The organism is Gluconobacter sp. P1C6_b, assembly GCF_018811945.1.
GTDB lineage: Bacteria > Pseudomonadota > Alphaproteobacteria > Acetobacterales > Acetobacteraceae > Gluconobacter.
The window spans coordinates 1-57671 of the sequence record NZ_JACRVU010000010.1 but is presented as its reverse complement, the minus strand read 5'-3'; the positions used below and the strand labels follow the sequence as shown (position 1 = coordinate 57671).

The 57671-nt window shown below is 59.9% G+C and carries 51 protein-coding genes and 2 tRNA genes (1 of these 53 running past the window's edge); 19 read left to right on the top strand and 34 right to left on the bottom strand.

Going from position 1 to position 57671, the window contains the following annotated elements:
* Window positions 1-41 carry the final stretch of a GNAT family N-acetyltransferase gene (locus tag KP701_RS08880; RefSeq protein WP_215746867.1) on the top strand. The gene continues 484 nt to the left of window position 1, outside the view, so only the last 41 of its 525 coding nucleotides appear in the window; its start codon lies beyond the left edge, outside the window; its stop codon occupies window positions 39-41.
* On the opposite strand, the gene KP701_RS08875 is transcribed toward KP701_RS08880, so the two are convergent.
* From KP701_RS08875 to KP701_RS08865, 3 genes are all read right to left on the bottom strand, one after another.
* Window positions 7-1386 carry an RsmB/NOP family class I SAM-dependent RNA methyltransferase gene (locus tag KP701_RS08875; RefSeq protein WP_215746866.1) on the bottom strand — a complete coding sequence of 460 codons (1380 nt, stop codon included), beginning with the start codon at window positions 1384-1386 and terminating at the stop codon, window positions 7-9. The two genes, KP701_RS08880 and KP701_RS08875, sit on opposite strands and share 35 nt — an antisense overlap.
* A gap of 56 nt (window positions 1387-1442) precedes the next feature.
* Entirely contained in the window at window positions 1443-2936 is a 1494-nt protein-coding gene (gene guaB / locus KP701_RS08870; protein ID WP_215746865.1) for an IMP dehydrogenase, read from the bottom strand.
* A 150-nt stretch (window positions 2937-3086) separates the two neighbouring features.
* Window positions 3087-3160: transfer RNA gene (locus KP701_RS08865), tRNA-Gln, on the bottom strand.
* Window positions 3161-3318: 158 nt separating this feature from the next.
* On the opposite strand from KP701_RS08865, the gene KP701_RS08860 reads away from it, so the two are divergent.
* From KP701_RS08860 to KP701_RS08850, 3 genes are read left to right on the top strand one after another with little or no spacing between them, the layout of a single operon-like run.
* Complete coding sequence (locus KP701_RS08860; RefSeq protein WP_041112425.1) at window positions 3319-4440, top strand: Ppx/GppA phosphatase family protein; 1122 nt, start codon at window positions 3319-3321, stop codon at window positions 4438-4440.
* Window positions 4437-5243: an RlmE family RNA methyltransferase gene (locus KP701_RS08855; protein ID WP_215746864.1), complete on the top strand. Its 807-nt coding sequence runs from the start codon at window positions 4437-4439 to the stop codon at window positions 5241-5243. Before KP701_RS08860 ends, KP701_RS08855 begins: the two co-directional genes overlap by 4 nt.
* Before the next feature lie 54 nt (window positions 5244-5297).
* Window positions 5298-6659 (top strand): sodium:solute symporter family transporter, encoded by a 1362-nt coding sequence (locus KP701_RS08850; RefSeq protein WP_215746863.1) that lies wholly within the window; start codon window positions 5298-5300, stop codon window positions 6657-6659.
* Here the strand turns inward: KP701_RS08850 and KP701_RS08845 are convergent.
* From KP701_RS08845 to hpnD, 4 genes are all read right to left on the bottom strand, one after another.
* Window positions 6627-7259, bottom strand: a complete 633-nt coding sequence (locus KP701_RS08845; RefSeq protein WP_215746862.1) for a hypothetical protein — start codon at window positions 7257-7259, stop codon at window positions 6627-6629. The genes KP701_RS08850 and KP701_RS08845 overlap by 33 nt on opposite strands.
* A complete protein-coding gene (gene shc / locus KP701_RS08840) occupies window positions 7259-9253 on the bottom strand; it encodes a squalene--hopene cyclase (RefSeq protein ID WP_215746861.1) in 1995 nt (664 codons plus the stop codon). Before shc ends, KP701_RS08845 begins: the two co-directional genes overlap by 1 nt.
* A gap of 73 nt (window positions 9254-9326) precedes the next feature.
* Window positions 9327-10622: a hydroxysqualene dehydroxylase HpnE gene (gene hpnE, locus KP701_RS08835; protein ID WP_215746860.1), complete on the bottom strand. Its 1296-nt coding sequence runs from the start codon at window positions 10620-10622 to the stop codon at window positions 9327-9329.
* Between the two features lie 5 nt (window positions 10623-10627).
* A complete protein-coding gene (gene hpnD, locus KP701_RS08830; protein WP_215746859.1) occupies window positions 10628-11503 on the bottom strand; it encodes a presqualene diphosphate synthase HpnD in 876 nt (291 codons plus the stop codon).
* A 137-nt stretch (window positions 11504-11640) separates the two neighbouring features.
* Between hpnD and KP701_RS08825 the strand changes: the two genes are divergently transcribed.
* Both KP701_RS08825 and KP701_RS08820 read left to right on the top strand, forming a co-directional pair.
* Complete coding sequence (locus tag KP701_RS08825) at window positions 11641-12114, top strand: cupin domain-containing protein (RefSeq protein WP_225198064.1); 474 nt, start codon at window positions 11641-11643, stop codon at window positions 12112-12114.
* Between the two features lie 81 nt (window positions 12115-12195).
* On the top strand, window positions 12196-13365 hold the full coding sequence (locus KP701_RS08820) for a pyridoxal phosphate-dependent aminotransferase (RefSeq protein ID WP_215746858.1): 1170 nt from the start codon (window positions 12196-12198) through the stop codon (window positions 13363-13365).
* A gap of 28 nt (window positions 13366-13393) precedes the next feature.
* On the opposite strand, the gene hpnC is transcribed toward KP701_RS08820, so the two are convergent.
* Genes hpnC through hpnA form a run of 3 tightly spaced genes read right to left on the bottom strand, consistent with a single transcriptional unit; the run spans window position 13394 to window position 16391 of the window.
* Complete coding sequence (gene hpnC / locus KP701_RS08815) at window positions 13394-14257, bottom strand: squalene synthase HpnC (RefSeq protein ID WP_215746857.1); 864 nt, start codon at window positions 14255-14257, stop codon at window positions 13394-13396.
* Entirely contained in the window at window positions 14254-15396 is a 1143-nt protein-coding gene (locus KP701_RS08810) for a glycosyltransferase (RefSeq protein ID WP_215746856.1), read from the bottom strand. The genes hpnC and KP701_RS08810 overlap by 4 nt, the downstream gene beginning before the upstream one ends.
* Entirely contained in the window at window positions 15396-16391 is a 996-nt protein-coding gene (hpnA, locus tag KP701_RS08805) for a hopanoid-associated sugar epimerase (RefSeq protein ID WP_215746855.1), read from the bottom strand. The genes KP701_RS08810 and hpnA overlap by 1 nt, the downstream gene beginning before the upstream one ends.
* Before the next feature lie 134 nt (window positions 16392-16525).
* Between hpnA and KP701_RS08800 the strand changes: the two genes are divergently transcribed.
* Window positions 16526-17707: an HpnL family protein gene (locus tag KP701_RS08800; RefSeq protein ID WP_215746912.1), complete on the top strand. Its 1182-nt coding sequence runs from the start codon at window positions 16526-16528 to the stop codon at window positions 17705-17707.
* Complete coding sequence (locus KP701_RS08795; RefSeq protein ID WP_215746854.1) at window positions 17704-18585, top strand: prephenate dehydrogenase/arogenate dehydrogenase family protein; 882 nt, start codon at window positions 17704-17706, stop codon at window positions 18583-18585. Before KP701_RS08800 ends, KP701_RS08795 begins: the two co-directional genes overlap by 4 nt.
* A gap of 68 nt (window positions 18586-18653) precedes the next feature.
* Here KP701_RS08795 and pyk read toward each other — a convergent pair whose 3' ends face one another.
* From pyk to KP701_RS08775, 4 genes are all read right to left on the bottom strand, one after another.
* Complete coding sequence (gene pyk, locus KP701_RS08790; RefSeq protein WP_215746853.1) at window positions 18654-20084, bottom strand: pyruvate kinase; 1431 nt, start codon at window positions 20082-20084, stop codon at window positions 18654-18656.
* A gap of 24 nt (window positions 20085-20108) precedes the next feature.
* Complete coding sequence (locus KP701_RS08785; protein ID WP_215746852.1) at window positions 20109-21044, bottom strand: SH3 domain-containing protein; 936 nt, start codon at window positions 21042-21044, stop codon at window positions 20109-20111.
* A gap of 84 nt (window positions 21045-21128) precedes the next feature.
* Window positions 21129-21494 (bottom strand): hypothetical protein, encoded by a 366-nt coding sequence (locus KP701_RS08780; protein WP_252345506.1) that lies wholly within the window; start codon window positions 21492-21494, stop codon window positions 21129-21131.
* An 8-nt stretch (window positions 21495-21502) separates the two neighbouring features.
* Complete coding sequence (locus KP701_RS08775) at window positions 21503-22273, bottom strand: HesA/MoeB/ThiF family protein (RefSeq protein ID WP_215746850.1); 771 nt, start codon at window positions 22271-22273, stop codon at window positions 21503-21505.
* Window positions 22274-22374: 101 nt separating this feature from the next.
* Here KP701_RS08775 and KP701_RS08770 point away from each other — a divergent pair, with 101 nt between their 5' ends.
* On the top strand, window positions 22375-22896 hold the full coding sequence (locus KP701_RS08770) for a DUF2939 domain-containing protein (protein WP_062497900.1): 522 nt from the start codon (window positions 22375-22377) through the stop codon (window positions 22894-22896).
* Between the two features lie 21 nt (window positions 22897-22917).
* Here KP701_RS08770 and KP701_RS08765 read toward each other — a convergent pair whose 3' ends face one another.
* The gene (locus tag KP701_RS08765) at window positions 22918-23142 is read right to left on the bottom strand and encodes a DUF3126 family protein (RefSeq protein WP_215746849.1); all 225 of its coding nucleotides are present in this window, start codon (window positions 23140-23142) and stop codon (window positions 22918-22920) included.
* A gap of 187 nt (window positions 23143-23329) precedes the next feature.
* On the opposite strand from KP701_RS08765, the gene KP701_RS08760 reads away from it, so the two are divergent.
* The gene (locus tag KP701_RS08760) at window positions 23330-23929 is read left to right on the top strand and encodes a hypothetical protein (protein ID WP_215746911.1); all 600 of its coding nucleotides are present in this window, start codon (window positions 23330-23332) and stop codon (window positions 23927-23929) included.
* Window positions 23930-23977: 48 nt separating this feature from the next.
* Here KP701_RS08760 and KP701_RS08755 read toward each other — a convergent pair whose 3' ends face one another.
* Genes KP701_RS08755 through KP701_RS08735 form a run of 5 tightly spaced genes read right to left on the bottom strand, consistent with a single transcriptional unit; the run spans window position 23978 to window position 30830 of the window.
* Complete coding sequence (locus tag KP701_RS08755) at window positions 23978-24676, bottom strand: pyridoxine 5'-phosphate synthase (protein WP_215746848.1); 699 nt, start codon at window positions 24674-24676, stop codon at window positions 23978-23980.
* Window positions 24673-25677: a 4-hydroxythreonine-4-phosphate dehydrogenase PdxA gene (gene pdxA, locus KP701_RS08750; protein ID WP_215746847.1), complete on the bottom strand. Its 1005-nt coding sequence runs from the start codon at window positions 25675-25677 to the stop codon at window positions 24673-24675. The genes KP701_RS08755 and pdxA overlap by 4 nt, the downstream gene beginning before the upstream one ends.
* A 2-nt stretch (window positions 25678-25679) precedes the next feature.
* Window positions 25680-27104: a M20/M25/M40 family metallo-hydrolase gene (locus tag KP701_RS08745; protein WP_252345505.1), complete on the bottom strand. Its 1425-nt coding sequence runs from the start codon at window positions 27102-27104 to the stop codon at window positions 25680-25682.
* A gap of 57 nt (window positions 27105-27161) precedes the next feature.
* Entirely contained in the window at window positions 27162-30254 is a 3093-nt protein-coding gene (locus KP701_RS08740) for a glycosyltransferase (protein WP_215746846.1), read from the bottom strand.
* A 54-nt stretch (window positions 30255-30308) separates the two neighbouring features.
* Window positions 30309-30830 (bottom strand): protein-export chaperone SecB, encoded by a 522-nt coding sequence (locus KP701_RS08735; protein ID WP_215746845.1) that lies wholly within the window; start codon window positions 30828-30830, stop codon window positions 30309-30311.
* Between the two features lie 466 nt (window positions 30831-31296).
* Here KP701_RS08735 and KP701_RS08730 point away from each other — a divergent pair, with 466 nt between their 5' ends.
* From KP701_RS08730 to KP701_RS08710, 5 genes are all read left to right on the top strand, one after another.
* Window positions 31297-31635, top strand: a complete 339-nt coding sequence (locus KP701_RS08730) for a LapA family protein (RefSeq protein ID WP_215746844.1) — start codon at window positions 31297-31299, stop codon at window positions 31633-31635.
* An 8-nt stretch (window positions 31636-31643) separates the two neighbouring features.
* Complete coding sequence (pyrF, locus tag KP701_RS08725) at window positions 31644-32354, top strand: orotidine-5'-phosphate decarboxylase (protein ID WP_215746843.1); 711 nt, start codon at window positions 31644-31646, stop codon at window positions 32352-32354.
* Window positions 32351-33007 carry a phosphoribosylanthranilate isomerase gene (locus tag KP701_RS08720; protein WP_215746842.1) on the top strand — a complete coding sequence of 219 codons (657 nt, stop codon included), beginning with the start codon at window positions 32351-32353 and terminating at the stop codon, window positions 33005-33007. Before pyrF ends, KP701_RS08720 begins: the two co-directional genes overlap by 4 nt.
* A gap of 18 nt (window positions 33008-33025) precedes the next feature.
* Window positions 33026-33116: transfer RNA gene (locus KP701_RS08715), tRNA-Ser, on the top strand.
* A 127-nt stretch (window positions 33117-33243) separates the two neighbouring features.
* The gene (locus tag KP701_RS08710) at window positions 33244-33444 is read left to right on the top strand and encodes an Arm DNA-binding domain-containing protein (RefSeq protein ID WP_215746841.1); all 201 of its coding nucleotides are present in this window, start codon (window positions 33244-33246) and stop codon (window positions 33442-33444) included.
* Between the two features lie 101 nt (window positions 33445-33545).
* On the opposite strand, the gene KP701_RS08705 is transcribed toward KP701_RS08710, so the two are convergent.
* From KP701_RS08705 to KP701_RS08690, 4 genes are all read right to left on the bottom strand, one after another.
* Entirely contained in the window at window positions 33546-34361 is an 816-nt protein-coding gene (locus tag KP701_RS08705) for a hypothetical protein (protein WP_215746840.1), read from the bottom strand.
* 3 nt (window positions 34362-34364) lie between these two features.
* On the bottom strand, window positions 34365-37346 hold the full coding sequence (locus tag KP701_RS08700; RefSeq protein ID WP_215746839.1) for a TonB-dependent receptor: 2982 nt from the start codon (window positions 37344-37346) through the stop codon (window positions 34365-34367).
* Between the two features lie 110 nt (window positions 37347-37456).
* Entirely contained in the window at window positions 37457-38398 is a 942-nt protein-coding gene (locus KP701_RS08695) for a DUF4880 domain-containing protein (RefSeq protein ID WP_215746838.1), read from the bottom strand.
* Entirely contained in the window at window positions 38385-39038 is a 654-nt protein-coding gene (locus tag KP701_RS08690) for an RNA polymerase sigma factor (protein ID WP_215746837.1), read from the bottom strand. Before KP701_RS08690 ends, KP701_RS08695 begins: the two co-directional genes overlap by 14 nt.
* A gap of 465 nt (window positions 39039-39503) precedes the next feature.
* On the opposite strand from KP701_RS08690, the gene KP701_RS08685 reads away from it, so the two are divergent.
* Window positions 39504-42482 carry a TonB-dependent siderophore receptor gene (locus tag KP701_RS08685; protein WP_215746836.1) on the top strand — a complete coding sequence of 993 codons (2979 nt, stop codon included), beginning with the start codon at window positions 39504-39506 and terminating at the stop codon, window positions 42480-42482.
* Between the two features lie 108 nt (window positions 42483-42590).
* Here KP701_RS08685 and KP701_RS08680 read toward each other — a convergent pair whose 3' ends face one another.
* The 10 genes from KP701_RS08680 to KP701_RS08635 all read right to left on the bottom strand — a co-directional run bounded on the left by KP701_RS08680 (window position 42591) and on the right by KP701_RS08635 (window position 54525).
* On the bottom strand, window positions 42591-44366 hold the full coding sequence (locus KP701_RS08680; RefSeq protein ID WP_215746835.1) for a dihydroxyacetone kinase family protein: 1776 nt from the start codon (window positions 44364-44366) through the stop codon (window positions 42591-42593).
* Window positions 44367-44387: 21 nt separating this feature from the next.
* Window positions 44388-45410, bottom strand: a complete 1023-nt coding sequence (locus KP701_RS08675) for an ABC transporter permease (RefSeq protein WP_215746834.1) — start codon at window positions 45408-45410, stop codon at window positions 44388-44390.
* Entirely contained in the window at window positions 45400-46905 is a 1506-nt protein-coding gene (locus tag KP701_RS08670) for a sugar ABC transporter ATP-binding protein (RefSeq protein ID WP_215746833.1), read from the bottom strand. Before KP701_RS08670 ends, KP701_RS08675 begins: the two co-directional genes overlap by 11 nt.
* 30 nt (window positions 46906-46935) lie before the next feature.
* Window positions 46936-47877: a substrate-binding domain-containing protein gene (locus KP701_RS08665; protein ID WP_252345504.1), complete on the bottom strand. Its 942-nt coding sequence runs from the start codon at window positions 47875-47877 to the stop codon at window positions 46936-46938.
* 55 nt (window positions 47878-47932) lie between these two features.
* Window positions 47933-48415: an RpiB/LacA/LacB family sugar-phosphate isomerase gene (locus KP701_RS08660; protein WP_215746832.1), complete on the bottom strand. Its 483-nt coding sequence runs from the start codon at window positions 48413-48415 to the stop codon at window positions 47933-47935.
* 77 nt (window positions 48416-48492) lie between these two features.
* Window positions 48493-49320: a triose-phosphate isomerase gene (locus KP701_RS08655; RefSeq protein ID WP_215746831.1), complete on the bottom strand. Its 828-nt coding sequence runs from the start codon at window positions 49318-49320 to the stop codon at window positions 48493-48495.
* 120 nt (window positions 49321-49440) lie between these two features.
* Window positions 49441-50433, bottom strand: a complete 993-nt coding sequence (locus KP701_RS08650; RefSeq protein ID WP_215746830.1) for a hypothetical protein — start codon at window positions 50431-50433, stop codon at window positions 49441-49443.
* A gap of 3 nt (window positions 50434-50436) precedes the next feature.
* Window positions 50437-52146 carry a glycerol-3-phosphate dehydrogenase/oxidase gene (locus KP701_RS08645; protein ID WP_215746829.1) on the bottom strand — a complete coding sequence of 570 codons (1710 nt, stop codon included), beginning with the start codon at window positions 52144-52146 and terminating at the stop codon, window positions 50437-50439.
* Entirely contained in the window at window positions 52143-53747 is a 1605-nt protein-coding gene (locus tag KP701_RS08640) for an FGGY-family carbohydrate kinase (protein WP_215746828.1), read from the bottom strand. Before KP701_RS08640 ends, KP701_RS08645 begins: the two co-directional genes overlap by 4 nt.
* Window positions 53748-53919: 172 nt before the next feature.
* Window positions 53920-54525, bottom strand: a complete 606-nt coding sequence (locus KP701_RS08635) for a DUF1826 domain-containing protein (RefSeq protein ID WP_215746827.1) — start codon at window positions 54523-54525, stop codon at window positions 53920-53922.
* A gap of 87 nt (window positions 54526-54612) precedes the next feature.
* Between KP701_RS08635 and zigA the strand changes: the two genes are divergently transcribed.
* From zigA to KP701_RS08620, 3 genes are all read left to right on the top strand, one after another.
* Entirely contained in the window at window positions 54613-55815 is a 1203-nt protein-coding gene (gene zigA, locus KP701_RS08630) for a zinc metallochaperone GTPase ZigA (RefSeq protein ID WP_215746826.1), read from the top strand.
* 124 nt (window positions 55816-55939) lie between these two features.
* The gene (locus KP701_RS08625) at window positions 55940-57427 is read left to right on the top strand and encodes an alpha/beta hydrolase-fold protein (RefSeq protein WP_215746825.1); all 1488 of its coding nucleotides are present in this window, start codon (window positions 55940-55942) and stop codon (window positions 57425-57427) included.
* A gap of 83 nt (window positions 57428-57510) precedes the next feature.
* Window positions 57511-57671, top strand: a 161-nt coding sequence (locus tag KP701_RS08620) for a transposase (protein WP_215746908.1), incomplete at its 3' end; no start/stop codon positions are given.

The following is a 57671-nucleotide window of genomic DNA, read 5'->3' as shown; positions in this document are numbered from 1 at the left end:
CGCTTGTTATGTGGAAGGACCTTCTGCCACCGGCGTCGTAACAGCGGCTTCAGCTTCAGCCGTCCCGGTCGCTTCTTTAGGCTTCACATCCGTCACGACCCGCTCCAGCACGCAGGCAAAGAAACCATCCGTTCCGTCCCGCAGCGGCGTCAGCGAAAACTGTGCCTTGTTCCGCAATTCGGCCGGCAGAAGTTCAGACATCTGTTCTTTCGGCAGACGTACGAAATCAGTGCGGCGCTTGAGAAAGGCATCGATCTGCTGTCCGTTCTCACAGGCCAGAAGCGAGCAGGTCGCATAGATCATGCGACCACCCGGCTTTACCAAAGATGCTGCACGATCAAGGATCTGCGCCTGTTTGATGACCAGCTCCTGAATATCTTCCGGCGTCAGGCGCAGACGTGCATCCGGGTTTCGGCGCCAGGTTCCGGTTCCCGAGCACGGTGCATCGACCAGCACCCGATCGAAACTGCCAGCCCGACGTTTGGCCCATTTGTCACCCGACACCAGTAGATGCCGCTCAACGTTATGGACGCCAGCCCGACGCAGCCGCTTGACCGCTCCGTCCAGACGCTTTTCATGCACGTCGCAGGCCACGATATGCCCGCGGTTTTCCATGGTCATTGCCAGTGCCAGCGTCTTGCCGCCCGCACCCGCACAATAATCCAGAACCCGATGCTCGCCGCACGCATCCGCTGCCGCAACCACAAGCTGGCTGCCCTCGTCCTGGATTTCGACCAGACCGTCCTTGAAAGCCTGCGTCGCGGTCACCGGCTGGCGCCCGTCAAGCCGCAGTCCCCAGGGGGAGAGCTTCGTTGGTTCAGCCTGAAGCGATTCGCGTCGAAGCTCGCGGATGGCCGCCTCACGGCTTCCCTTCAGCAGATTGACGCGCAGATCGAGCGTCGGCGTTCCGAGCATGGCTTCCATTTCGTCGGGCAGCCTGTTTCCGAAGGTTTCCCGAAGCGCACTGTCCAGCCAGTCCGGATATTCAAGCCGCACCGCGATAGGCTGCTTCTGGGTGGAAAGTTCTTTTCCTTCCAGACCCTTAAGCGCCATATCTTCACGAGACGTCAGAGGCTTCTGCGCGTAGCGCTCGCCACTGAACAGCTTGCGGACGTTTTCCATCGTTTCCCCACCAAGGAGAAGCGATGCCGAGCACAGCAGGCGTGGGGAAATGTCGCCGGAAATATCCTTAAGATGCCATTGCAGCCGTCTCCAGCCCCGCAAAACGTCCCAGACGATTGTGGAAATAGCTCGCCGGTCACCACCACCGATATAACGGCGCTCGCGGAAAAAGGCGTTGGCTGTGGCGTCGGCTGGACGGCGGGGCGCGTTCTGGATCGCACAGAGCAGATCGATGGCGCCTGAAAGACGGGCTGCGGGGGTCATAGCGCCCCCGTAGCCCGTTTGGCCTCTCAATGCGAGAGGCTTTGATGCAGGGACGTTCAGTCCCGGCGGTAGTTCGGGGCTTCCCGGGTGATCGTCACGTCATGAACGTGGCTTTCGCGCAGGCCTGCATTCGTGATGCGACGGAACATGGTCCGGACCTGAAGATCAGCCACCGTGGCCGACCCCGTGTAGCCCATGCCTGCTTTCAGGCCGCCTACGAGCTGATGGATGACCGGAGCCATGCCGCCTTTGTACGGAACCTGACCCTCGATGCCTTCCGGGACCAGCTTGAGCGTGTCGCGGACTTCCGCCTGGAAATAACGGTCCGCGGAGCCGCGGGCCATGGCGCCGAGCGATCCCATGCCGCGATAGGCCTTGTAGGAGCGCCCCTGATACAGGAACGTCTCGCCCGGGCTCTCATCCGTGCCAGCCAGCAGCGAGCCGACCATCACCACGTCAGCACCCGCGCCAATCGCCTTGACGATATCGCCGGATGTCCGAACGCCACCATCCGCAATGGCCGGGATGTCCAGTTCATGACAGGCAGCAGCCGTTTCCATGACGGCGGAGAACTGCGGCACGCCCACACCAGCCACGACGCGCGTGGTGCAGATGGAGCCCGGTCCAATACCGATCTTCACGCAGTCAGCACCGGCTGCAATCAGGGCACGCGCGGCCTGTGGCGTTGCGACGTTGCCTGCGATGACCTGGAGATCGCCATGACGGCTCTTGAGCGTCTCCACGGCAGTCAGAACGCCGCGAGAGTGTCCGTGGGCCGTATCCACGACGATGACGTCCACGCCAGCCTCGGCGAGGGCTGCGGCACGGCGGAGACCGTCTTCCCCGACGCCTACAGCCGCAGCGCAGCGCAGACGGCCCTGGGAGTCCTTGATGGCCAGCGGGTGCGCGATGGCCTTGTCCATGTCCTTGACGGTGATGAGGCCGATGCAGCGCTTCGCCTCGTCCACCACCAGGAGCTTTTCGATCCGGTGACGATGCAGAAGCGTGCGCGCCTCGTCCGGTGCGGCACCGTTGAGGACCGTCACGAGGTTTTCATGGGTCATCAGGTCGCGAACGCGGGTGTTCGGATCGGTCGTGAAGCGCATGTCACGGTTGGTCAGGATACCGACGAGAACGCCGCTGCCGTCTTCAATGACAGGAAGGCCAGAGACGCCATGCCGGGCCATGATGGCCTGAACCTCGGCCAGTGTCTGGTCCGGGCCAACCGTGACGGGATTGACGACCATCCCTGATTCGAAGCGCTTGACGCGACGGACCTGCTCGGCCTGCTCCTCGATGGACAGGTTCTTGTGGATGACGCCCATACCGCCCTGCTGCGCCATCGCGATGGCCATGCCGTCTTCGGTCACGGTGTCCATGGCGGACGACATCAGCGGGATGTTCAGTTCGATGGAGCGCGTCAGGCGGGTCCGTGTGGAGGTCTGCGCCGGCAGGACCGACGATTCAGCCGGCTCGACGAGAACATCGTCAAAAGCCAGAGCATCGCGGATGCGCTCATTAAGATTGGTTGTGCCGGAAGATGATGTCATGCCCGCTTGCCCCCGTTACGTCATGCGTCGTGACGACGCGATGTGTGTGAACCGGAGACCAAGAGGCCGTCCGGCCGTTGGCGGGTCCTCATAGAGCACTTTACCCCCTGAGGGGAAGTCTCTTTTTTGCGGTATTTTCTGAGGATTTCTTGGCTGGGAGACCTGGATTCGAACCAGGGCTGACCGGGTCAGAGCCGGTAGTTCTACCGCTAAACTATCTCCCAAGCGGTGAGAGGGTGTTTATCAATCGCCCCGGGACGGCGCAAGGGGGAGATAGACATTTTTTTCAGAAAAACTGATATTTTTCTTGCGACTAGGGTCCCCCGCACCCCATGCTGCTTTTCCAAGGTCCCAGATCACGGGCAAGCGGGAGCCGAAACACATGATGAGGTATGGAACGGATCACAACCTGTCAGGCCCCGCGCCTGTGCATGCGTCTGCAAGACGTACGGGTCCGTTCTTTGGTGCCATCGACCTTGGAACTAACAACTGCCGGCTCATGATTGCAGCAGGCACGCCCAACGGTTTTCGTGTCGTGGACAGCTTCAACCGCTCAGTCCGCCTGGGTGAAGGCCTGCGAGCCAGTGGCCGTCTTGCTGAAGAGTCCATGAAGCGCGCGCTCGATGCTCTCCGTATCTGTGCGGAACGCATGAAGCAGTGGCCCCTTGTTCATGTCCGCGCCGTTGCGACCGAAGCGTGCCGTCAGGCTGCCAACGGTCGCGAGTTCCTTGCGCGCGTACAGCATGAGACAGGCCTTACCATCGACATCATCACGGCTCGTGAAGAGGCGGAACTGGCACTCGAAAGCTGCTCTCCCCTCTTCCGGCAGCCGGAGCACAAGCCCGTCCAGGCGGATCGTGGCGTGCTTTTCGATATCGGCGGTGGTTCCACCGAAGTGGCCTGGGTCCGGATCGATCCGGAGCGTCAGACCCAGACCCTGATCGGCACGACAAGCGTCCCCGTTGGCGTGATTACCCTTCAGGAAATGTTTGGTGAAGGTCATGGCCCGTCTTATGAGACGATGGTCAGTCACGTTCAGGACTACCTGAAAGGCTTCGAGACCGTGCACCGTATCCGGCGTGAGGTGACGCTCGGCAAAACACGGTTGATCGGTACGTCCGGAACCGTGACGACCCTCGCCGGGGTGGCGCTCTCCCTGCCCCGCTACAACCGTGCGGCCATTGATGGACTGACGCTGCCGGGCCCAAGCATGGTGGACGCCATCGGCAGTCTGCGCCGTCTGGATCGTGACGAACTGGCAGAGCATCCCTGCGTGGGGGCAGAGCGCATGAAATTCGTTCTGCCGGGCTGTGCAATCTTCGAAGCGATCCATCGTCTGTGGCCGGTTGAAGACGTAACGATTGCGGACCGGGGGTTGCGCGACGGGATGTTGCTGCGTATGGCCCGCGATCACGGTCAGCGTTCCGGCAAGGGGCGCAGCACGACCAGTCGCCATGCCACGCCCCGGTCACGGGGCCCATTCGGGACATACGCCACGATATGAAGCCGCCAAGATCCCGCTCCGGTTCCAGCAAGGACACGGGACCGAAGCGTATTCCGGGCAAGGCCCTGAAAAGCGCCTCCAACCCCGGTGAAAACGACGCAACACTTGATTCCGCAACTGCTCGCACAGCCCGCAACAAGACCGTATCGCTCCGTACGGCCCGTGGACGCACCACGGCCCAGCAGCGCTGGCTCAATCGCCAGCTGAACGATCCCTACGTCGCAGCCGCCCGCAAGCAGGGCTGGCGTTCGCGTGCTGCCTTCAAGCTGATCGAAATCGACGATCGCTTCAAACTGATCGGGGAAGGCACGCGGATCATCGATCTGGGCGCTGCTCCAGGTGGTTGGACGCAGGTCGCGGTCAAGCGTGGCGCGCAGCATGTCGTGGGGCTGGATCTGCTTCCGGTCGATCCTGTTGCCGGTGCGGAAATCATCGAGGGGGACTTCACGGATCCCGAGATGCCGGACCGCCTGAAGGATATGCTGGGGGGCCCTGCCGATCTCGTCATGTCAGACATGGCGCCGAACACGACGGGCCATGCCGCAACCGACCATATGCGGATCATGGGTCTCGCGGAAGGTGCGCTTGATTTTGCCTTTCAGGTCTTGGCCGAAGGGGGCAGCTTCATTGCCAAGGTGTTCCAGGGAGGCTCGGAAAAGGATATGCTGGCACTGATGAAAACGGCGTTTTCCAGCGTCAAGCACGTCAAACCCCCTGCATCCCGCAAGGAATCCAGCGAGCTTTATGTTATTGCAACGGGTTTTCGCCCGGAGCGTCTGCCCGAAGGCGGCAATGGTGCCTGACGGCAGCAGATACCGCTATCCCGCATAGATTTTTCGGAAGAATAACCAGTCTCGATGCTTGCCAGCCTGCTCGTTATTCTTCTGTATCTCTGCTTTCTGCCCGTTATCTCCATTGTGCTGGCCCGGCAGCCTCACAAGGATCTCCCCCCCTGGGCGATTTGCCTCTCGCTGGTCGCGACCGAAACGTCGACCCTGACCATCGTCAGTGTCCCGGGCGTGGCTTACCTTAAGGGTTATGTTTTTGTCGGGCTGGCCATCGGATATCTGATCGGACGGACAGCAGTCGCAATCTGGTTTCTGCCGCTGCATGAACGCGGCGCGACATCCATCTATCGCTATATCGGCCAGAGATTTGGCACAAAACTACAGAAACTTCTCTCCGGTACCTTTCTGGTGACCCGTCTCGTCGCCGAGGGCGTTCGCCTCTATGCCGGAATGCTTCCCGTCTCGATGCTGTTTGCCAGCATGGGCTATCCTGTCTCGGACCTGCTTCTTCTGCTTCTGATCGTTCTGCTGACGCTGGCCTATACGATCGTGGGCGGCCTGAAAGCCGTTGTCTGGTCCGACAGTCTCCAGCTTGGACTGTATCTGGGCGGAAGTCTTGCCTGTCTTGTCGTGATCTGGTGCCGTGCCGGGACAACTCCCTTTCATTGGGCTCCTGTCTTCAGTCACGGTCTACCCGTCTTTACAGATCCGTTTTCCATCGCTGGCGCTGTCATCGGCGGGGCCATTCTGGCTCTGGCTTCGCACGGGACCGATCAGCTGATGCTGCAACGTTGCCTCGCGGCGAAGACACTTAATGGCGCGCGCGCGGCGATGATCGGCAGCGTTTTCGTCGTGGGGGGGCTTTTTGCCCTGCTTTCCTGTATTGGCGTGGCGCTGCGGGATCTGATGCCAAGTCAGGGGGGGCGGCCCGACGCACTGTTTCCGCATTTCATCCTGACCCTGCCGCCCGTATTAAGCGGCCTCATGATTGCAGGCATTCTCGCCGCGACCATGGGGTCCCTGTCCAGCGCCATGAATGCCATGGCGGCCGCAACCCGGTCAGACTTTATGCCGCACGGGCCATTTTCGTTGAGGAGTCTGACGGCGCTCTGGGCTTTTCTTCTCGTTCTGACCGCCCTGATGTTTGCGCGCCCGAGCGGTTCGGCTGTCGTATTCGGCCTCTCCATCGCGTCCTACAGCTATGGCGCCACGCTTGGAGTGTTCCTGCTGGCCATGATCGGCCACTCCCGCGACGAACGGGCAGCGATTGCCGGTTTCATATCCGCGGTGGCCGTGCTTGGGCTCGTCTCCTTCGTCCGGATCGAGGGGCATCCCATTGCCTTCCCGTGGCTCGTTCCGATCGGTGTTGCAGCCACGTTTGCCGGTGCCGGGACCTTCTCAGGCCTGAGGCGGATTGGCCTGCAGGAATGAAGCCATGGAACGCTGGGCGATGGCCGCCTGTCTGCCCAGACGGATCAGTCCGCCGATCTGCAGGGGATGGCGCAGCAGGGAACCCACCAGGCCAGGCACATACACTGCTCCGTCTCTGACGCTGGTCCTGACTGCGGGCGGAAGATCCCGCGTCGCATCGTCACAGACCACCCGCAGAACAGCAAAAGGTACGCCTGCATCAGCAACGACGCCGCTTTCCATGTCCACAGCCAGGCATTTCGTCTGCGAAAAATACCAGGCCTTTTCCAGACCCAGTTCGACCAGCACGTCACTGTGCAGGATGCCACCGCGTCGGGCATAGGCCGAGCCGAACATTTCGCTCAAATGCGGATCGCAGGAAATATCCCTGTCCTGGTAGCGGACATGGTCCGCCACGATGACGGTTCCGGGCGCGACGTCCGGTGAGAGGCTTCCCGCACATCCGAAAGACAGGAGTTCCGTTGCGCCTGCCTTGAGCAGACGTTCCACCCCCCTGTGCGCGCCTTCCGGCGTGGCATTGCTCAATGCCACGGGAGCATTCGGCAGGAAGCGCCGGATCAGACGGGCTTCCTGTTTCAGACCTGCGAGAATACCAAGCATCAGAACCCGTACTCCACCTTGCCGCTGTTGCTTGCACCGAGATTGCGGTAACGGGCCAGAGCCGTCAGCGGGAAGAACTGCTTGTAGCCATGATAGCGCAGGTAGAAGACCTTCGGGAAACCAACCGCGTTATAGGCTTCTTCCTGCCATTCGCCCTTCTCGTTCTGCTGGGAGACGAGATAGGCCACGCCGCATTTGACGGCCTCGCTATCGCGGCGACCGACGGCCATGAGAGCCAGGACGGCCCAGGCGGTCTGGGACGGCAGGCTTTTTTTGTAGGTCCCGGCTGTACCGCCCTCGTAAGTGGCGCAGTCCTCGCCCCAGCCGCCGTCAGGACGCTGGACGCTCTCAAGCCAGTTTACGGCCCGCAGCACCATAGGATCGTCATGTGGCACGCCTGCGATGTTCAGGGCGCACAGGACCGACCATGTTCCGTAGATGTAATTTGTTCCCCACCGACCGAACCAGCAGCCTTCTGGCTCCTGTTCCGAACGCAGATATTCGATCGCCTTGAGGATGACCGGCCGGTCATCCGGGTCTCCAAGCTGCGCCAGGAAGGAAATGCAGCGCGCCGAGACATCCGCGGTCGGCGGATCCAGAAGTGCGCCATGATCCGAGAAGGGAATATGGTTGAGCAGTTCGTGGTCGTTGTCGATATCGAACGCACCCCAGCCGCCATTGGTGCTCTGCATGCCGATGATCCATTCCCGGGCGCGGGAGATGGCCTCACGGCTGTTTTCGGGATCGACACGATGCAGCAGCATGGCCACGACGGCGGTGTCATCGACGTCCGGGTAGTAATCGTTCTCGTACTGGAACGCCCAGCCTCCGGGCCGAAGGTCAGGCGCGTTGATGGCCCAGTCGCCCTTGACGTCCAGGATCTGGTGTTCCCGCAGCCACTCGGCACTCTTTTTCAGCGCGGCAAGTGTTTCCTCGGTTTTCGTGCCGGCCGGTCCGGACGCCGCTTCGATCATCGCAAGGCCTGACAGGCCCGTATCCCAGACCGGCGAGACGCAGGGCTGGCAGTAGATCTCGTCACCATGATCCACGAGCAGATCCTGGATTGCGTCCCATGCCGTTTTGGCGCGGGGATCGCTGTCCGGGATGCCCTGGGCGCGGTACATCATCACGACATTCGCCATGGCTGGATAGATGGCACCAAGGCCACCCCGGCTCAGACGTGGCTCGATGAAATCGCTGGCGGCCTTGAGGGCCTTCTTGTGCATGCTGCGCGGAATAAGCGGCAGGACCGGACGCAGTGCAGAGTCCAGATGTTTGAAAAACCGTCCCCAGACCGAGCGGTACGGCCCCCGGATCCAGTCTTTGACCTCGGAAGGTGGCTTGACGAACAGTTCCTGGACATGGATGTCGCGAGGATTGATGGCCTTGGGACGGAGCGCGTTAAGCACCAGAAGCGGCGCAATGACGGCCCGGGACCAGTAGGACATATTCCAGACGGAGAAAAACGCCTTGCGTGGCAGGAGCATGAGCTCGACTGGCATCACGGGTGTTGCGTCCCACGGCACTTCCCCGAACAGGGCGAGCTGGATCCGCGTGAATACGTTCGTCCGCGCCGCGCCGCCGTGATCGAGAATGGCTTCACGCGCAATGCGCATGTGAGGCGCATTGATGTCGTCCCCGATCGCCTTGAGGGCGAAATACGCTTTTACGGTCGCTGAGAGATCGAAGCCGCCGTCATGATAAAGCGGCCATCCCCCGTGATCGCCCTGGATGCGACGCAGATAGACACCGATCTTGGCCTGTTTTTCGGGATCGATCCGGTCGAGATAATGTTCGAGCAGTACATATTCCGCAGGGATGGTCGCGTCCGCTTCGAGCTCGTAAACCCAGTGTCCGTCTGACTTCTGCTTCCCCCCCAGCGCGGCCTGCGCACCCTCGATGGCATGATTGATCTCATCGGGTTCGACGGATTGGCGGGACAAGGTCTCGCTCACGCGGTCCTCCTTTTCCAGAATATCAGAATAGATCAGCATTGTTCGGTTCTCCCGACACAGGCGGTCCTGAAAGGCGGGAGCTGTGTTACAATCATGACTGTGAGAGCGCTCATCACGATCCCGTGTTTTCAACGGCGGAGCGGAAACCCAGCGCCGCGACTGCCTGAAGACCTGACTGGATGGAACCTTCGATCGTGGACGGCAGACCGGTGTCGGTCCAGTCCCCGGCCAGAGCCAGATTTACGAGATCCGTTCGGGGGCCGGGCCGCAGCCGGTTCTGCTCGGGTGTCGCGGCAAATGTTGCCCGCTTTTCCCAGATCAGACGCGCGGGCGGCATGGCCACCGGAAGCGACTGCGACAGCACGGGATCCAGCGCGCGCCGGATCTCGGACCAGATCGTGGCCAGCAGTTCGCTGTTCTCGCGATCGGCATAGCGGTTGGCCGCACTGACGGTGACGGACAGGATATCGCCCTTGAGGAAGATCCATTCCGAAATGCCGCCGACCAGCCCGACAAACCCGGCCTGAGCCACGACGCCCCGGGCCTGAACCACGGTCGGGAGACGGAAATGCGCGTTGGCGATGCTCTCGAAAGCATCCGGCGCTTTGAGCTCCGGCAGAAGGGACTGCGCGACAGGGCCGGGGACGGCCATGATGACCTGATCTTCGGGGCCGAGTTCGACCCGCCCTTCAGCGGTTTCGAGCGCCGTTGCCCGGCCATTCTGCTGTTCGATGGCACTGACGCGGACACCCGTGCGAACATCGCCGTGAAACCGTTTCAGATATGCCACGGCCGGATCGATCAGTGTTTCGGACAGTCCCACCTCCGGGAACCAGGGGCAGCAGGCCATGCCGCCCTTGGCGAGGGATTTGCGGATCACGTTTCCAAGCAGTTTTGCGCTGCCGGTATGGATATCCGTATTGAGAACGGAAATCGCAAAAGGTACGAGCAGTCTGCGGCTCAGCTGTCCGGAACTCAGACAGGCATCCACGGTCGTGTTCTCGCCAGCCCGCAGAAAGCGCCCCAGGGAAGCCAGCTCCGACAGCTTCATGCCCGGGACGCGTCGGCCGCCCGGAAGTGCCCAGAACGGAAGCTTTCCTTTCGACAGGCGCAGCGTCCAGGCCAGACTGTCTTCGAGATCGTAATACGGAAAGATCGGCAGTCCCGGACCGGTCAGGGTATGTCGTGCGCCGATGATGTCCAGATAGCGGAACGTCAGATCATTCGCCGACAGGATCAGGTGATTGCCGTTATCGATCCGGGCATCGAGGGAGCGGTCGTGAAAGGAGCGGGCGCGTCCGCCGCAGGCTGGCCCTGCCTCGTAGACTGTGACCCGGGCCTGTGCTGCCAGCTCGATTGCGGCGGAGAGGCCTGCCAGACCACCGCCGATGATGTGGACATGGCTCATGGGTCTTACTTCACATACGCTGCGAGAGTGCGCAGCTGTCTCCAGGGTTTGCAGACTTTCGGAGCAATATCCGGCGTTTTCCAGCCGCGCTTTTCCAGCGCTGAGAGGATCGGCGCGTAGGATGCCGCCATCATGCGGGCCGGCCGCATCGCGGTGCTGTCACACAGCCGCATGGCATTGCGGGCTTCGCGGAAATGGTCCTTTGCCCGTTCTGCAAGAATGCGGGCGACCTGATCCAGGCCATGGGCGTACAGCGCTTCCTGCGGGTCCTTGGGAACATCGAACCGCGTCAGAAGCTCGGCTGGAAGATACAGCCTGCCCCGCCCCGCATCTTCGGCGATATCGCGCAGGATGTTGGTCAGCTGAAGCGCACGCCCAAGATGGTACGCCACGCGCCGCGCATTGTCGGACGAATCACCAAACACGCAGACCGAAAGCCGTCCGACCGCAGAGGCCACGCGGTCACAGTACAGATCAAGCGTCGCCTCGTCGGGGGCAACGATCGGTGCGCCGCAGTCCATGGCCATGCCGTCGATGACGTCGTGGAAATCCTTGGCCTGAAGCTGGTAGCGATGGATGGCAACGATCAGGATACGATCGAGCGCATCCGTCGCCACACCTTCATAGAGCTGGTCAATCCGGCGATGCCATTCCTGAAGAGCCGCCATCGGGTCCGCGACGCCGGCGTCGCCGTCTGCAATATCGTCCACCTGACGGCAGAAAGCGTAGACCGCGAACATCGCCTGACGCCGGTCTGGCGGAAGAATGCTCATCCCGCGGGCAAAGGACGTTCCCGAAGCGGTGACGATCCTTTCGACATGATCCAGATCGGCCTGCGCGCAGGGAAGACCGGAAGAAGCGCGCATCCTGCTGAAAACCATGTCTGTCCCCTGTCTCGTTTCAGAAGATCAGGGTTCTAGACCCAAATCCCCCCGAGACAAAGATGACCTGAACGGAAAGGCGTGCCATGCGTTAGTGTGATGCCAAAACGCAACACCTGAAGAGGAGTCTTTGCGCCATGCGTTTCTTTCCCCAGATGAACCCGGCCCTTCTTGCAGGGGCAGTCGCAATCGCGATCTTCTCGGCACCGCTTGCCATCGCGCAGACGCCCCCACCCGCGACAGCCAGCGGCCACGCCGAACATCTCCTCGCGGACGATCATTCGTGGAACGGCACCCCTTACGATCATTACCCGGCGACCCGCCCGATGCTCAGCATGATCCGGCTGACGATCCCGGCGCATTCCGCCCTGCCCTGGCATGTGCATCCCTACCCCAATGCGGGCTATGTGCTTGAAGGCACCCTCACGATCGAGGACCGCGAGAGCGGCAAGAAGCGCACCTTCCATCAGGGCGAAGCCTTCGCGGAATCGGTCAATGACGTCCATCGCGGCGTGAGCGGTGACGGGCAGACGGTTCTGCTGCTGACCTATGCCGGCTCCCCTGGAAAGCCGACATCCATCCCCCTGCCCGGCCAGCAGAAAGAATACTGAAAATATCCTTTGGGCCTGCTTTGACAGGGAAAACGTTCCGGAACTAACATGTTCCGGCCCTAGTCTGGAGTATGGCCCACAATGACCAGTCCCCTCTCTTCTGCCGCCCGCAGCGACCTTCTGGCCCGGGGATACTCCCGCCGCAGTTTCGGACGGATTGCCACGCTTCTGGCAGCTGGCGCGACCGTTCATGCCCTGACGAAGTCCGCGCATGCCGCTATTCTCCCGTCAGGAATCAACTTTGAAGGCATGACTCGTCTGGGCAGCAATGAATGCTGGACGGGTCCTTTCCCGGAAGCCGCGCAGGCCGGTGCTTCTTCCGTTTTCCAGAGCAACCGCTACGATCCGACCGGCCACATGCGCGATGATCTGATCAAGGCTGCTTCTGACGTGGAAGGACTTCCCGAGAGCCATGTCATGACATGGTGCGGTTCGTCCGATCCTCTGGCCCGCGCGATCGTCACATTCTGCTCGCCCACCCGTGGGCTTGTCACGGCAGATCCGAGCTATGAAGCTGGCTGGGTCGCTGCTGACTGGCTGAAGATTCCCCTCGCCCGCGTGCCACTGTCCGCCAGGGGCGGCTATCGCACCGATGTACGCGCCATGCTGGCGGCGGACCCTAATGCGGGCGTCTACTACATCTGCTCCCCCAACAATCCGACCGGCACGCTCACGCCTCTGCGCGATATTGCATGGCTGGTCGAGAACAAGCCGAAGGGCTCTGTCGTTCTGGTTGATGAGGCCTATATCCACTTTTCGGAAGCACCGAGCGCCGTGGAGCTGGTCGCGAAGAACAAGGACGTAGTCGTTCTGCGGACCTTCTCCAAGATGTTCGCCATGGCTGGCATGCGTCTTGGCCTGACATTCGCCCGACCCGATCTGCATGAAGCCATGATGCGTTATGACGGCAAGAGCGCGACCTCGATGCTGCCGGTCCCGGCCATGGCCTGTGGCACGATGAGCCTGACCATGAAATCAGCCATCGCTGCCCGTCGTCAGGAAATGATTGCAGCCCGGAACATGACATTCCAGCATCTGCGCAAGCGCGGCATCCATTTCATTCCGTCCGACGCGAACATGTTCGTCATTGACTGGAAAAAACCGGCAGAGCCGATCAAGGACGCGTTTCTTCAGCAGAAAGTCGTGATCGGACGCTCCTGGCCCGTCTGGCCGAACGCCTCGCGGATTACCGTCGGCTCCATGGATGAAATGAAGATCTTCTGTACGGCACTGGACCAGATCATCGCCTGATCCGGTCCAGTCTCCCTGCCGTTCCGGTTCAGCTGGCGGCAGGGAAATAACGCAGCGCCCGGAACAGGGCTTTCGCCCCATCCGTCTTCGTCAGGGCCACACGTTCCAGCAACGGATCCTGACGCCGCAGACGGGCCGTCAGGATATGGCACAGCTCCACAATGACGGCCGCTTCCAGCCGCATCCGGCGATCGCGGATCAGGAGCGGCAGGATCCGGGCGTTTCTGTTGAGTACGTCCACACCATCCAGCATCCGGTCGAACACGCGGCGAACCCCCGGCTTGCTGCGCACCAGACGCAGGTCATCCAGACAGACACCCTCCTCTTCCAGCCACGGCAACGGCACATAGCACCGGTCGAGGACCTTCAGATCGTCCGCGACGTCCTGAAGATGATTGACGACCTGAAGCGCGGAACACAGGGCATCGGAAGGTGCGAGCGTCTCCTCGGCTTCACCATGCAGCAGGAGCAGGAAGCGGCCGACGGGGTTTGCCGAGTATTTGCAGTAATGCAGCAGCTCGTCCCAGCTCTCGTAGCGGGTCTTTTCCGCATCCATGCAGAACGCTTCGAGAAGATCCGTCGCCGTTTCCAGCGGGACGCCCGTCTGAAGAAGCACTTCGCGCAGTTTGACGGCAGTCTGTGCGTCGGCGCGCGGAGGGGCGGTGATTTCACCCCGGATGACCGCCGCCATGCCCCTGAGCCGCGCGATCTTATCGGCAGGCGTCAGCTCCGTCGTGTCCACCATGTCATCCGCGACACGCGCGAAATTATAATAGGTATGGACGTAAGGCCGGAGCCGTGGGGCGATCAGGAAGGAGCCGACGGGAAAGTTCTCGTCGGATTTGCCTTTGGCAGAGGTGACGTCTTTCGTCCCCCAGATGCTGTCTGTCACGATGTTTCATCCGTGTAGGAACGATTTTTCCAGCGTACACCGACCCCACGGTGATGATCGAAGGCCGAGCCGATGGTTGCCGCCATGTAGAAGGCCGCAACGAGCGGGAGGGGAATGGCACGCCATAATGGCAGGCCAAAGCGGCGAAGCGTCGGTACGAAAGTCAGGCAGGACAGCAGATAGGTCAGAAGCCCGACCCGTCGTTCACGTCCCTTGCCGAACAGGGCCAGAGCCACCGGCAGAAGCCAGATCGTGGCCATCCCGATGATCGTCGCAATCAGCAGGACCGGCGAATAGCGGAGTTGCACATAAGCCGTCCGCGCGATCATGTGCCACACGTCCCTCATGCCGCGATACGGCCGCACGGACCATGCCAGCGTACTGTGCCCCAGATAGAGCCGGCCACCCGAACGCTTTACATGTGTGGCCAGTGTGCAGTCGTCTATCAGTGCGCCGCGCAGGGCACTGATACCCCCGATCCGCTCAAGCGCCCGGCGCCGCAGAAGGATGGTCCCACCTGCCGCACCCGCGATCCGCGAATGCTCGCTCGCAATCCGCGAAAACGGATAAAGCATTGCAAAGAAATAGACGAACGCCGGAACCAGAAAACGCTCTGCAGTGCTCTCGCAGTTCAGCGCCACCATTTCCGAGACAAGATCCAGATCATCTTCACGGGCCTTGGCGACCAGAGAGGCAAGATGGCCCGGGGCATGCAGGATGTCCGCGTCTGTCAGCAGGATGTAGCCATAAGGGCCGATCCGCGTCAGGGCTTCCTGTTCCCCCTGATGGACCGCCCACAGCTTGCCACTCCATCCGGCAGGACGCTTTTGACCTGAAATAACCGTCAGGCGGTGATATGGATCAGGCAGCGCGCGTGCAATGTCGCCTGTCCCGTCCGTGCTCTCGTCATCGACCAGAATAACAGACAGTTTCCCGTCATAATCCTGTTCCAGAAGGGATGTCAGGCACTCGCGGATGGACTCCGCTTCGTCCCGGGCGGGGACGACCACCGCAACGTCCGGTGCGCAGACCGGCGTGGGTTTCTGGGCGAGAATGGGGCCTTTCTGCCAGAATTTCCCATGGAACAGCGAAAGATAGATCCAGGCTCCCAGACTGGTCAGTGCAGTTCCGAACAACATTATTTCATCCGTCCGTGCTGACGGAACCAGACAATGGCATCTGTCACGGCATCGCGGGCCGGGCGTGGGGCATATCCGAGTTCTTTCTTCGCCTTGTCGGACGAGAAAAACATCAGCTTCTTGGACATGGCCAGCGTCTCACGCGTGACGCGTGGCTCAATACCGAACCCGCGGGCCAGCCATTCGGACACAAGCGCCACGGGATAGAGCCAGGACTGCTTGAGCTTGACGGAAGGTGGCTTCACTCCGGCAATCTGGCTGACCATGCGGAACAGGTCGCCCAGCATGATGTTCTCACCACCGAGAATATATTTCTCGCCGATCTTTCCCCGCTCCAGAGCAAGGGCATGACCTTCCGCGACATCATCGACATGAACGATGTTCAGCCCGGTCTCGACATAGGCCGGCATGTTTCCGCTGGCACAGTCGAGGATCATCTGTCCCGTGGGCGTCGGCTTGATGTCTCGCGGCCCGACTGGCGTCGAGGGGTTCACAATGATCGCCGGCAGGTTCTTCTCGCGGACCAGCCGAAGGACTTCCTGTTCCGCGCGGTATTTCGAGAGCTTGTAGATTCCGATGACCTGGCTTTCGGAAACCGGCGTGGTCTCGTCTGCCGGCACGCCGTCGCTTCGCAGTCCCAGGGCCGCAACTGACGAACAGTAAATGATTTTTTCCACGCCGGCCTCGAGGGCGGCCAGCATCAGGTTGCGGGTGCCTTCCACATTGGCCTTCATCATGGTTTCCGGATCCGGAACCCAGAGTCGGTAATCGGCAGCAACGTGGAACAGGATTTTGACGCCCTTCAGTGCCGGAGCGAGCGTGTCAGGATTGGAAAGGTCACCAACGGCAAGTTCCGCGTTCAGCTCAGCAATATTTGAACGGTCGGATGTCGGCCGGACGAGAAGCCTCAGGCGGTGGCCGCGTTCTTCAAGGACGCGGGCGACGGCAGAGCCGACAAACCCCGTAGCCCCCGTAACGAGTGTGACATCGTTCATGGTGGCAGAGTCTCCTTGGGTCATCAGCAGATGGTTGCAATTTATGACAGCATAATCCCCCCGGCTTTTCGGGGAAAGCGTCTGAAAGGGTGGAATATTCACCCTGTGTGCGATAGAGCGTGTCCAAACGGTATGTGACGAAGACGTTGAAAAAAACTCTCCCTGTTCTGCTTTCCCTTCTCGGGGTGGCCCTTTTCACCTTCATTGCGGCCAAGGCGGGTATTCATCCCGTCATGGAAGCACTTTCAAAAGTCGGTGTTGGTGGCTTCCTGCTTCTTGCGGCCTGCCAGCTTCTGATCGACATGGGGCTCGGTGTTGCGTGGCACGCAGCAGTGCCGCTGCTGAGCGTCCGGCGTCTCATGGGGGCGCGTCTGGTCCGTGACAGCGCAGGGGCATGTCTTCCCTTCTCCCAGCTCGGTGGCATGGTCATTGGTGTCCGCGCCACGCTGGCGGGTGTGGATCCACGCACCGTCAAGGGAGAAGAGCTGCACTGGCCTGAAGGCGTTGCCGCCAATCTGGTGGACATCACGACCGAGGTTCTGGGGCAGATCGCCTTCGTCCTGATCGCCCTTCTCTGCTTGATCGGCCATCACGGGGCCTCACGATTTGTCTGGCCGCTCATCGGCGGCATGGTCCTGCTGAGTCTTGGAATTGCCGGCTTCATCTGGACCCAGCAGCGTGGCGGAGTGATGGTCCGCAAGGCTGCGGCGTTTCTCGGAAAGCATATTGCTGCGGAATGGCGAGATTCCCTGATCGGCAATACGGAGACCTTTCAGTTACGACTCGAAAGCCTCTGGAGCCGACCGGACAGAATTTCCTTAGGCGCATTCTGCCATCTGCTATGCTGGATGGGCAGTGCAGCCATGACGTGGCTGGCCCTCCAGCTGCTCGGCGCTCATGTCGGATTTTTCTCCTCGGTCGCAATCGAGGGCGTGGTCTGTGGCATCATGTCGGCCGGTTTTCTCGTACCAGGGGCTCTTGGCGTGCAGGAAGCGGCCTATGTCGCGCTGGGCATGATTTTCGGCATCGATGCCGAAATCTCGCTCAGTCTTTCCCTGCTGCGCCGCGGACGGGACATTCTGATCGGTATTCCGGTCCTGCTGGTCTGGCAGATTGTGGAAATGCGCCGGCTGCGTCATGCGCCTCCTTCGGAAGCAAGCAAAAGCACGCCGGCTCCGTCTCCGGCTTCCGCTCGCAAGACCGTTATTCCCCCCGCAGTGACGGCCCTTGCCGGTAACATCAAGAAAGAGGCCACGTCCCGGGATGGCAAGAAAACCGAGGACACCCCCTTTGCGACGGCTCCCAGAGTTTTATGACACCTCTTTTCAGGTCTCTCGCTGTCATCGGCCCGGGGCTGATCGGTTCGTCCGTTCTGCGCCGGGCCCGTGAAACGGGGGCAATTGCCGAAACCCTGATCGCAGCCGACTCAAATCCCGGCGTTCTCGAACGCGTCCGGGAACTGGGCATCGCGGATATCACGACGTCCGATCCTGCCGTCGCTGCGCAGGCAGACTGCGTCATGATCTGCGTTCCCGTTGGCGCGGTGGAACCGGTCGCCCGTCAGGTGCTCCCCTTTATGAAGCCGGGTAGCATTCTGACGGACGTAGCCTCCGTTCGGGGACAGCTCGGCCCGACACTGGCGGCGATCCTGCCTGAAAACGTGGCGTATGTTCCCGGTCACCCGATGGCCGGAACCGAACATTCAGGGCCGGATGCGGGATTTTCGACCCTGTTCGAAGACCGCTGGGCCCTGCTCGTTCCGCCTGAAGGCGCGGATCCGAAGGCTGTGACCACGATCGGGCAGCTCTGGACGCTGTGCGGAGCGCGCACGAAAATTCTGTCTGATGAAAAGCACGACAGGATCTGCGCCATGGTCAGCCACCTGCCGCATCTCCTCGCCTTTACGATCTGCGATACCGCAGACAATCTGTCCGATGAGATCCGCGCGGCCGTCCTGGATTATGCCGCGTCGGGCTTCCGCGATTTTACACGAATTGCGGCGTCGGACCCGGTCATGTGGCGGGATATCTTCCTGGCGAACAAGGAAGCGCTGCTGGGGACACTCGACAAGTTCGTGGCGGACACGCAGGCGATGGCCGATGCAATCCGCACCGGCGACGAAGCAACCATCACAAGCAAAATCGAACGTGGCCGGGCTATTCGCCGGACCCTGATTGAAAACCGTCAGGCCTGAAGTCTGCTGACCTGACCTGCTCAGGATGAACTTACTGCCGGACCGGAGTCCGGCAGTGGCTGGCATGTTCAGGCTGTGATGACGCGGAGGGTATTCGTGCTGCCGGAATGACCAGAAGGCAGGCCGGCCAGGATCAGAACCCGATCCCCGGTTTTGCAGAAACCCATGTTGCGTGCGAGTTCAGCGACGGGACCGGCCAGCGGCTCAATGCCCTGAGAGCTCTGCTCGTTGTTGATCAGATGCGGAAAGACACCCCATACAACGCACAGTCGGCGTGCAACCCATAGTTCGGGCGTCAGGGCAATGACCGGACAATGCGGCCGCTCACGGGACAGGCGCATGGCGCCCGCCCCGCTTCGGGTCCGGCATGCGATAGCACCAGCGTGAAGTGTGCGGCTGACCTGCCAGGCGGCCTGAACAATCGCGCTCTGGACAGTTTCATCCGGGGCCGGACGCAGGCGGTCCATGCGGACGCGCCACTCCGTATCCTGCTCGACACGCTCGGCAATCCGCACCATCATCGAGACGGCTTCGACAGGATACTTGCCTGCCGCACTTTCCGCCGACAGCATGACGGCATCCGCACCATCGTAAACGGCATTGGAAACATCGGACACTTCGGCGCGGGTCGGTGTCGGGCTTTCGATCATGCTCTCCAGCATCTGCGTCGCCACGATGACCGGGCGGCACTGCTTGCGGGCTTCGGCAATGGCACGCTTCTGTGCGACCGGAACTTCCTCGGGCGGCAGTTCCACACCCAGATCACCACGCGCGACCATGATCGCGTCCGACAGGTGCACGATGGCCGCCAGATCATCCATCGCCTGCGGCTTTTCCAACTTGGTCACGATTGCCGCGCGACCTGCTGCGATTTCGCGGGCTTCCTGCACGTCCTCGGGACGCTGCACGAACGAAAGCGCCACAAAATCCACACCCAGCGACAATGCGAAGTCGAAGTCGCGGCGATCCTTTTCGGTCAGCGCCGGAATGGGCAGCGTCACGTCGGGAACATTGACGCCCTTGCGCTCCGAAAGCTTTCCGCCCACGACCACAACCGTATCGAGGAACCCCTCGCCCGTCTTTACGACACGCAGCTTGAGCTTGCCGTCATCCAGCAGCAGATGGCTGCCCGGCTTGGCGGCAGAAATGATTTCCGGGTGCGGCAGGCAGACGCGCGAAACCGTACCGGGTGTCCGGTCCAGATCCAGGCGGAACGGCTTGCCTTCCTCGAGGATCACCGGACCGTTCTCGAACACGCCGACACGCAGTTTCGGTCCCTGAAGATCCGCCAGAATGGCCAGCGGATGCCCGACCTTCTCCTCGGCGGCCCGGATGGCGGCATGACGCTCGCCGTGATCCTCATGTGCGCCGTGGGAGAAATTGAGCCGGAAGACATTCACGCCCGCCTGCGCCAGGGAAAGGATCATCTCGGGTGAGGATGAGGCCGGCCCAAGAGTCGCGACAATCCGCGTGCGGCGGTAATGGGAACTGGATGTCATATACGGCGTCCTCGATCGAAAAAATCAGTTTGGTTGAATCGTCTCGCCCGGGAGCAGCCCCCAGAAAAGACGGCGGGGCAGCCAGCCTTCGTAGCCCTTTACACTCACCCGGCACCACTGGGAGTTCTGGGGGCACAGCTTGATATTGCCCACCGTTCCCTGCTGCAGCACCGCGATGACGGTGCTATCTTCTTCCGGATGGCTCATGAGGAGCACATCATTTTTATGTGCCCGTGCTTCGTCCTGAGTGGCGACACGGGCAAGAATACGGGCATCGGCCTTGCCGATATGGTCGCCTTCCTGCGCGCTCGCCTCGCCGTTCTGGGCTTTCATGCCTTCAGGAGGCAGCCCCGGAATGACAAAGGTCCGGCTGCCATAGAGCGTCGCCTGATGCACCCAGCCCTTCTGGCCATCGGAATCCTCGACAAGCCGCCACACATCGAATTCGCGCTCGATTTCCACGGGCAGCCCGCGGCGGTGATATACCCAATCGATCGGATACCGGTCTCCTGGCCCGCGACGCATATAGACCTTGTCAGCCCGAAGCGCGGCATAGCGCGGCAGCGGCAGGCCGGTGTTGCTGCCCTTGTCAGTATTTTCAGGAGCCTGCGGAACGGGCGGAGTTGCAGGCTGATCGGCTGCTGCCGCACCTGCCGCCGCTCCGGCAGCGCCTGCGGTAACAGCCGGAGCGGCATGCTTCAGAGCGGCATGATGCGCCGCCTTGTGCTTCGTAGTGGGTGATGCGGTTTTTGCCGCATCGGCCTTGTGATGCTTTTTGGCCGACGCATGCTTGTCTGCCGCCTTCGCGGCCGTCTCCCCATGCTTCTTGTGATGATGGGCAGCCCAGGCATCGGAACTCACGAAGCCCGGGGCAGCAAGCAGGACCGTACCTGCCAGCAGCGCGCGAAGAAGAGCGGAATGGCCTTTGGCGGGACGCAGAGGGAAGACTGACATTCTCATGAGCGCATCCCTGCCAAGGGCCGAAGGTTTGGGCAAGTCATCAAAACGGGAAAGACGTCCGAAAATCGTGTCTTGGGCAGAAACTTACAGCGCAAGGACGGGATTGTCTCCCGCCAGTTCGAGAAAGCTGACAATTCCCCGCACCGTGATCCCATCCAGCAGGTCCTTTTCAGACAGACCTGCCATCCTGAGTCCGGCCTCACAGGCCATGATTGTCGCGCCGAGATCCATCACCACTTCCCGGAGTTCCCCGAACCCCGCGATCCCACGGGCCTCCAGCTCACTGTCCGCAATGACTCCTCCAAGCTCCTTCCAGTCCGGGGTCAGCGCCAGAACGCTGCGTCCGCCAGCAAAAATCGTCACATCGCGTCCGAGCGACAGGCCGCCTGCTGCAACGACAAGTGCGTAATGGGCCCGCTGCCAGGAATCGTCGGCCAGCGTCAGAAACATGGGCTGTTTCATCCGGGTGCCCGTTCATCATGATGGATCTGGCAGGCAGGATTACGCTTCAGCACGAAACTCTCCATCGTCCCCGACAGCGCGTCCCACAGGCTCACCCGTGTCTGATCTGTTCCTTCAAGTCCGATGACTTCCCGCATGACCTCCACGGCCATCAGGCTCCCCATCACGCCCGTCGCTGCGCCAAGCACTCCGGACATGCCGCAGTTCGGCGCTTCTGTCTGTGCAGCCTCGGGAAACAGGCAGCGATAGCAAGGTCCGCCCTTCTGCGGCCTGAATACGGCCAGCTGTCCTGAAAATCCCTGTACTGCCCCGGATACCAGCGAACGACCATGACGCACGCAGATATCGGAGACAGCCAGGCGTGTGACGGCGTTGTCGGTTCCGTCGCAGACCAGATCATATTGTGGCACAAACGCATCCAGCGTTTTGCGCGTCGCGCGAACCGGATGCGGACTCAGCGTAATCAGCGGGTTCAGTGCCTTCAGACGCTTGGCCGCGGCCTCGACCTTGAACTCCCCGATGTCGTCAGTGCCATAGAGAACCTGCCGCTGCAGATTGCTAAGATCGACGCGATCATCATCCATGATCCCGATATGCCCGATTCCCGATGCAGCGAGTTGCTGAAGCAACGGGGCTCCCAGTCCTCCCGCGCCGACCACCAGAACAGAAGCTCCCCGAAGTCGCGCCTGCCCGATCGCCCCGACCTGAGGCAGGAGAATGTGGCGGGAATACCGCTCCAGCTCGTGGTCGGAAAAATTCATATCCATGAAATGATGATAATTGCTGACTTTCACTCTTGAAAGACGTTAGCGTCAGTATCGTTCAACACTGTCCTGGTGTCTCGCAGGACCCGAGCAGAGAAGTCATCATGAAAAACGGTTTTCGCAGAGTCATGCCGCGCGCATGGCAGGGACTTGGTGTCAGTGCAGGCGCTGTTCTGGCAGCCTACGCGGTGTCGCCCTATCTCGCCCTGTGGGATATCGACCGGGCCATGAACGGTAACAATCCGTCGCGCCTGGCGCCTCATGTGGACTGGTCAGCGCTGACGCACTGCCTCAAGGAACAGTTTACGCCCGCCGCTCCTGCCGATGACGATCTGCCGGGATTCGGAAGTTCATTTGCAGGACAGGTCGTGTCCAACGCCATCGATACGCATCTCACGCCCGCAACCCTGATGACTACGGCGCATCAGGTGATGCCACATGGTCCTGCCACGTCAGACTGGTTTGGAATGTGGCATTCCATGCATGCCCATTTCGTGAGCCCCGGAAAATTCGAGGCCAGTCTGGATCAGCCGGGACAGACACCGTTCGTCCTTCACATGAAGTTCGAGCACTGGGGCTGGAAGATCACACGATTCGAAATGCCTGCCCCGGCTCATGCTGCCTGAGGCTTAACGGGGGCTGGGATTTCAGGCAGCCGGCAGGTCTTCTTCCAGAACCGTGATGTGGATGGCGTAGGAGACCTCGCCTTCATCCTCATCGCGGTGAACTGTCCCGATGACTTCTCCGGCAACGGCCAGTTCAACGCTCATCCCCTTGCGGCTGGGCTTGTTGAGCGTGAGCTTCGGGGAGCCCAGCAGGCGCTGTAGCGTGGTCTGGAGGCGTGTCACCTCGGATGGGGTCATATCGGCCATTGGTGGCATTCCTGTGATGCAAGGGAACTGCCATCTAACCCATCATCCGGAACAAAGGAACCCGCTTCCTCTATCCCCATCAGGGATGCTGTTGTAGAAACAGGGCACTTCACATCTGATTGTGACCTGTTCGTCATGAATCGTTCCGGGTCTGCAGTCTGCTTCCCTTACGCGCAAAGGAGACATGATGCGCCCGGTCTACACACGCCTTCTCGTTGCCCTGACGGCAACCGCGGCCCTTTCTGGGTGTGGCTATTTCGATTCCCGCAGCGCACACAAGGCGCAGTACGAAATGGTTGGCATGACGAGCTATGATCTCCAGGCCTGTGCCGGTATTCCGGCTTCCACAAAGAAGCTGAACGATACAACCGAGATCTGGCAGTATGACGGAAGCAAGGCCCTTCCGACGATGCCGTCGGATTCCGGATTCATTCCTGTTCAGTCTGCCATCAGCATCTATCAGTCCGCATTTGGTGGCGGTGGTACGGCTTGCCGCATGCTGGTCCGCATGGATCACGACCGGGTTTCGGAAGTTCATTACACGGGCAATGACGACGAATATATCGGAACGGACGGTATCTGCTCCATCATCACCCGCGGCTGTGCCCGTCAGCGTGAATCCACGATGCGTCGCGTAAATGGCGGCCCCTTTGGCCCTGTGTCTGGCTTTCACCCGCCGCGTACACCGGCGCAGAGTGCGACAGCAACCTATTCCGACCAGTCCGGAAAATATGTTCCCAAGTTCACGAAAGACGACACCCAGCCGGTTATCCAGCCGGTCAAGTAACCCACAAAAAGGGGAGCAGGGCGACAGACGTCCCGCTCCCCTTTTCTTTCAGGAATTGATGAGGCTTTTCATTTTGCGGACCACCGGTCCCAGCCCGTCAAAAATGGCCTGTCCGATCAGGAAATGGCCGATATTCAGTTCGGCAAGTCCTGCCAAGCCCGCAATCGACCCCACATTGTCATAAGTCAGTCCGTGTCCGGCATGGAGCTCCAGCCCACAGGCTGCGACCGTCTCCGCCGCTGACCGCAGTCGCTCCAGTTCCTCACTGCCGCCCAAAGCGTAAGCCCCGGTATGGAGCTCTACAACCGGCGCTCCCAGAGCTGCGGCGGTTTCGATCTGTCGCGCCTCGGGATCGATGAACAGTGAAACCCGGATGCCCGCATCCCGCAGCCGAGCGATTTTCGGCTTCAGCGCATCGCTCTGGCCCACGACATCCAGCCCGCCCTCGGTCGTGACTTCCTGGCGTTTTTCAGGCACCAGGCAGCAGGCATGGGGCCGAAGATCACAGGCAATCCGGACCATCTCGTCCGTCGCGGCCATCTCGAAGTTCAAAGGTGCGGAAAGCGCCCTGAGGCGCGGCATGTCAGCATCGCGGATATGACGCCGGTCTTCCCGCAGATGCGCCGTAATCCCGTCCGCCCCTGATGCGATGGCCAGCTCGGCCGCCGCCACCGGGTCAGGGAATATGCCTCCTCTGGCGTTGCGCAGCGTGGCGACGTGATCGATGTTCACTCCAAGACGGATCATGATTCTTTTCCTTCCCGATAAGCGCTCATTTCGCCAGCCAGCCGGATCGCCGCCAGAAGACTGGACACATCCGCCCGGCACGTTTCCGTCACAGGACCTGCGATATCAAAAGCCGTTCCATGATCGGGCGAGGTTCGGATGATCGGCAACCCGAGCGTCACGTTCACGCCTTCTTCCATATCAAGTGTCTTCAGTGGAATGAGCGCCTGATCATGATACATGCAGATCGCCACATCGTAATGCGGCCGGGCCTTGGCGCTGAACATCGTGTCCGGCGGCATTGGGCCCCGACAGTCGATCCCTTGCGCCCGGAGCCTGTCGATCGCAGGCTGGATGAGTGTGATTTCTTCATCGCCCATCATGCCGTGCTCACCAGCGTGAGGGTTCAACCCCGCTATTGCCAGACGCGGCGCCCCAATCCCGAAGTCACGTTTGAGCGCCGCATTGGCGATCTCCGCCACCTGTACGATGCGGTCGGTCGTCAGTGTCTCCAGAGCCCTTCGGAGCGAGACATGAACCGTCACTGGCACGACCCTGAGCTGGGGCGAGGCCAGCATCATGATCTCTTCCCCCGGCATGTCACACAGGGTTGCCAGAAACTCCGTATGTCCCGGATAAGGAAAACCGGCTGTAGCCAGAACGTGCTTGGCAATCGGGTTCGTCACGACCCCGCCGGCACGCCCTGCAAGAGCGTACTCAACGGCCTGACGGATACTGCTGATCGTCGCTGCGGCATTCCGCGAATCAGGCTGGCCCGGAATGACCTCCACTTCGCATGGCACCGGCAGAACGGGCAGGCTGTCAGAAAAGACAGTCGTCGCCTCTTCCGGCGTTGCGATGCAGGTCACTGGCACGGCATGTTCAACCAGACGCGGATCACCGAGCCAGAAGAACATTCCTTCCCCCGAATGCCGAAGCCTTCGCCAGGCTTCTGTGGCAAGCTGGGGGCCGATGCCCGCCGGATCCCCGAGCGTCAGTGCAAGCGGTGGCGGGCGTTTCATCGTCAGCCCGCTTCTGCCAGTGCTGCAAGGACGCGTACCCAGGAGCGGATGCCTTTGTGAAAGGAGTCCAGCCCGTACTGTTCGTTCGGAGAATGGATCCGGTCGTCATTCTGGGCAAACCCGATCATGAGAGCATCCAGTCCCAGCGCATCGCGGACTTCGCCGGCCACGGGAATGGAACCGCCCGACCCCACAGTTGCGGCAGGCACACCCCACTCGTCACTCAGGGCCTTCAGGGTCGGTGCCAGAAAACGGCTGTCACGGGAAACTTCAAAGCCCGGAGAACCGCCGTGGGCCGTGAATGTGACATGGGCGTCGGAAGGGAGGGCTGCGCGGATATGGGCCCGGAAGGCCTCGCGGATGCGGTCAGGATCCTGACCCGGAACCAGACGGAACGAGACCTTGGCCATGGCTTTGGCGGGAAGAACGGTCTTGAACCCCTCGCCTTCGTACCCGCCGGAGATACCGTTGATTTCACAGCTCGGCCGGCACCACGTCTGTTCGATCGCGCTATAGGCTTTCTCTCCTGCCGCAACCGACAGTCCCGCCTCTTCCAGTAGGGAGCGGTCATCGGGGAAAAGCCTGCTCCACTGCGTCCGGGTGGCAGGAGACGGATCCTGGATGCCGTCATAGAAACCCGGCAGCGTGACGCCACCCTCGGCGTCCCGAAGCGTCGCCAGAGCCTGACACAGAACGGCAATCGGATTGGCGGCAGCATTGCCGTACAGACCAGAATGCAGATCATGGCTGGCACACTGGATCACCACTTCCTCGGCCATCATGCCGCGGAGGGAGGTCGTAATGCCTGGCGTTTTGCGATCCGCCATGCCGGTATCACAGACAAGCGCCACGTCCGCTTTCAGCTCGGCCGCATTTTCCTTGAGGAACGGGAACAGGTTCGCCCCGCCACATTCCTCTTCGCCTTCCAGAAGAACACTCACTTTGACCGGAAGCGACCCCGTAACCTCTTTCCAGGCTCGGCAGGCTTCAAGGAAAGTCATCACCTGCCCCTTGTCGTCGCTCGCACCGCGGGCAACGATGACCTTGCGCCCTGAGGCGTCCTCGATCAGCCGCGGATCAAAGGGCGGCGCGTTCCAGAGTGCTTCCGGATCTGTCGGCTGCACATCGTAATGACCATAGAACAGGACATGCGGTCGAGCATCGCTGCTGCCAACAGCCTGATCATGGCCCACGACCATCGGGTGCCCCGGAGCCGCCCAGTGCACGTCGCGGATCTCTGCCTTCATTCCCAGCTGTTCGAGTTCCTTCCGCATCCAGTCCGCAGCTTTCCGGCAATCGGCGGTGTGGGCGGGCTGCGTGGAAATGCTCGGAATGCGGAGAAGCTCGAACAGGCGTGAGACCGAAGCGTCCAGATGGGTGTTGACGGTCTGGAGAACGGTATCAAGTGTGTCGGAGTTGGCAGTCATCTTGTGTTCCATGTTCGGGGTGTCAGTCACCCAAAATCAGACCGGAGAGCCGGTCTTTCAATCGCCGTCGGTCGTAAGTCGGCGCGGCTGGAGACGGATCGGCGCGGGAGCAAAGCCGGGAGCGGTCTCGGACAACCTGTGCGCACGCGGCGTTACGGTCGAAGCTGCAAGAGGTGTGGTGCCCGCCGCGATGGAAAGGACCTCGCGGAGGCCATCATGAAAATTCGAACGGGATGCCTCCTCTTTCATTCGGCCCTGTGCTCCACGGCTTATCGTATTCCACAGATCCATGTCCGTATACAGCCCGATCACGGCCTGGGCGAACTGCTCCGGATTACAGAATCCTCCAGACAGACAGTCTTTTCCGTTTTCCCATCCCAGTGTCTTGCAGACTGTTTCGGAAAGAACGGCAGGCAGTCCTGCCGCGGCCGCATCCAGAACTTCCCGCGGGATGGCTGGCAGAACGCGTGTGGGCTCCACGAGAATACGGCGTGACCTGTAGAGAGCTGCAAGATCAGCGTCCTCCGGGAAGGCTTCCAGTCGCCGATATCGCGCGAAAGCGGAGAGATCGACCCCGGCGGCCTTATGGCCCGCAAGGAGGACGGTTGCGTCCGGTGGCAGACCGCGATCCAGTTTTGAAAGGACTTCATGGATGAACCAGTGCAGTCCGTCATGAACCGCATCGCCACTGGCAAAAACCGGAAGAACAAGCAGGATTCCCGAGCGTTCGCCAAAGCCGGGCGAGAGCGTCGTAGGAACAGGTGGCGCACCAAGGACCCGCACATTGGTGAGGCCAAGGACCTCCAGGTCGGCCTTCTCGGCTTCCGTTCCGGCAACCACCGCCTGCGTCATCCAGACCTGGTCAATATCCAGCTCCAGATCATCAAAAAGCAGCTCCCGGTTATTGACCGCTCCGACAAGCCGGCGGTTATGGGTCTCCCGGGCATGGCTTGCGTGAATGTCCGCGACCATTCCAAGTCTGGGTAACGCCTGCGAGTGCTGCTGCAGGATCGGCGCGGCTCGCTGGAGCGTTTTCATGCCACCGATCCAGACGTAATCAAAGCATCCCGCCCGCTTGCGCAGGAAATCAGGAAGCTCGGACAGGTCACAATCGTCCATCAGTTCGATGTCTGCCGGAAAATCCAGTGCCGTTGAGACACAGTCATGAAGGCTGCCATCAAGCGGAAAGACAGTCACCTGATATCCCAGCTGGCTCAGCCCGATCATCATATCGCGGTGGCGCAGAAAAGGTGTTCCCAGAACGACATGGGGCAGCCGTTTGCACAGGAACAAAATGGCTGGCGCTCCGGATGCAGAGCGGGCCCGCATGAGACTGGTTCCCGGAAACGGCTGTCTCGAGAGCAGTCCTGCGAAGCGGCGTTTCAGCCAGACCTCATTGCGGGCCCGCAGTTCTGGCGCGATCTCCGGCTCTGAAGCCGAGCGGTCGAGCACATCCGGATCATAGAGGATCTTGCCCCCGACCTGTCGCAGGGACAGGCAGATCGCCAGCATTTCGGCTTCCAGGCCAATGCAGTCGGGGTTGAGTCGGTTGTGATCATGGAGCGGAAGTCGGCGACAGAACAGCAGGCCACCGGTGAAGGCATCCACCCATCTCCGGAAGGCAATTTCAGGTTCGTTCGCCCGCAATCCCTGTCCAAAGGGTGTAAAGGTCGCATTACGCCAGACGATGCTGCCGGCTTCGCGGATCCGTCCATCAAGTCCCAGCGACTGTCCGCCTACGGCGTAGACTTCAGGGTCTGCGAAGGCTTCAAGGGCGATATTCAGGCTTCCGGGGAAAGGCTGAACGCCAGCGGACAACAGCAGGACGACTTCTGCCCTTGCAAGCTCAAGCCCGAGCGCGACCTGTTCGGCATGCGTGGTTCGGTAAGGGGGACGGACGATGTGAATTCCGCGAACAAATCTCTCGATCTGGGCCGTCTCATCCGTGGACCCCGCATCCACCAGAATGATCTGAAGATTGTGCTCACTGTTCGCATGAAGTGCGGCAAGCGTCGCAAGGGTTTCAAGAAACTGGTTCGAAACAGGCAGGATGACCGTTGCGTCCGGCATGGTGACCGGGCGGAAATCCAGGGGCCCGCGGATCAATGAAGGAATGAGAGTCTGCGCCCGCTGAAGATCCAGAAGCTGACACTGCTCTGCAGGGATGTCGGCAACGACCTCGTTCACCGGGTTGCCCTGGGACTGGACCCAGAGCGTAAAAATATCGGAGATATCGGGTCTGCGCAGCTGTCGCTGTGTTCCGCTCTGGTTCAGGAAGGCGGCCAGATCGACCCCCGCCTGTGGCTGCCGTTTCTCGGCTATGCCGAAACGGATGAAATGCTCATAGCCGTTCCGAAAGCCCCCATTGGCCACGATATTGCCGACATCGGGATACTGCGCAGCATAAAAGGCTTCGCTGAACCACGGATTGGGATCGTACGCGGTCGGATTTCCATTGGTCAGGTAATGATGAAGCGGGCTTTGGAATCTGCCGCTCTCCAGTGCGTCCACAACATCCGGATAGCGCTCAAGATACCATTGCGGATCGAAATACCAGGAGCTGCGTCGGCGACCGGCTACCGAAAACCTGATGAACTGGGTGAAATCACCAATCGCAAAATCATAGTGCTGCCGTTCAGCCATGCTGGCGGCACGAAAGACTTCGGGATCGAAAAATACATGCGACTTGCGATGTTCCTGATCACCGACCGCAAGATAATGGTCGTATCCGTTGCAGAAGCCCTGTGAGGCCAGGACGTGGGGGCTCAGGTCGGGATTGCAGCTGAAATAGTTTTCTTCGGAAAAAAGCCAGTGCGGCGAGCGGCTTCGAAAACCACTTTCGCAGTAATGAAGGAAACCGCTGTCAAAAATCCCCAGACTGATGCCTTCGCGGACATCCGGATTCTGGCGCAGATACCATTCTTCATCAAAAAAACGGTTGGGAGAGAACCCTGCCCTGGCGCCTCTGTGTTTCCAGTGCTGCTCCAGCCCTTCGTCACTCAGATCAAGCTCGCCAGCCTCTCCGCTTTCCTTGGCTTCCTCCCTCAGACGCAGCCCATAGCGTGTGCGGTACCATTCGGCGTCAAACGCAGCCCACAGAGGCGGCCGGTCGCCCGCGAAAGCCGGAGATGCAAGGATATGATCTTTCATTGACGCTGGATCCTCTGGGAGCGCACACGGAACGGTAAAGCTGTCGTGCCGGGTTCAACGCTGCTGCGCGCGCCGGCTCTGCCAGAGTTCATGGAAGTCAATGGGCTGGATGTTGGGAGACGGGAACCCAGCTTCACGAACCGTGTTCAGCATGACACTGCGCGCGGGCGGGAACAGGAAGCGCGGCGCCTCAACCAGCAGCAGGGGCTCGATTGCATTCTGCGGGATCCGACCAGTCAGACCGAACAGGCCTGCATACGCCACGCTGAGTTCATACAGCACCTTCGGATTGGGAGCATCCTGTGTGGGCGCGCTCTCAAAACCCTGGGCACGGATGATCAGGCTGACCTCGAATGTCGGCTGGTCTCCGAGCTGGCGTCCCGTCACATCGACCATCATGCCGATATGAGGCTGCGACGGCAGTTCCCTGTACACATCCGGGGTATTCTGTACGTCAATCGACAGCGTCCGGAGATACTGCGAACCGATGATGAGAGATGAGGAAGACGGCAGGGAATCCGAGACATCCAGGCTGGCAGAATTGCCCGTCACGGTGTCGGCGTATGTTTGACTCATTATGTTTGCATCCTCATGCGGTCATCATCATTCCCTACATTTCATATTGCACTGAAATGCAAGGAAATGTGGCGCCCCATACTCTGTCATGATGTTTACGTTTTGACCAGCGGGGCGAAGTCCGGTGATCTTTCAGTCTGACACTCCAGACGCTGGCAATCAGGTTCGGTTCCTTGGAGGGTGTGGAGTGTTTTTCACCATCAGCCCGACGGGCACCACCCTTCCGGTTTTCAGCCTGCCCAAACAGCCCGGAAGACAGCATTTTCCGAAGGTGGTCACCGTAACGGGATGATTTCAGACACCGCAATCCCTTTCGGTGATACGTTGGGGGTGATATCGCCATCTGGCGCAATGTCAGCACTGGCGCATGATACCACCTGCACTGGCCATCATGACTGCTGACAGGGATCAATCTTCCTGCCCGCACGTCTTGTTGCGCTGCAGGTAGCACGATAGGACCATGTTCATGCTCAGACTGCTCATTCTCGTCATTCTTCTTGCGGTCCTGATCGTTTTTGCCCTGAGCAATACGGATCTGGAACCCATCTGGCTGGTTTCCTTCGGCTGGCATCTGTCCATTGGCACCCTTGTCCTGGGCGTCGGCGTGATCGCGCTCCTGTTTGGTTTCCTGATCGGTCTGATCGGTGACATGCAGCAGCGTTCGCGCGCACGCCGCGCCGAGCAGCATGTCCGGACCCTCGAAAGTCAGCTGGTTGAACTCCATCAGCGTCTCGACCGTCTTCAGAACCCAGCAGGTTCCCCCCTTCCCGGCACCACGCCCGTCCAGCCTGAACAGAAGGTCTGATCTCCACCATGTCCAGGCGCACACGACTGATCGCAGCCCTCGATACCGCATCCCGTTCCACAGCCCAGAACTGGGCCGACAGCCTGAAAAATGACGTCGACGCCATCAAGCTGGGTCTCGAATTTACCTATGCCTGCGGACTGGATGCGGTAAAAACCGTATCGGCCGGGCACGAACTGTTTCTGGACCTGAAACTGCACGACATTCCCCATACCGTCGCATCGGGTCTGTCTGCTCTCGCCCCGCTCAGACCCGCCCTGACGACCATCCATGCCAGTGGCGGTGCCGAAATGATTGCCCGTTCCCGGGAGGCTCTTGAGAGTGCTTTCCCCGTAGGCACAAAGCGCCCGAAACTGCTTGCGGTTACGGTTCTGACGAGCATGAACGCTGAAGGTCTGCTGGACATCGGCGTCAACGGAACGCCCCAGGAACAGGTGCTCAGACTTGGAAAACTGGCCATCAGCTCCGGTGCAGACGGTCTGGTCTGTTCGGCGCATGAGATTGCGCCTCTGCGCGATGCCCTGGGGGACGGGCCCGTTCTGGTCGTGCCGGGTATCCGGCCTGCTGGCAGCGCTTCCGACGACCAGAAGCGCATCATGACGCCCGGACAGGCTGCCCAAGCCGGAGCGGACTGGATTGTCGTGGGGCGCCCCATCACGAAAGCCGCAGACCCGGTTCGGGCCGCCAGAGCCATCATGGAGGAACTGGCCAGCGTATGACCGGCGTCAAGATCTGCGGAATTCGTGACACCCAGACGATGGCGCTTTGTGCGCGTCTGAAGGTTGACTGGGTCGGGTTTGTATTCTGCGAGGCTTCGCCACGCTTTGTAACCGCTGACGAAGCACTGCGCCTGCATGAGAGCGCACCATCCGGTCAGGAAGGTGGGCCTCTGCGGGTCGGCCTGTTCGTGAAATCCAGTGATGATTTTATCGCACAGGTTCTGCGGACTGTCCCGCTGGATATTCTCCAGATCTATGACACGCCTGAACGGGCAACCGAAATCCAGGCCCGCTTCGGATACCCCGTCTGGCAGGCCTGCGGCATTGCCAGACATTCGGATCTGCCGACAGACCCAGGCATGGCAGGATATGTCATCGAAGCCCCCAAACAGGAACAGGATCACCGTCCAGGTGGCCTCGGCCGGACTTTTGACTGGTCCCTGACCCGGAACTGGGCACCACCGTCATTCTGGATGCTCGCAGGCGGCCTTAACCCTCAGAATGTTCAACGGGCAATCCAGGAAAGCCAAGCGCCAGCACTTGACGTTTCTTCGGGGGTGGAAGCCGCTCCCGGCTGTAAATCCGCTGAACTTATTGAAAAATTTGTCCAGAACAGCCGAAAGGCACTTGATCTCAAGCCGAAGCTCTCGTAAACACCGCCTCGCTCGACAGGAGAGATGGCCGAGCGGCTTAAGGCGCACGCTTGGAAAGCGTGTGTACGTTAATAGCGTACCGTGGGTTCGAATCCCACTCTCTCCGCCAGATCCCCTTCTCAATCAGTCTCATGTTGTCTCAAAGCCTTGGTACTTCCAATGTTTTGCGCCATTCTCTTGTCTTATTCGTTCTCATTTTGTCTCATCCTGTCTCGTTCTGGACCGGGTAGAGCCACATGCTGACAGACTCCCACATCCGCGCGGCCAAACCAAAAGACAAAGCTTTAAAGCTCACGGATGGAGGCGGCCTGTATCTTCAGGTGATGCCTTTAGGCGGCAAGCACTGGCGCTGGCAACATGAGATTAAGGGAAAGAAAAAGACCTACACGATCGGGACATACCCTAAGGTCAGCCTCATCAATGCCCGACGCGCCTAGGAGAGTGCCCGCGCAGAGCTGCGAAACGGACAGACCCCCTCCCTCAGCAGAAGCGCGCTGACCCTAAGACCCTTTTCTCAATGTTAAAATGCATTCTGTAACTACTGGGTCGGTGGTCTTGGGAGTTGGCTGTTGACCAGGGTCTGGGTCTGCCGGTCGATCGTCCAGAGACGGTTGGCTGTCAGGGCGTCCCAGTCGAAGGCCTGACCGTGGGTTGGGAGCTGGTAAGTTGCAACATGGCGCAGGCGGCCGCCGGCCTGGGGGAGTTGCAGGGCGTAAAGCTCCTGCGCGTCGTGGCCCGTGACGTAGAGAAGGCCATCGGGGCCCCAGTGTCCGCCTGAGGCACTGTGATGGCCGAAGCGTTCGAGAACATCCTCGGGGAAGAGCCACTGTTCCTGCGTGGAAAACCGGGTATCCATCCTGACGAGGAGCGTTGAGCGATGATCGCGGGGGGCTTCGCCGCCATCGCCGTCATAATTGGCGAAACAGGCCCACCAGCTTCCGTCATGCCAGTCGATCCAGGTCAGGGAACCGCGACCGGGACCGAAGCTGTGGGTGCGGGTGTGCTGCATTGTTCTGGTGTCGAACCACTCGACGGAACTCCACATCGGCAGTTGCGGATAATCCGACATGGCGCAGACGAGCTCCGTCCCCTGGACCTCGCAACTGTTGATATGGATGAAGACCGCCGGGTCGCCGGACCAGCCTCCCACCCTTTTGCCGGTCTGTCGGTCATATTTTCCGATTGCGCTGTTCTGAATCGCGTAGAGGAACTGCCGGTCGTTCGCGACGCCCTGCGTGGCCTCCTTTGCCGGAAGGGTACGGATGACGGTGACCGCACCTGCCGGGGGCAGGCCGGCTGCGTGGCACAGGGGCGCGAGCAAGAGTGCAGCGAAAGCGGAAAGAGCATATTTCATGAATCAGAAGTCCGGCTGAAAGCGCAGGCCGAACCACACGGAGCGGCCGGCAGGATGGCGGTCCTGGATCAGGTTTTCACGCGGTCCCATACGGGTCACGTAGCCTTCTCCCGTCAGGTTCTGGACCTGGCCGGTGGCGGAAAGCCATTTGTAAAAGCGGTAACTGGCCTGAAGGTCGAGCTGGCCGCGCTCCTGAAGCCACATGTCCTGCCATGTCGCGGTGCCGGACGTTGAATACAGGGATTTTCCGATACGGTTATAGGCAACGCGCGCCTCAAGATTTTTGTCGGCATAGAACAGGGACGCGTTGTAGATATGGGATGGCTGGTTCGACAGACCGTTGACCCGGCGCTGGGTCCCGTCATCCATGGTTTCTTCGTAGAAACCCTGAAGGAAAGTGGCGTTGAACGACAGGCCGAAATTCTTGAGGATACCGGGCAGGAAACCGAAGCGCTGGCGCATGAGTTGCATTTCCACGCCGCGCATCCCTGCCCCCGAGGCGTTCAGGGGTTCGGAAATGACTGCAGCGTAGGATGCGCCGTCCATCATGATGTTGCCGTAAGATGTACGGGTATAGATCTGGTCGTGGATGTCTTTGTAGAAGAGCCCGACCGTGAGGATCGTGTCCTTCTGCGGATACCATTCGTAGGACAGGTCGTAGTTCCAGGAATGGCGGGGCTTCAGGTTCGGATTGCCCTGGGAAATATTGACCGTGGCACCGTCGAATGTCGTGCTGGTGGCGGCGCCGTAATCGCCGTAATTCGGGCGTCCCACGGTTTCGGTAAAGGCCGCGCGGACTTTCATGGTCGGGTTCAGGTTGAATGTCGCGAGAACGGAGGGCAGCAGGTAATCATAGCCGGCGCCGCGGGTCTCATACAGGTAATCCGTGACGCCACCCTGTGTGATGCCATTGAAATTGCCGATATCCGCACGGGTATGATCCCATCGGAAGCCGCCCTGCAGGGACACGAAACGGTTGTGCCAGCCTGTCTGGAAATAGGCGGCGGTAATGGATTCCTGCATGTGGTAATAGGCGGGCTTTGTTGTTGAGGTCGTGTCCGTCGTCTTGAACAGGGACTTGTTGTTGAGCAGCTTGTTCAGGGCTTCCTGATAATTCAGCGTGAAATACTTCAGACCCGGGGCGGATTCCATCGTCAGGGTCTTGGAGGCGAGGACCTGATCCATGTTGCCGATTTCGGCGGCCGCAGCTGCATCCTGTGGGATCCATTGGGTATAGGTTTCACTGTTGGTGACATGCGTCATCGTCTGGGTGACGCCTGCGTTCATCCAGAAGCCATGCCCGACATCCCAGCGCCAGTCTCCGCGTAGGAAGCGCACGTCGTTCTTGACGTGAAAGCCGTAAAATCTCCAGTACCGCGGATTGTAATTATCGGCGTTATTCGCGGATGTCAGATCGTTCAGATAAATGGATGGAGCACCATTATCGAGGGTGTAGCTGTATCCGTAATTGCTCTGGTATGTCGTCTTGTTCGTGTTTTCGTTCATTCCGGTGTTGTATTTAATCATGGTCCTGTAGCTGTCATCCCAGGCTATGGAATCCGACGCCAGGAAATTCAGGTGCATCCGATCATTGATGTCGTAGTGGATCTTGCCGTTCACGAACCATGTCCGCTGCGTTTCAGGCTGCTGGGTGATCCCGAACTGATACTGGCCGGTGGTGACCGATCCTGTGTCGGGTGTGGCGCCCTGGGTCCAGGTTCCGGACGGCATAGAGAGCGCTTCGTTCCGGGTTTCCTGATCGAGTGTGTGGAAATACCCGCCAAAAACGGACAGGTCGAAACGGTGTGAGGGGCGGTACTGGAACTTTCCGGTCAGGCTGTAACGGCGGTACGCATCATCGAATGCGTAGTCCTGCGAGCGGACCGGAACGGCGTGACCGGTTGCGGCTACGGCATCGGTATTGGTGGGCGATCCGACGGACGTCCCCGAAGCCGTGTAATAATTCCAGCCGTCACCCGTGGAGTCACCGGGAAGGATCGCATGAGTTGCCGAGTGCAGTTCCTGATAATTTCCTGACAGGACGAAGCCAAATTCCTTGTTCCTGCCGAAAACCCGGGTCAGGGCGCCGTCCACGCGCCAGTTCTCGTGCATGGGCTGCACCACGCTGCCTGCAAGGTTGTTCCAGCCTCCCAGAAGCTGGGTGTCGAAGGTATTGCCGTAGTCGAAGGCATTCTTGGTGACCATGTTCACCTGCCCACCGATACCCTGCGGGTCATTATAGGCATCCACGGTTTTGAGAACCTGCAGCTCCCCCAGCATCGAAGAGGGAATGAGATCGAGCCGTGCGCCGCGATAGGTATTGTTGGCGCTGGCAAGCTGGGCGCCGTCGATCGTGATGAGATTGTAGGAGTTGTCCAGTCCGCGGATGGTGATGTTTTCTATGTTGTTGTCCGAACGGTTGTCATCCGTGCTGGGCATCACGGAAATGCCGACGATGCGCCGTGCCGCTTCCACCACGCTCAGATCGGGGACGGTGCGGATCTGTTCGGCGCTCAGCGTATCGATCATCTGCGCCGAATAGCGCTTGGAGGATGTGGAATCCCGGTTGGCGTGCACGCTGACATTTTCGGTTCTGGATGCATCGAGCGTGGATTTGCGGGCCGAAGCCGGGCGGATACCCGGTTTTGTGGGTGTTGGCTGATGCAGGCCGATCACGACGACATGGCTGTGGCGGGAGATGACGGTCAGGCCCGTTCCGGCCAGAAGCTGCTCCAGAGCCCTGTCACTGTCCATCGTGCCATGAACCGCGTTGCCCATGATGGTTCCGCGTATGGGATCGGCGAGGACGATCTGGACATTCGCCGCCCGTCCGTAGGCGATGATCGCCTGGGCAATCGGCATTCGGCTGATGCTGAACGAGGACGTCTGGGCGTAAGCGGCCTGCGTGTTCAGGGCACCGGCGAGGCAGGTGGTGGACAGGGCGAGGCCAGGAAAAATTTGCGCACGACTGTTTAAGCGAAACACAGCAGATTGAATCCCCGTTTGGATACGTTCGCTTAAAAGATGTTAAGAGCTGAAAAATCCGCCGCTTCTGGAGTGTGAAGCTTTTCTTACTTCCCGTAACGTCTGACGGATCACAGAAGGCTGATTTCCGTGGGGGCTATCAGTGTTCTCGTTCCAAAAATCTCGCTCAGGATGCGGGCGAAAATGAGGGGGTCGCTGAGGGAGAAAATCCCGCTGATCCGGCGGTTGGCGCAGGCGGGGTTTTTCAGAACGATTTTCTGGGCGTTGTAGCGGTTGATCTGCCGGATGGCGTCGGTCACGTTCACGGACTGGAATTCCAGCAGGCCCCGGCTCCAGGCCGTGACGCGTTCCAGATCATCGTCAGACAGGACGGTCAGGGAAATCCGGTTGTGCTCGTAACGGATCCAGTCGTGCCTGTGCAGCACGCGCTGCTCCTTCTCCCCCGTGCAGCTGGTTAGGATGTGTCCGGCCAGAACGAGGGCATCACTCTCCGCCCCGCAGGCATGGGCGATCAGGCTGGCGCCGTCGGGAAGATCGATGGACAGTCCGTCCATATTCAGCCGTACAGGGGCTTTTCGCGCGGTCAGATGCGCCTGTCCGCGCAGCAGATCGAGATAGGGTGCTCTCGGGCCGCGGCGGATCCTGAGTACCGTTCCCTGATCGAGGATCAGATCGCCGCAGAGTGGTTCCTGCACATGCAGGAGGCCGGAGCGGGCCTGATAGATCCGGGAGGCTTCTGCGGGTTTTCCCGGAATGACGGCCGCGGCGGCGAGGCCTGCGGCAAGCGCGAACCGGCCGAAGGCGCGACGTGACAGGAAAGCGGATGCCGGTGGTTCAGCCGGCAGGGCCGTTCCCTGAAACGCCGCCACACGTCCGGCCGACAGCCAGATGGTCCGGGCGCGCGTAAAGGCGCCGCGGTGCCGGATGTCCTGCGCCAGCCATGCCTTCAGCGTTGCGTCTTCCCGGCTGGACAAAGGCGCCCTGTCCAGTCGCGCAACCCACTCAAAAGCGATGGTGTCGATGGGATTTTCGCTCAGATCATCGCTTTTCAACGACTGACTTAACCTCTCCGTGTCGTTTCGGGCCAGCTTTTGCCGGGATATGGCGTTTCTCGGAAAAGAAGCGGCTCAGGGCTCTGAGCCCGCGTGCCACCTGCTTTTCGACGATGTTCTCCGAAATGCCCAGCCGTTCCGAAACCTGCCTCTGCGATAACCCTTCAAGCCTGCGCAGCAGAAGAACCTGCCGGCAGCGTTCAGGGAGTTGTTCAACCATCTGGTGGAGACACTCAAGCTCCTGCCGCACTTCGAGCACCTGCTGAGGTGAAGGCGACTCATCCATGATGTTCCGGGCGTCAAAATCCGCCAGTGCGGTAATGGAAATAATGCGGGCGCGACGATAATGCTGGAGGACGATATTGCGGGCCATGCGAAAAAGATAAGCCTGCGGGGCTTTGATCAACTCGACATGGACGTCCAGAAAAGTTGCGTAGCACTCCTGCACGACGTCATCGACTTCGATGTCCCGGAACTGCCGGAGCCAGCCGCGCAGGGCGCGTTCATGAGGGATGATATGGCGCGAGAGCCATATGATTTTCTCATTCTGGCTGAGGACGTTATCGGGTTCGTCTTCCAACTGCGCATTCCACGTCACGGTGAATGCGTCTGCTTGTAGCGACTGGGGGCGGCCAGTCATTTGATAGTTTCATGACAACTTGAGCCCGTGCCTCATAGTCAGGACATGATGAACCGAAAGGTAGAAAATGCCTGCCGGAGATCTCTTTCTGGCCCGGCAGGAGTGCCCTTCCAAGTATGCGCATCATATTTATCATCTGATAGTGCAGGATAAGTGTGTTCTGTCACGAGAGTGTCACACTGACGATTTTACGATACGCAAAGACTTAAATAGAAGCTTCTTGAAATAAAAATACAACATAGATATAAAATACCCTGAATTATTTCAGATAAAAATAGATTTGTTCCGTTAATTATCTTCGGTTGCGAAGAAGAAATTCAATGTGTATAAATGTAACCATTGTATGGCACTTATGCAACAGCCTCTTTTGATCCATCAGAGGATGCTTGTTTCCGGATAGACAAAGTTCCGCATGGAAAACTACTTCTGCGTAGCTTAAAAAATATCGTCTGATGGTGAGCCCACATGATTCCTTATCGACGCAGGGAGCTGCTTCTGTGCGCTTCCATCCTCGCAACCGGGCTGGGAATCTCTGCGAAAGCAGAAGCCCAGACTGCGACCAGTACGCATCATCGTGCGTCCTCACATGGTGCGTCCGTTCATAAAAAGAGCGCTGCAAAAACTGCCAGCAAAACTGCAGCCGGACCCTCTGCAACGCAGGCTACGACAACCCCTTCCGCCGTGGCAGCGGGGGCATCTGCCCCCACCTTTACGGCTCAGAACCGTCACAATCGCGCTCTTGCTTCCATTGAAACCGGGCGTGTGGAAACAGTGGTTGTGACGGGATCTGCACTGAGCACTTCCAACAACCAGAACGCCAATCCGGTTCAGATCATAAGCAGCAAGCAGATCGAACAGACAGGCGCCACCACGCTCGGTGACTATCTGCAACGTCTGCCCTCGATCGGATCGTCAGGAACGACCAACAGTCAGACCAACGGTACGGATGGTGTCAGCTGCACGGATATTCGTAATCTGGGACAGCAGCGTGTTCTGGTGCTGGTCGATGGCAAGCGTGCCGCCATTAACGGTGAGTCCAGCTGTTTCGACATGAACACCATCAACATCCATCAGGTGGCCAGTGTTGAAATCCTGAAGGATGGTGGCTCTGAACTGTATGGCGCTGATGCTGTTTCGGGCGTCATCAACATCAAGCTGAAGCATAACCTGAGCGACGGTAACATTACGGTCCGCGGTGGCATCACTGATGTGGGTGACGGTCAGACCGGCATGATCTCCGGCTATAAGGGCTGGAATTTCGATCATGGCAAGGGCAATGTCACGATTTCCGGCTCTTACATGACACAGAGCGGCATCAAGCAGAAAAACCGTTCCTGGGCGACGCCGGTCCAGCAGAATGACTCCTCCGATGCGTCTGCCCTTACCTACGGTTCCGCCTATCCGACGGCAGGGCGTTTCATCGGCGCGACCAGCGGCAACGACATGATCGCGAACAGCAATGGGACGCTGAGTTCATTCACGAGCGCGGATCGCTACAACTACGGCAACGACCAGTCCCTGACGAATTCCCTTCAGGATGCAACACTGTCGTTCGATGCGCATTATGATATTAACAGTCATTTTACGCCGTATCTGAACTTCAACTACAGTCACCGGAATTCGTCGACCACGATGGCTCCCGAACCGGCTGCTGGCAGTATCTATCCGTCCACCCTGCCGACGACGCTCTATATTCCGGCAAACGACCCGTATAATTCGACGGGTGAAGACCTGTATATGTACAAGCGCATGGGCGAATGGGGAGACCGTCGCACCGAAACCGCTTCTGATACCTATACAGGCATTGCAGGCGTCAAGGGTGAAATCACTCATGGCTGGAACTATGACCTGTCCTACACCTATGGCTGGAATCAGGTTTCCAACCAGGTTGAAGGTGTCGGCAACTACGCCAAGCTTCTGGAAACATACGGTCTGCGTCAGGTTACGCCGGGTGATTCCAGCAGTGCACTTGTTTACGACCCGTCCGTCTGTAACGCGGCCGCTGGTTGCGTACTGTCAAATCCGTTCACGAAGCTGTCTTCCGCAGCAGCGGCCTATTCCAACTACACCACGCACGAAAACTATTACTATCAACTGCGTGACCTGAACCTGCGCATCAACAACAACCATGTTGTCCACATGCCCTGGAAGAATGGTGGCGATCTCGGCATCGCTCTGGGTATGGAACATCGTGGCGAGCAGTTGGCTTATCATCCCGATCCGCTTGTTGAGGCAGGAGAAACCCTGACGAATTCCGCGTCCTATACGGGCGGCGGTTTCAATGTCACGGAAGGGTATCTAGAAGGAAAGGCCACTCTCCTGCATAACGCTTTTCTGGCCAAGGATCTGACGGTCGATGCTCAGGGCCGCTATTCTTCCTACAACACATTCGGTGCGACGAAGAACTGGAAGGTTTCCATCAACTGGGCCCCGATCCAGGACATTCGTTTCCGTGCAACCCTGGGCACGTCTTACCGTCAGCCGAACGTTTATGAAATGTATGGCGGGCAGTCCCTGGGCTATGCGACGGCAACGGATCCCTGTGACTCCGTGCAGGCGGCCACCTATGGCGCCAAGGCTGCGACCGTGGCCGCAAACTGTGCCAAGCAGGGCATCAACACGTCCACGTTCAGCTCCACCTATTCCGGTCAGACCCCGACCATTTATGGTGGTAACAGCGCCCTCAAGCCTGAGACGGGCCGGACCTATACCTTCGGTACGGTGATCACCCCGCGCTGGATTCCAGGCCTTTCGGCCTCCGTCGAATACTGGCACTACACGCTCAAGAACATGATCTCCTACCTGCCTACGCAGTACATCATGGATGAGTGCTACACGGGAGCTGATACATCGTATTGCAGTGCCATCACGCGCAATTCGAGCACGGGTCAGCTCAACTCCGTCTCGGCGCTGTACCAGAATATCGGCGGCATGAAGACAAGCGGTATCGACTTCGACCTCGATTACCGTATCCGCATCACGCCTCATGATGTGCTGACGCTGTCCAACAACTTCCAGCAGCTCGTCAGCTACCTTCAGCAATATGAGCCCGGTGGTTCGTGGTACAATTATGCCGGCCGCATGCTTTATCAATCCGGTTACGGTATGCCGCGTGTTCGTGACTATGCCACGGTTGGCTGGCAGCACGGGGCCATCGGCTTTACCTACATGATGAACTATATCGGTGGCATGCGCTGGAACGACGGGACCGAGGACCTGACACGTGCCAATGGCTACGGTCGTACCAGCACCCCGGGGATCTTCTCCCACGATGTGACGGTAACCTATCGCTGGAACCGCTGGAATTTCCAGGGTGGTGTGAACAATCTCCTCGACAAGAAGCCACCTTTCGTTGCCAGCGCAACGGATAACAGTGCCTCTGCGCTGTATGGCAATCTCTACATGGGACGTTACGTCTTCCTGCAGGCTGGCGTGAACTTCTAAGGCCAGTCCCCGGTCAGACCAAAAGAAAAGGCAGCTCCTGCGAGCTGCCTTTTCTGGTTTTCGGTGTTAGGCTGTAAGGCCCTGTTCTTTCTCAGGGCAGGATATAGGTTACCTCCCGGCTTTTACCAGACGAACTGCCTCTATCTGGTCGCCCTCCCCACCCGTAGAGGCAAGACCCCTGCTCAGATCCTCCCCCACAATCCGCGCACAGAGTGCTAGCGAGAGCGCACCTGCATCCGGGTGGCCCTTGCTGCGCTCACCATGCATTTTCGCACGCCCCATGCGGGGCAGCAGATCACGCGTGGCCTGCGCAGCCTCATGAGACGCTTGCGCCCCCATCTGCCAGGCTTCCACAAGTCCATGCCCGGCGGCCAGAGCCTTCTCCAGCGTTTCAACAAACGGCACCAGCGCATCTACCAGTGTCTTGTCGCCGGGTTTCGCCCGGCCAAGCTCCATGATGCGTTCCATGCTGTTCCGCGCGCCGCCTGAAAGCTGCTGTGCATCGGGAAGGCTGTTGTCATCGAAAGCCAGACTGAACGCCCGCAACCCCTCGCCCCAGAGCGCGCCGGACGTTCCCCCGGCCCGGTCCGCCCACGCATCCGCAGCCGAGGCCAGCACCGTCGCAGGACCAGCGCCGGCATCTGCCGCAGCCTGCGCTACTTTCGCTCCCGCCGCCGACCCACGCGCCATGCCCTGTCCATGGTCCCCGTCCCCCGCCACGGCATCGATATGCCCAAGGTCGGACTCCGCTTCAGCCAGTGTCCGGGCCAGATGATCCATGACAGCGGCTACACAGGCCCCGCCACGACGGCCCTGCGTTGTTCCGGAGCGCATGTACAGGATCTCGGTTTCTTCAGGCACTTCAAGCCGCGTAATCCCGTCCCCGCTCAGCTGACCATGGCTCAGCGCGACGGACTCCACAGGGGAACGCCAGTACCGCTCCAGATCCTCATCGAGCCATGTCAGTGTCAGTGAACAGCCCGCCATATCGAGGCTCGTAACATATTCGCCCACCAGCGGCGCGACGAGCGTCAGCCCTGCCTTTTCGAACATGGGCACCAGACGCTCCCAAAGAACGAACAGCTCTTCCTGCTTGGTGCTGCCCAGACCGTTCAGCAGGACGGCCACCCGGCGCGACGCTCCTTCGGGGAGTTCCGCCAGCAGGCGGTCGAACAGGATATGCGCCAGATGCTCCGGGTCCGGAACATCCTGCTCATCAATGCCCGGCTCGCCATGGACACCCAGCCCGAGCGCCATGCGGTTCTTCGGGACCTCGAACAGCTTTTCCTTCTCGCCCGGCAGCGTGCAGCCATCGAACGCCACGCCGAATGTGCAGGTCTGGCGGTTCACCCGCTGCGCGACTTCCTCGACTTCATCGAGCGTCAGCCCCGCCTCGGCCGCAGCGCCCACGATCCGGAAAATCAACAGATCGCCGGCAATTCCGCGCCGTTTCTCCCGTGTGGAGGAATCAGAGCTCGCCACATCATCCGCCGTCGCCAGAACGCGGACGTCATAGCCCTCTTCGCGCAGCCGGTCCGCTGCGATCCCGAAATTCAGCACATCACCGGCATAGTTGCCGTAACCGAGAATGATCCCGCCTCCCAGATCGGCCTGCCGCGCAATGCTTTTGATGGCCTGCGTGGAGGGCGATGCAAAGATATCCCCCGCTACTGCCGCATCGCCGAAGCCCGGCCCGACATAGCCCGCAAAGGCCGGATAATGTCCCGAGCCCCCGCCCAGGACGACGGCCACCTTGCCGCGACGAGCCGGAGTGGCCCGAAGCACACCGCCGCGCACATATCGCACGAGATCGGGATGAAGAAGGCTGAACCCCCGAAGGGCGGACGCTGCGAAAGTCGATGCGTCACCGCAGATCTTGGTCATGGAACGTCTCCCTGTCAGATTTCAGACGGCATCGCGGTTGAGGTAGCGGCGGGCCAGCGCATCAAAGGAAATCGCCAGAACGACGATCCCTCCGCTGACGACCGACTGCCAGTACGGCGAGATGCCAAACAGAACGATGATGTCTTCGATGATGCCGATGATGACGGCGCCCAGAACCGCGCCGATCGGGCTGCCAATGCCACCCGTCGTCGCCACGCCGCCAATAACGGCCGCCGCGATCGGCCCGAGTACCCAGGTGTCACCGATGGAAGGCTGGGCCGTGCCCAGACGCGCCACCATCAGAATGCCTGCCAGCGCCGAAAGGAACCCGGCCAGCGCGAACGCCCCCATACGGATCGCATTCACCCGGATACCCAGCATCCGCGCCGCATCGGGATTGCTGCCAATGGCGTAGATGTAACGCCCGACCGGTGTGCGCAGCATGACGAACGCCACAATCGCCAGACAGACCAGCAGCACCAGGAACGGTACCGGCACACCCATCACAAGCCCACGGCCAAGGAACGTGATATCCCTCGGCACACCCGTGATCGCGACACCCTTGGTCGCCACCAGATTGGCGCCGCCATATACGCCAGCCATGCCGATCGTCAGCACCAGGGAATGCAGGCGGAGCTGCGTGATCAGCGCTCCGTTCAGCAATCCGCAGGCGCCCCCCATCAGCAGGCACAGCCCCAGAGCCAGCCAGGGATTCAGCCCGAGCTGCACCATCAGGATACCACCGACCACGCCCGAAAGGCCGCCGATTGCCCCCACCGAAAGATCCAGCTCGCCGAGGATCATCAGGACAGACTGCCCGATCGTCACCAGCCCGATAAAGGCCAGTGCGCGGGCAATGATCACCATGTTGAACGTTGTCAGGAAGTGTGGTGACAGTGCACAGGACGCGCCGAAAATGATGACGAGCGCCGCAATTACGCCCCGCAGCGGATTTCCTGCCAGACGGGAGACGAGCGCCTTGAGTGGCGGGAGCTTCGGCGGCTGCTGTGAGGGCGCTGCCGGAACAGTGGTTTCAAGCGACATGACGGTTCTCCGGGGCGCCGATGATCGCGCCGACAAGTGTGTTGACGTCGGTAGTGGCCTGATCGAACGACCCCGTGATCCGGCCGGAATACATGGTGATGATCCGCGATGCGCAGCGCTGGAGCTCGGTCATTTCGGACGAGACGAGAATGATTCCCACGCCCTCTTCAGCGAGCTGCTGCATGATGCGGTAGATCTGGAACTTCGTGCCGATATCGATGCCCTTGGTTGGCTCGTCGAAAATCAGCACACGCGGCCGCCGCGCCATTGCACGACCGATGATCGCCTTCTGCTGGTTTCCGCCAGACAGATGCGCGATTTTCTTGGCCGCCGAAGATGTCCGCACGTCGAACTGCCGGATCGTATCGGCCACGACCTCGTTCTCACGCGCCGGGGAAATGATCCCGCCGCGCTTCATGCGGTCCAGAACCGAAAGGCTGATGTTTTCACGCACACTCAGAAGCGGGAAAATGCCGTGATGCTTGCGCTCCTCGGACAGGTAAACCATGCCCAGAGCCACGGCCCGGTCAGTGCGGCCTTTCGGAATTTCCTCGCCTTCGAGGAAAGCATGTCCCCCCGTCGAGCGCAGATATCCGAAGATCGTCTGCATCAGCTCCGAGCGCCCCGCGCCCACAAGTCCTGCGAAGCCCAGGATTTCCCCACGGCGCAGAACAAAGGATGCATCCGAGAACCCTGGCCCCGACATATTTTTAACGCTCAAGATGACGTCGGATTCAGACGCCACCATGCGCGGCTGGAACTTCTCCTCAAGCGAGACCGAACTGCCCGACATCAGCCGGATCAGGTGCCCCTCCGTCATCTCCGCCATCGGGTAGGTTCCCACGCTGCGGCCATTGCGCAGCACCGTCACCGTGTCCCCGAGCGCAAAGATTTCTTCCATCTTGTGTGACACGAAGACGATCGCGCAGCCCTCATCGCGCAGCCGGCAAATAATGCGGAACAGATGCTCCGTCTCATTGGCTGTCAGTGACGAGGTCGGCTCGTCCAGGATCAGAACCTTGAATTCTTCACGGCATGCCGCGCGCGCAATCTGAAGGAGCTGCTGGTCCGGTACGCTGATGCGGTTCACGAGCTGCCCCGGCTTCGCATGAATGCCGAACCGCTCGATCAGTCCCGCCGCCGCCTTCTCCATTGCCCCGCACGATACCGTCAGATGCCCGAACCCGGAGCGGTTGAACGGCATGAACATGTTCTCGGCCACGGTCATCGGCCCGAACAGGTTCAGCTCCTGCGGAACATAGGCAACCTTCTCAAACAGTGTCCGGTCATGCAGCGCATCCTGTCCTTCGATCAGAATCCTTCCCTCATCAGGCACGACCAGCCCGGTCAGCGTCTTGATGAGCGTGGATTTTCCGGCGCCGTTCTCCCCGGCAAGAATATGGATCTTTCCAGGCTCCAGCGTCAGATCGACATGATCGAGCGCCACCACGCCGGGATAGGTCTTCCGGATGCCTTCAATCTGAAGAACTGTCATGACCGTCACTCCCCTTCCTGTCCTGCTGCGTCAGAGGTTCTTGCTCGTCAGAAGATCAATGCCGGTATCGATGTATTTGGGCGTCTTCTGCCCCATCGCCCGCTGCCAGGCAGACACGACTGCCCAGTAACCCTGCATTTCCGGCCGGCTCGACGCAGAGGACTCAGCGACGCCCTCCTTGATGAGCTGGATCATGTCATTGAGGTTATCGAGCCCCACTTCCTTGACCTTGCCCGTCTTGCCGCTCTCGCGGATGGCCTGCCCCACGCCCACCGGCCCAGACGCATCACACTCAACCCATCCGACCAGATCCGGATGTGCCTGCATGATGGCGGAGGCCTGCTTCTGCGCGGTCTCGATGCTGTCATTGTCCACACCCGTCGCCACGACCTTCATGTCCGGGTATTTCGCAAAGACCTTCTTTTCGCATTCGGCCCGCAGCGTATGGTTCGGCGCCGTCGGCACCCCCATCATGATCGCCACTTCGCCCTTCTTGCCCACAAGGTTCGCCAGCCGCTCGGCCGCCATCGTGCCCTGCTCGCAGAAATCCGCGCCTACCGCGGTGATGTCCATGCCTTCAGGTGGCAGGGAATCAAACACCGTCATGGGGATCTTCTCGTCCACCGCCTCGTCCATCGTGGCGCGGTTGCCCTTCTCGTCCAGCAGGTCGAGGATCAGCCCGTCCGGATGGGTCGCAATCGCCCGCTCGATGATGTCGTTCTGGGACGACACATCCGCCGTCTGCGGTGCGCGATATTCGATCTCGACCTTCCGCCCGGTCGCCTGCGAGATCATCGCCGCAGCCGCCTGTGCCCCGTTATTCGCCTTGTCGAACCAGGGGTGCACGGTCTTGGGGATCAGCACGAACCTCAGGGGCGCACTGTTATCCGCTGCATGGGCCTGACCTGCTGCAAGCGGCGCCAGAAATGGCGCAGCCGTCAGCATTGCGGCAAAAGCAAATGCCGTTTTCATAAGTGTATTCTTTCAAAGCACCAGCCGGATCTGTTCCGGACCGGGAGGTTTTACTTCAGCAACTTGCGCCGACAGCAGCCTGCTGGCGATATTTCTTTCCGAGCGCATCAATGCCAGCCACATTCCGTGCCGAGGCACTGCGCGGATCGAACGTGCAGGCCAGCCAGGCTTCGGCAATGGATTTCGCGACTTCCGGTCCGATGACACGCGACCCCATCGTGATGATATGCGCGTTGTTCGACAGCGCCGCACGCTCCGCGGAATACGTGTCGTGGGTCAGCGCTGCCCGGATACCCGGGATCTTGTTGGCGGAAATGCACACCCCGATCCCCGTCCCGCAGCACAGGATACCCCGGTCGAATTCTCCATGCAGAACTGCCAGCGCGACGCGCTCGCTCAGTTCCGAATACAGCTCGGCCCGCTCGTCCTCGGGATGGGACATGTCAACGACGACATGCCGCCCCAGTGTCGAAAGATGGTCCACCAGAAGCCGTGCCAGACCTTCACCGGCACTGTCTCCACCAATCGCAATACGCATGACTGTTCTCCGTTTCTTGACGTTCAGTCAGACTGTTCCGCTACCGGAAACAGGACTTGATCCCGTGATGAACGCCATCACGCGGCAATCTTGCGGGACACAACCCCGCTCACACTTTCCACCAGCGTCATGAAATCCGCAGGTTCCCATGCCGCACGCCCGACAAACACGCCGTCCACATCCGGCAATGCGACGTAATCGCGGATATTCGCCTGCGAGACGCTGCCGCCGTAAAGCAGCGGGATCCGCACGCCGCTGTCGCCCGCCAGGTCACGCATGACGGCACGCAACCGCGTATGAATCCCGGACACAAACGACGCCTCTGCCGGACGCCCCGCCGATCCGATGGCCCAGACCGGTTCGTACGCAACCATGACCTGCCCCAGATCCTTCCGGGACACCCCATGCAGCGCAATTTTCACCTGCCGTGCCAGCGTCTCCTGCGAGACCCCGAACTCGAATTCATCCGACGTATCGCCAATGCAGATCAGTGGACGTAGCCCATGTCGCAGCGCGGCCCTCACCTTGAGGTTCACCGTCCAGTCCGTCTCGCCGAAATGCTGTCGGCGCTCCGAATGGCCGATCTCCACGATGGACGCTCCGCACTCGGCAATCATCGGCGCGGAAACCTCTCCGGTCCAGGCTCCGCTATCGTCCCAGTGCATGTTCTGCGCGCCAACCAGAAGCGCGCTGTCCTGAAGCACCGAGCACACATCCCGCAGCGACGTGAAAGGCGGGATCACGAACGACCGGATCCCTTCCGGCGGCTGGAAGGATTCAAGCGCCCGTGCCGCGGCAATCGCTTCGGCCGGCCCCTTGTTCATCTTCCAGCTCGTCCCGATCCAGACGCTCTTCTGATCCACAACCAACCTCCCAGAAGACTGACCAACTGGCTGAATGCTCATATCGATTCTCCCAGCCCAATGATATCTAAACCACTTTAGCGCTAAACCATAACACTAAACACGTTACGAATATCAAAAATAACGATACGGCTGAAAGGTTCCTCACCCTTCACGCAAACGTCACGCCGCCCGTTCCAACAGGACAGTTTCCGTCACTACACTGTCGATCTCCAGATCGCGCCCGGCGACCAGTCCGCGCTTGCCCATTTTCTCATGATAGAGATGGGTGGCTTCCATGGGCGATAGCGCACCATCCGTGACACTGCGCATGGCTTCGATCAGCAGGACGGGATCGTCTGCGTCCACGATCTTGCGGCCGAACAGGGCCGCACGCGCGCCGCAGCACTGGGCCTGATGCAGGAGTTCCAGACAGTCGCGGGTCGTACCGCTTCCACCGCCCATGATGCCGACGATCACTGATGGATCGAACTCGCAGAGTTCTGTCAGCGCCTCTGCGCCATTGAACGGCACCTTGAGGAAAACCGGCCGCTCTTCGCGCCGCAATCCTGCCAGGCAGCGGACAATCATGTCATTGAGGAAGAAGCCGTGATCCGCCCGGGAAATGCGCCCTTCATTGGGATTGAACACTTCCAGAAAATACGAAAAACGGCGCTCCGCCGCCTCTTCGCGAAACCGGGCGAATTCCTCCAGCGCCAGACTGTCCTGCTCGGCATCGCCATTGAAGGTCATGGAATACAGGCCGAGATTGGTCTGCGCTTTCATCAGGGATGCCGAACGGAATGGAACCGATTTCTGGCTCTGATAGCTGCTTCCCCGGCCACGCCACAGATCTGTGGTATCATTGGCGCGGATGGCCGACTGAATACGGGTCCCGGCGAAGGCATCTTCCTGAAGCAGTGTCTCCAGAATCGAAGCCGAAGTCAGCATGATGTCCACGACGTCCTGATCGAGGATCGTCCTGATCACATCGAGATAGTCGCGCCGGGTCCGGAAGCGCGAGCGCTTTTCCTGCATGGAGACGGGATGGCGATGCAGGCCCGTGGCGCTGATTCCGGCCGCCATATCGGAATCCTTGGCATCCGCGAGGATGAAATCGGTCCGGCTGTCCTGCCCCGCCACCATGCGGGCAATCTTTTCTTCGTAACGGTTCATGGTTCATGCCCTCAGGGCTGTATGTGAAAACGATGCGGCCGGAAGCTCACCTTTCAACTGATGGCGCTCCTGCCCTTCCTGCCAGGTCAGCAGACACTGCTCTTCTGTTTCCTGAGCACTCCACTCAAGGGCTTCCCCCACGATGGCCCCGGCTTCGCGGACGACGTCCGGCGTCAGAAGGCCGCTCAGGGCAATCGGTGTCCGGCGGAACAGAACATCTGACAGCGTGCGCACCAGTTCATCGGTGGCGATGAAAGCCAGTTCACGCCGCGTATAGGACGGCAGACTGCGTAGGGGCGCATCCGGCTTTTCCTGACAGAACACGGCGAACGCCCGGGCCCGGGAGCCATAGCGCTCCAGAAGCAGGGCCGCTCGCGCTCTCGGCAGGCCGTGCGTGACGAAGAACTCGTCCAGATAGGCGGAATACCGTTCCGGCGTGGGGTAGTCGCGGCCGCCACCGATCGGGAAGTCCCGGGTGGACAGGTGCCGTTCCGCCCCGAGCATTTTCAGCAGACTGTCTGCCGTTTCTTCCGCCAGTCCACGAAACGTCGTCCATTTCCCGCCAACCAGCGACAGGAGCGGTATGCCGTCCAGAACGTCTTCATGGATGATGTGATCGCGGCTGATGGCTCCCGGATCGGCGGCATTGGTCGCCGGCAGCGGGCGGACACCGCTGTAGCGGTAGACCACATCTTCCGCACTGAACCGGAAGCCCGGGAACAGGCCACCGAGCATACGCAGCATATAGTCCTGTTCTTCATCGGTGCAGACGGCACTGTCAGGATCATCAATCCGCAGATCGGTCGAGCCGACGAGCACATGACCATAGAACGGATAAGCCAGGCAGATGCGTCCGTCCGGTGTTCCGAAATACATCATGCGGCCACGGAGTTCCTGCAGAAGCCCCTCATGTCGCAGGAGCAGATGGCTGCCTTTCGTTCCGCCGATATAACGGGTTTGCTGACCCAGATCTGCATTGATCCGGTCGATCCACGCTCCACCCGCATTGACGATGATCCGAGGACGGACATGGCGCGTCTCAGCGCTTTTTTCGTCCCGCAGTTCCAGAACCCCATCCGCAAAAGACAGCGGTACCGTGTAGGTCGAAACCGCGCAGTCCGTCCCGACATCCAGGCCGTCGCGCACGCATTCATAACCGAGACGTTCCGGCTGGGTGATGGCGGCGTCATAGTATTGTGCCGTCGCCATGACATCCGCCGCTATATGCGGCCATTCCTGCCGTGTCTGGCGCTTGAGGAACAGGCTGTGACGCGGCATCACCCGGGCACGGCGCCCCAGAAAATCGTAAATCTGCAACCCGGCTTCCAGAACGAGCGCACCGCGATCCGTCATTTTGCCGCCCAGCCTCAGAAACTTCCGGAACGACGGCACGATGCCGCCAAACCAGGAACGGATCGGCAGGACGGTCGGCAGGGGCTTGACCACATGCGGCGCGTTACGCAGCAGCAGATTGCGCTCCAGCGTGGACTGCGCCACGAGCCGGAATTCGCCGGTTTCGAGATATTTGATGCCGCCGTGGATCAGGCGGGAGGGCGCGCACGACGCGCCGGAGCAGAAGTCACTCCGATCCACCAGAAGGACACGCAGCCCCTGAAGGGACAGTTCCCGGAACAGGCCGGCTCCATTGATCCCGGCCCCGATGATCGCGACGTCGAACGTGGCGTTGTCCGGTATGGAGGCGATCCCCTTCATGGCCTTGCCTCCTGCGGCATGAAGCCCATTGCGGCATAGTTCAGGACAGCGCCCTTCTCCACGCCGACAGGCTCTGCAACGGGCTCTACCTGAGCCAGGCCGCCATCATAAAGATCCGACCAGAAAGGCCGCATGGCCTGGGTCAGAGCGACATAACGCCGGTAAATCCCTTCATAAACGCGACGCCGTTCAGTCTGGGGTCTGTATGTCTGCATCGGAATGATCTGGGAGAATACGGCTTCTTCCAGATCGGCGTACCGTCCGATGGAGACGCTGGCTGTCAGGGCGGCCCCCAGCGCCCCTGCTTCACGCACTTCCGGTATTTCCACGTCAGCTCCCAGAATATCGGCGAACATCTGTGCAATCACCGGCTGGCCACTGCCGCCGCCAGATACGCCGATCCTGCGGACCGGGCCTGTCTGGCGCAGGGCATCGACATGCTCGCGATGATTGAAGATCGTCCCTTCCACCATCGCCTGGAACAGGTCCGCCCGGTCGTGCCAGGACTGGACCCCAAACAGCGAAGCACTGGCCGGCGCTTCATAGGGCGATCCGAACAGGAAAGGATGGTACAGCGGAACCTGATGCCGTCCGCCCGGCTTTGACAGGCGGCTTTCCATTTCCGCCGAAAGCTGCCGGGCCGCGTCCTGTTCCTCGGGCTTCAGAAGCCTGGCCAGCCAGTCAAGATTGCTGGAGGACGCTGGTGAAATGGCCATGCAGTTCCACAGGCCACGACGATATCCGGCGCGACAGGCCCAGCCTTCCCCGACGACTGGCCGGTCCCGGAACACTTCATTAATTGAGAACGTCCCCGCCGTAATCGAAAGATCCCCGGCCTGCGTATGACCCACACCGACCGCAGCCGCCGTGACGTCATGCAAGCCGACCGAAACAGGCGTTCCAGCCCTCAACCCGGTTCGGCAAGCAGCCTCAGGCGTGAGGACACCACCGCTTTCACAGGACAGGCGCATCTCCGGCAGCGCCTTTCGGATGTCCTGCAATCCCAGGATTTCAAGCAGTTCATCGCTGTAGTTCTGTGTGTGCAGATCCGTGAAAGACGTGCTGGCTTCCGTCAGATCCGTCGTAATCTCGCCAGTCAGGCAGTACCGGATCCAATCCTTGGCGAAGATGACAGACCCGATCGCTGCATAACGTTCCGGTTCGTTTTCCCGTATCCAGGCCAGAAGCGTGTTGGCCGAATAGGCATAAGGACGCTGACCCGCCACCGGAAGAACCAGATCGGACAGGCCGTCGCGCTGCCAGCGCTCATGGAGCGCCGTAGCACGGCTGTCGAGCGACATGATTCCCCGCCCCAACGGATTACTTGAACGGTCAAGTAGAAAAACACCGTCCCCATGTGCGGTCACCCCGACGGCGGCAATCGCTGAGCCGTCAATCCCTGCATCCGTCAGTGCGTCCTGAACCGCACCGATTACCGCCTCCCAGGCCTCATGCATGTCCCTTTCAACATGGTGCGGACGGTCCATATGCTGTGGAACACGACGACGCCCCGTCCCTGTGATCGCCCCGGTCGGCGAAAACACCACGGCTTTGGTCGTCGTGGAACCACTGTCGATTCCGATGGTGAAATCCTGGCGCATTGAACACCCTCCAGACAGCGTGGCAACTCATCGAGCGATAAGAACGATGAGCCCTCATAACATCATAGGTGATATATAGAACACATTTATCTGTGATATAACACGAATATATGTGACATATAATGTGATGAGTTCGGAAAGCCCACTATCCCGGAGGGATAGGTTGGTCGTGTCAGGCGACCATGCCGAAATTCGCATCAGCGCAGGCGCCTGCTTCGTCGATCGTGAGAAGAAGCCTGATCCGCTCTGCGGCCGGGCGGGATGACAGAGGTGGGGAACGGTGATGAATCTTTTCGGCCCCCTCCCATCCCGGAAAATGCTTTCCCTTCAGGAAAACAACAGAGCCGGTCGAAGATTCATGTACTGAATGTCCCTGATCGGCTGTCCACTGAACGCCCGGCCCCACATAGGTTCGAAGCAGACGCAGATCCACACAGTCGACATGGAATTTGCGACAGCTGTCTGTGGTGATCTTTTCCAACCGCACACGCAGGTTCCGATGCCCGGAAACAGCGCTGTAAAGTTCAGCAAGCTCCAGCATGTCCTGCATCAGAAGCTGCGCCTGTTCAGGAACTCTGGTTTCAAGCTGGGCCGCGACTTCGGGAAGCGTACCCTTCGCCATGAGCAGGCGTGGCTCTCTCTGAAGGTAGGCCTCAGCCGCTGCTTGAAGGGATGGCGGGATATCCATCTCGTGACTCTGGAGACTGCGATGGGGAGACAGGATGCCCCTGAAGGATATCAGGTGATCCAGACGGCCGCGTGTTGGGCATACAGACATGAAGGATGGCTTTCTTTGGAATTGTTATGTTATAACATAATGATCAATAGAGGCGTATCAACTTCTTTCTGCAAGGATCTTCCCTTCATGTCGGATACCCGATTGCCCGTGACTGTTCTTTCCGGTTTCCTGGGGGCTGGCAAGACAACGCTTCTCAATCACGTCCTGCACAATCGCGAAGGGCTGAGAGTGGCCGTCATCGTCAATGACATGAGCGATGTGAACATCGATGCCCAGTTCATCCGCAACGGGGGGAGCAACCTCTCGCGGACAGAGGAAAAGCTGGTGGAAATGACCAATGGCTGCATCTGCTGCACGCTGCGGGATGATCTTCTGACGGAAGTTGCGCGGCTGGCTGCAGAACGGCGGTTTGATTACCTGCTGATTGAATCAACCGGTATCGCCGAGCCTCTTCCGGTCGCAGCCACCTTTGAATTCCGCGATGAGGAAGGCCGTAGTCTGAGCGATATCGCGCGCCTCGATACGATGGTCACGGTGGTGGATGCCGTGAACCTGCTGCGGGATTATGGTTCTACCGATTTTCTTCGGGACCGGGGTGAAGTAGCGGGAGAGGACGACGAACGGGCGCTTGTGGATCTGTTCGTCGACCAGATCGAGTTCGCGGATGTCATCATTCTCAACAAGATTGATACGGCCACGCCCGGGCAGGCTGAGGCCGCACGGCTGATCATCCGCTCCCTGAACGCCGATGCGGTTCTGATCGAAACAAGCCAGAGCCGGGTTGCGCTGGATCAGATCCTGAATACGGGACGTTTTGATTTTGATCGTGCGCATCAGCATCCCACATGGTTCCAAGAGCTGTACGGACATGCAGAACATCGTCCCGAAACCGAAGAATATGGTATCGGCAGTTTTATCTATCGTGCCCGCCGCCCCTTCAATCCGGAAACTTTCGCTGACTTCATCGCGCAATCCTGGCAGGGCGTTGTACGGGTCAAAGGCTATTTCTGGCTCGCAACCCGGCCGGACTGGGTCGGGGATCTGAGTATTGCCGGCGCACTGGCCCGCCATCAGGCTGCGGGACGCTGGTGGGCCAGTGTTCCGCATCAGAACTGGCCGGACGATGAGGCTTGGAAGGCGACGCTCGCGGGATACTGGGACGATGTTTATGGCGATCGCAGGCAGGAACTTGTCTTTATCGGCGCAGGCATGGATGAAGCCGCGATCCGCGCCGCACTGGATAACTGCCTTGTCCCCTCCACACAGAATGGCGTTTTCATGCCATGGCATTACGACCATCTTGCGGATCCCTTCCCGCAATGGGCCTAGGCGGAGGTCTTTTACGGCCTTATGCGGGCTGAGTAAGAAAATATTTCAGGAGTTTTGTCTTCAAACGATCTCAGTATTAATGCTGGGCACAGATCAAGGGCCAGACCGAACTCCAGGAGAAACCATGACCGCTGTCTCAAGACGCAAATTCCTGACCGCGGGGGCCGCTCTCGCCAGCACCGCTTCGACCATTGGACTGGGAGCGTCGCAGGCCCGCGCGGCCGGTGGAGGACATGGTTTCATGGCAGCGTCGTCCGGTGGACCAGATGGTTTTGACGGTCCGGGACCGCAGCGCAAGAAAACTCCGGGACTTCAGGGGATCTGCGCGTTATGCGACGTCACTGGCGGCGGTGAAAAGGTCTACGGTATTGCAGCGGAATATGATGTCGCCATTGATCCGGCCAATCTGACAACAGACACCTATGCCACTGCTGTCTTTCCCGCGGCCAAAGGCTTTTTTGCCGGAATGCCGCAGGAACCCGACAAGAACGATACCTCGGCGGTTGCCCACCCTCGCCCCGTCTCGGCAATCTACACCAATAGCGAAGCAGCGCTGCGTCCCGACGGCAAGAGCGTAGAAGGTCGGTTTGTCATTGCCGAATTCCACCACGACCCGGATCTCAGCCTCCCCACCATGGACAGTGACCGGGTAAGCCTGATCCAGAAACATGGTGTCCGCACAGTCGGCGGAGTGACCTACGCTGCAAGCCAGACCGTCTGGAGCAATAGCGGCCGACACGGCAACAACGTCGCAATCCGGGGTGTGGATGCGTGGGAACAGAACCACTGGTGGTGGGACGATACGCGTTCGGCCTGGCTGGAATACAGCATTTACCTGCCGAAATCCTTCCTGGAAAAAGGCGGAGAAAACCGCTCCTACCCGCTAATCCTGGCCGTGACCCATTCGGGAACCAGCCCTGATGGGACCTGCGCGCAGACGCTGACTGAACAGTGCATCGCCAGTATCTGGAGCCTGCCTGAAGTGCAGGACGAGCATGCATGTGTGGTCATCACGCCGCGTTATGAGCGTACGACCATGAATGATTACTGGGAGCACACTTCTGACGTCGAAAACACATACAGGCTCGTTGAATCGCTTCTGAGCAATACGTGGAACTACGGCAACCCCAACCTGCCGGACCGATCGGACAAGGTCCTGAAAATTGATCCCAAGAGGGTCTATTGCACGGGCTGGTCCATGGGGGCCATGACCTCGCTCTGGCTGATGGCAAAACATCCCCAGACTTTCGCGGCCGGACTGATCATTGCAGGGCAGCAGCGTCCATCCGATGTTGTTACGCTCGCCAATCAGAAACTTCTGATCATAACCGGCTCGGAAGACAATAAAGCCACACCCTGGAATGAGAAATGTCTTCCCGTCTGGAAACAGGCAGGAGCGAAAATCACGCGCCCCGACCATAATCTGGACCCTGCGCTGATCTTTCCAGCCGATCGGCAAGATGCCCTGACGAGACAGATCAACGGCTATCTTGCGGAAGGCGGCAACATAACTTTCCTGACATTTGAAGGCGTGGATCACATGGGATCCGCACGGAAATTTTTCCATATCGCCGCCGCACGGCACTGGCTTCTGGATCAGGTCAGAACCTAGGTCACGTTGACAAAAGGTCTATACGATCTGCGTGAGATCTGATTCACTGTTGTCTTCAATGAAGGCAGTACAGTGGAGCAGGCATGGCACGAGGTGATCTGACGGATCAGGAATGGGCGATCATTGGTCCACTTCTGCCGGCTGAACGCGGACGTTGGGCGCGTCCGGCTGGAGACAATCGCCGGTTCCTCAATGGTATGCTGCATGTTCTGCGCACAGGTTGCCCCTGGCGAGACATGCATGA

Excerpts from the sequence above, each read along its gene's own strand:
- KP701_RS08875 (WP_215746866.1), bottom strand. The coding sequence starts at position 1,386 with ATGACCCCCGCAGCCCGTCTTTCAGGCGCCATCGATCTGCTCTGTGCG.
- guaB (WP_215746865.1), bottom strand. The coding sequence starts at position 2,936 with ATGACATCATCTTCCGGCACAACCAATCTTAATGAGCGCATCCGCGAT.
- KP701_RS08860 (WP_041112425.1), top strand. The coding sequence starts at position 3,319 with ATGATGAGGTATGGAACGGATCACAACCTGTCAGGCCCCGCGCCTGTG.
- KP701_RS08855 (WP_215746864.1), top strand. The coding sequence starts at position 4,437 with ATGAAGCCGCCAAGATCCCGCTCCGGTTCCAGCAAGGACACGGGACCG.
- KP701_RS08850 (WP_215746863.1), top strand. The coding sequence starts at position 5,298 with ATGCTTGCCAGCCTGCTCGTTATTCTTCTGTATCTCTGCTTTCTGCCC.
- KP701_RS08845 (WP_215746862.1), bottom strand. The coding sequence starts at position 7,259 with ATGCTTGGTATTCTCGCAGGTCTGAAACAGGAAGCCCGTCTGATCCGG.
- shc (WP_215746861.1), bottom strand. The coding sequence starts at position 9,253 with ATGCTGATCTATTCTGATATTCTGGAAAAGGAGGACCGCGTGAGCGAG.
- hpnE (WP_215746860.1), bottom strand. The coding sequence starts at position 10,622 with ATGAGCCATGTCCACATCATCGGCGGTGGTCTGGCAGGCCTCTCCGCC.
- hpnD (WP_215746859.1), bottom strand. The coding sequence starts at position 11,503 with ATGGTTTTCAGCAGGATGCGCGCTTCTTCCGGTCTTCCCTGCGCGCAG.
- KP701_RS08825 (WP_225198064.1), top strand. The coding sequence starts at position 11,641 with ATGCGTTTCTTTCCCCAGATGAACCCGGCCCTTCTTGCAGGGGCAGTC.
- KP701_RS08820 (WP_215746858.1), top strand. The coding sequence starts at position 12,196 with ATGACCAGTCCCCTCTCTTCTGCCGCCCGCAGCGACCTTCTGGCCCGG.
- KP701_RS08810 (WP_215746856.1), bottom strand. The coding sequence starts at position 15,396 with ATGTTGTTCGGAACTGCACTGACCAGTCTGGGAGCCTGGATCTATCTT.
- hpnA (WP_215746855.1), bottom strand. The coding sequence starts at position 16,391 with ATGAACGATGTCACACTCGTTACGGGGGCTACGGGGTTTGTCGGCTCT.
- KP701_RS08795 (WP_215746854.1), top strand. The coding sequence starts at position 17,704 with ATGACACCTCTTTTCAGGTCTCTCGCTGTCATCGGCCCGGGGCTGATC.
- pyk (WP_215746853.1), bottom strand. The coding sequence starts at position 20,084 with ATGACATCCAGTTCCCATTACCGCCGCACGCGGATTGTCGCGACTCTT.
- KP701_RS08785 (WP_215746852.1), bottom strand. The coding sequence starts at position 21,044 with ATGAGAATGTCAGTCTTCCCTCTGCGTCCCGCCAAAGGCCATTCCGCT.
- KP701_RS08780 (WP_252345506.1), bottom strand. The coding sequence starts at position 21,494 with ATGTTTCTGACGCTGGCCGACGATTCCTGGCAGCGGGCCCATTACGCA.
- KP701_RS08775 (WP_215746850.1), bottom strand. The coding sequence starts at position 22,273 with ATGGATATGAATTTTTCCGACCACGAGCTGGAGCGGTATTCCCGCCAC.
- KP701_RS08770 (WP_062497900.1), top strand. The coding sequence starts at position 22,375 with ATGAAAAACGGTTTTCGCAGAGTCATGCCGCGCGCATGGCAGGGACTT.
- KP701_RS08765 (WP_215746849.1), bottom strand. The coding sequence starts at position 23,142 with ATGGCCGATATGACCCCATCCGAGGTGACACGCCTCCAGACCACGCTA.
- KP701_RS08760 (WP_215746911.1), top strand. The coding sequence starts at position 23,330 with ATGCGCCCGGTCTACACACGCCTTCTCGTTGCCCTGACGGCAACCGCG.
- KP701_RS08755 (WP_215746848.1), bottom strand. The coding sequence starts at position 24,676 with ATGATCCGTCTTGGAGTGAACATCGATCACGTCGCCACGCTGCGCAAC.
- pdxA (WP_215746847.1), bottom strand. The coding sequence starts at position 25,677 with ATGAAACGCCCGCCACCGCTTGCACTGACGCTCGGGGATCCGGCGGGC.
- KP701_RS08745 (WP_252345505.1), bottom strand. The coding sequence starts at position 27,104 with ATGACTGCCAACTCCGACACACTTGATACCGTTCTCCAGACCGTCAAC.
- KP701_RS08740 (WP_215746846.1), bottom strand. The coding sequence starts at position 30,254 with ATGAAAGATCATATCCTTGCATCTCCGGCTTTCGCGGGCGACCGGCCG.
- KP701_RS08735 (WP_215746845.1), bottom strand. The coding sequence starts at position 30,830 with ATGAGTCAAACATACGCCGACACCGTGACGGGCAATTCTGCCAGCCTG.
- KP701_RS08730 (WP_215746844.1), top strand. The coding sequence starts at position 31,297 with ATGCTCAGACTGCTCATTCTCGTCATTCTTCTTGCGGTCCTGATCGTT.
- pyrF (WP_215746843.1), top strand. The coding sequence starts at position 31,644 with ATGTCCAGGCGCACACGACTGATCGCAGCCCTCGATACCGCATCCCGT.
- KP701_RS08720 (WP_215746842.1), top strand. The coding sequence starts at position 32,351 with ATGACCGGCGTCAAGATCTGCGGAATTCGTGACACCCAGACGATGGCG.
- KP701_RS08710 (WP_215746841.1), top strand. The coding sequence starts at position 33,244 with ATGCTGACAGACTCCCACATCCGCGCGGCCAAACCAAAAGACAAAGCT.
- KP701_RS08705 (WP_215746840.1), bottom strand. The coding sequence starts at position 34,361 with ATGAAATATGCTCTTTCCGCTTTCGCTGCACTCTTGCTCGCGCCCCTG.
- KP701_RS08690 (WP_215746837.1), bottom strand. The coding sequence starts at position 39,038 with ATGACTGGCCGCCCCCAGTCGCTACAAGCAGACGCATTCACCGTGACG.
- KP701_RS08685 (WP_215746836.1), top strand. The coding sequence starts at position 39,504 with ATGATTCCTTATCGACGCAGGGAGCTGCTTCTGTGCGCTTCCATCCTC.
- KP701_RS08680 (WP_215746835.1), bottom strand. The coding sequence starts at position 44,366 with ATGACCAAGATCTGCGGTGACGCATCGACTTTCGCAGCGTCCGCCCTT.
- KP701_RS08675 (WP_215746834.1), bottom strand. The coding sequence starts at position 45,410 with ATGTCGCTTGAAACCACTGTTCCGGCAGCGCCCTCACAGCAGCCGCCG.
- KP701_RS08670 (WP_215746833.1), bottom strand. The coding sequence starts at position 46,905 with ATGACAGTTCTTCAGATTGAAGGCATCCGGAAGACCTATCCCGGCGTG.
- KP701_RS08665 (WP_252345504.1), bottom strand. The coding sequence starts at position 47,877 with ATGAAAACGGCATTTGCTTTTGCCGCAATGCTGACGGCTGCGCCATTT.
- KP701_RS08660 (WP_215746832.1), bottom strand. The coding sequence starts at position 48,415 with ATGCGTATTGCGATTGGTGGAGACAGTGCCGGTGAAGGTCTGGCACGG.
- KP701_RS08655 (WP_215746831.1), bottom strand. The coding sequence starts at position 49,320 with ATGAGCATTCAGCCAGTTGGTCAGTCTTCTGGGAGGTTGGTTGTGGAT.
- KP701_RS08650 (WP_215746830.1), bottom strand. The coding sequence starts at position 50,433 with ATGAACCGTTACGAAGAAAAGATTGCCCGCATGGTGGCGGGGCAGGAC.
- KP701_RS08645 (WP_215746829.1), bottom strand. The coding sequence starts at position 52,146 with ATGAAGGGGATCGCCTCCATACCGGACAACGCCACGTTCGACGTCGCG.
- KP701_RS08640 (WP_215746828.1), bottom strand. The coding sequence starts at position 53,747 with ATGCGCCAGGATTTCACCATCGGAATCGACAGTGGTTCCACGACGACC.
- KP701_RS08635 (WP_215746827.1), bottom strand. The coding sequence starts at position 54,525 with ATGTCTGTATGCCCAACACGCGGCCGTCTGGATCACCTGATATCCTTC.
- zigA (WP_215746826.1), top strand. The coding sequence starts at position 54,613 with ATGTCGGATACCCGATTGCCCGTGACTGTTCTTTCCGGTTTCCTGGGG.
- KP701_RS08625 (WP_215746825.1), top strand. The coding sequence starts at position 55,940 with ATGACCGCTGTCTCAAGACGCAAATTCCTGACCGCGGGGGCCGCTCTC.